This is a genomic window from Acinetobacter sp. 24-47-62 (assembly GCF_056779765.1).
In genome coordinates, this window is the sequence record NZ_JBWYIN010000011.1 from 57,672 (window position 1) to 115,342 (window position 57,671).

General features: G+C 38.7%; 48 protein-coding genes, 8 tRNA genes and 2 pseudogenes (2 of these 58 cut by a window edge). 20 read left to right on the top strand and 38 right to left on the bottom strand.

Going from position 1 to position 57,671, the window contains the following annotated elements; genetic code table 11:
* Positions 1 to 836, bottom strand: partial view of a putative phage abortive infection protein gene (locus AC1M87_RS09935; RefSeq protein ID WP_481593601.1) — the 5' portion only. It extends 22 nt beyond the left edge of the window; the window shows 836 of its 858 coding nt (coding positions 1-836); the start codon lies at positions 834 to 836; its stop codon lies beyond the left edge, outside the window.
* Positions 837 to 1,223: 387 nt separating this feature from the next.
* Here AC1M87_RS09935 and AC1M87_RS09940 point away from each other — a divergent pair, with 387 nt between their 5' ends.
* The gene (locus tag AC1M87_RS09940) at positions 1,224 to 2,123 is read left to right on the top strand and encodes an NADP-dependent oxidoreductase (RefSeq protein WP_481593602.1); all 900 of its coding nucleotides are present in this window, start codon (positions 1,224 to 1,226) and stop codon (positions 2,121 to 2,123) included.
* A gap of 137 nt (positions 2,124 to 2,260) precedes the next feature.
* Here AC1M87_RS09940 and AC1M87_RS09945 read toward each other — a convergent pair whose 3' ends face one another.
* Positions 2,261 to 2,746: a hypothetical protein gene (locus AC1M87_RS09945; RefSeq protein ID WP_481593603.1), complete on the bottom strand. Its 486-nt coding sequence runs from the start codon at positions 2,744 to 2,746 to the stop codon at positions 2,261 to 2,263.
* A gap of 301 nt (positions 2,747 to 3,047) precedes the next feature.
* Here AC1M87_RS09945 and salA point away from each other — a divergent pair, with 301 nt between their 5' ends.
* From salA to AC1M87_RS09960, 3 genes are all read left to right on the top strand, one after another.
* Positions 3,048 to 4,355: a salicylate 1-monooxygenase gene (gene salA, locus AC1M87_RS09950; RefSeq protein ID WP_481593604.1), complete on the top strand. Its 1,308-nt coding sequence runs from the start codon at positions 3,048 to 3,050 to the stop codon at positions 4,353 to 4,355.
* Between the two features lie 59 nt (positions 4,356 to 4,414).
* Positions 4,415 to 5,779 carry an aromatic acid/H+ symport family MFS transporter gene (locus AC1M87_RS09955; RefSeq protein WP_481593605.1) on the top strand — a complete coding sequence of 455 codons (1,365 nt, stop codon included), beginning with the start codon at positions 4,415 to 4,417 and terminating at the stop codon, positions 5,777 to 5,779.
* Between the two features lie 122 nt (positions 5,780 to 5,901).
* Entirely contained in the window at positions 5,902 to 6,792 is an 891-nt protein-coding gene (locus tag AC1M87_RS09960) for a LysR family transcriptional regulator (protein ID WP_481593644.1), read from the top strand.
* Positions 6,793 to 6,862: 70 nt separating this feature from the next.
* Here AC1M87_RS09960 and sbmA read toward each other — a convergent pair whose 3' ends face one another.
* The 4 genes from sbmA to AC1M87_RS09980 all read right to left on the bottom strand — a co-directional run bounded on the left by sbmA (position 6,863) and on the right by AC1M87_RS09980 (position 10,238).
* Positions 6,863 to 8,062: a peptide antibiotic transporter SbmA gene (gene sbmA, locus AC1M87_RS09965; RefSeq protein WP_481589098.1), complete on the bottom strand. Its 1,200-nt coding sequence runs from the start codon at positions 8,060 to 8,062 to the stop codon at positions 6,863 to 6,865.
* A 165-nt stretch (positions 8,063 to 8,227) separates the two neighbouring features.
* On the bottom strand, positions 8,228 to 8,566 hold the full coding sequence (locus AC1M87_RS09970) for an FKBP-type peptidyl-prolyl cis-trans isomerase (protein ID WP_035268363.1): 339 nt from the start codon (positions 8,564 to 8,566) through the stop codon (positions 8,228 to 8,230).
* Positions 8,567 to 8,604: 38 nt separating this feature from the next.
* Entirely contained in the window at positions 8,605 to 9,135 is a 531-nt protein-coding gene (locus AC1M87_RS09975) for a YaeQ family protein (protein ID WP_481593645.1), read from the bottom strand.
* Positions 9,136 to 9,236: 101 nt separating this feature from the next.
* Positions 9,237 to 10,238 carry a CobW family GTP-binding protein gene (locus tag AC1M87_RS09980; RefSeq protein WP_481593606.1) on the bottom strand — a complete coding sequence of 334 codons (1,002 nt, stop codon included), beginning with the start codon at positions 10,236 to 10,238 and terminating at the stop codon, positions 9,237 to 9,239.
* A 581-nt stretch (positions 10,239 to 10,819) separates the two neighbouring features.
* On the opposite strand from AC1M87_RS09980, the gene AC1M87_RS09985 reads away from it, so the two are divergent.
* Positions 10,820 to 11,050: a hypothetical protein gene (locus AC1M87_RS09985; RefSeq protein WP_035268355.1), complete on the top strand. Its 231-nt coding sequence runs from the start codon at positions 10,820 to 10,822 to the stop codon at positions 11,048 to 11,050.
* 351 nt (positions 11,051 to 11,401) lie between these two features.
* A complete protein-coding gene (locus AC1M87_RS09990) occupies positions 11,402 to 11,626 on the top strand; it encodes a hypothetical protein (RefSeq protein WP_180028077.1) in 225 nt (74 codons plus the stop codon).
* Positions 11,627 to 11,658: 32 nt separating this feature from the next.
* Here AC1M87_RS09990 and AC1M87_RS09995 read toward each other — a convergent pair whose 3' ends face one another.
* The 5 genes from AC1M87_RS09995 to AC1M87_RS10015 all read right to left on the bottom strand — a co-directional run bounded on the left by AC1M87_RS09995 (position 11,659) and on the right by AC1M87_RS10015 (position 16,814).
* On the bottom strand, positions 11,659 to 12,174 hold the full coding sequence (locus AC1M87_RS09995; RefSeq protein WP_035268353.1) for an acyl-CoA thioesterase: 516 nt from the start codon (positions 12,172 to 12,174) through the stop codon (positions 11,659 to 11,661).
* Positions 12,175 to 12,344: 170 nt separating this feature from the next.
* Entirely contained in the window at positions 12,345 to 12,524 is a 180-nt protein-coding gene (locus AC1M87_RS10000) for a hypothetical protein (RefSeq protein WP_035268348.1), read from the bottom strand.
* A 153-nt stretch (positions 12,525 to 12,677) separates the two neighbouring features.
* Positions 12,678 to 13,673, bottom strand: a complete 996-nt coding sequence (locus AC1M87_RS10005) for a patatin-like phospholipase family protein (RefSeq protein ID WP_481593607.1) — start codon at positions 13,671 to 13,673, stop codon at positions 12,678 to 12,680.
* Positions 13,674 to 13,804: 131 nt separating this feature from the next.
* Positions 13,805 to 15,052, bottom strand: coding sequence for a sodium/glutamate symporter (gene gltS, locus AC1M87_RS10010; RefSeq protein WP_481593646.1), 1,248 nt, complete (start codon positions 15,050 to 15,052; stop codon positions 13,805 to 13,807).
* A gap of 508 nt (positions 15,053 to 15,560) precedes the next feature.
* Complete coding sequence (locus tag AC1M87_RS10015; RefSeq protein WP_481593608.1) at positions 15,561 to 16,814, bottom strand: DcaP family trimeric outer membrane transporter; 1,254 nt, start codon at positions 16,812 to 16,814, stop codon at positions 15,561 to 15,563.
* Between the two features lie 376 nt (positions 16,815 to 17,190).
* Here AC1M87_RS10015 and AC1M87_RS10020 point away from each other — a divergent pair, with 376 nt between their 5' ends.
* The 5 genes from AC1M87_RS10020 to AC1M87_RS10040 all read left to right on the top strand — a co-directional run bounded on the left by AC1M87_RS10020 (position 17,191) and on the right by AC1M87_RS10040 (position 24,508).
* The gene (locus AC1M87_RS10020; RefSeq protein ID WP_481593609.1) at positions 17,191 to 17,898 is read left to right on the top strand and encodes a nitroreductase; all 708 of its coding nucleotides are present in this window, start codon (positions 17,191 to 17,193) and stop codon (positions 17,896 to 17,898) included.
* A gap of 146 nt (positions 17,899 to 18,044) precedes the next feature.
* Entirely contained in the window at positions 18,045 to 20,219 is a 2,175-nt protein-coding gene (yccS, locus tag AC1M87_RS10025; RefSeq protein WP_179999348.1) for a YccS family putative transporter, read from the top strand.
* Positions 20,220 to 20,320: 101 nt separating this feature from the next.
* A complete protein-coding gene (locus AC1M87_RS10030) occupies positions 20,321 to 20,881 on the top strand; it encodes a YcxB family protein (RefSeq protein ID WP_035268336.1) in 561 nt (186 codons plus the stop codon).
* Positions 20,882 to 21,036: 155 nt separating this feature from the next.
* Complete coding sequence (locus AC1M87_RS10035; protein ID WP_481593610.1) at positions 21,037 to 23,625, top strand: PepSY domain-containing protein; 2,589 nt, start codon at positions 21,037 to 21,039, stop codon at positions 23,623 to 23,625.
* Positions 23,626 to 23,767: 142 nt separating this feature from the next.
* Positions 23,768 to 24,508 carry a YdcF family protein gene (locus AC1M87_RS10040; RefSeq protein ID WP_481593611.1) on the top strand — a complete coding sequence of 247 codons (741 nt, stop codon included), beginning with the start codon at positions 23,768 to 23,770 and terminating at the stop codon, positions 24,506 to 24,508.
* A gap of 5 nt (positions 24,509 to 24,513) precedes the next feature.
* Here the strand turns inward: AC1M87_RS10040 and AC1M87_RS10045 are convergent, their stop codons facing one another.
* The 11 genes from AC1M87_RS10045 to AC1M87_RS10095 all read right to left on the bottom strand — a co-directional run bounded on the left by AC1M87_RS10045 (position 24,514) and on the right by AC1M87_RS10095 (position 27,093).
* Positions 24,514 to 24,984 carry a DUF2750 domain-containing protein gene (locus tag AC1M87_RS10045; RefSeq protein ID WP_035268330.1) on the bottom strand — a complete coding sequence of 157 codons (471 nt, stop codon included), beginning with the start codon at positions 24,982 to 24,984 and terminating at the stop codon, positions 24,514 to 24,516.
* A 79-nt stretch (positions 24,985 to 25,063) separates the two neighbouring features.
* Positions 25,064 to 25,139, bottom strand: a tRNA-Val gene (locus AC1M87_RS10050).
* A 92-nt stretch (positions 25,140 to 25,231) separates the two neighbouring features.
* Positions 25,232 to 25,308: transfer RNA gene (locus AC1M87_RS10055), tRNA-Asp, on the bottom strand.
* Positions 25,309 to 25,359: 51 nt separating this feature from the next.
* Positions 25,360 to 25,435, bottom strand: a tRNA-Val gene (locus AC1M87_RS10060).
* A 23-nt stretch (positions 25,436 to 25,458) separates the two neighbouring features.
* Positions 25,459 to 25,535, bottom strand: a tRNA-Asp gene (locus tag AC1M87_RS10065).
* Between the two features lie 13 nt (positions 25,536 to 25,548).
* Positions 25,549 to 25,624, bottom strand: a tRNA-Val gene (locus tag AC1M87_RS10070).
* Positions 25,625 to 25,646: 22 nt separating this feature from the next.
* Positions 25,647 to 25,723: transfer RNA gene (locus tag AC1M87_RS10075), tRNA-Asp, on the bottom strand.
* Positions 25,724 to 25,773: 50 nt separating this feature from the next.
* Positions 25,774 to 25,850 (bottom strand) — tRNA-Asp (locus AC1M87_RS10080).
* 22 nt (positions 25,851 to 25,872) lie between these two features.
* Positions 25,873 to 25,948, bottom strand: a tRNA-Val gene (locus tag AC1M87_RS10085).
* A gap of 212 nt (positions 25,949 to 26,160) precedes the next feature.
* Entirely contained in the window at positions 26,161 to 26,688 is a 528-nt protein-coding gene (gene elsL / locus AC1M87_RS10090; RefSeq protein ID WP_481593612.1) for a cell wall-recycling L,D-carboxypeptidase ElsL, read from the bottom strand.
* 36 nt (positions 26,689 to 26,724) lie between these two features.
* Entirely contained in the window at positions 26,725 to 27,093 is a 369-nt protein-coding gene (locus AC1M87_RS10095; protein WP_035269059.1) for a YbaN family protein, read from the bottom strand.
* 99 nt (positions 27,094 to 27,192) lie between these two features.
* On the opposite strand from AC1M87_RS10095, the gene AC1M87_RS10100 reads away from it, so the two are divergent.
* From AC1M87_RS10100 to dapE, 3 genes are all read left to right on the top strand, one after another.
* Positions 27,193 to 28,038 (top strand): DUF1853 family protein, encoded by an 846-nt coding sequence (locus AC1M87_RS10100; protein WP_481593613.1) that lies wholly within the window; start codon positions 27,193 to 27,195, stop codon positions 28,036 to 28,038.
* Between the two features lie 126 nt (positions 28,039 to 28,164).
* A complete protein-coding gene (locus AC1M87_RS10105) occupies positions 28,165 to 28,317 on the top strand; it encodes an entericidin A/B family lipoprotein (RefSeq protein WP_092766976.1) in 153 nt (50 codons plus the stop codon).
* A 138-nt stretch (positions 28,318 to 28,455) separates the two neighbouring features.
* A complete protein-coding gene (gene dapE / locus AC1M87_RS10110) occupies positions 28,456 to 29,589 on the top strand; it encodes a succinyl-diaminopimelate desuccinylase (protein ID WP_035269063.1) in 1,134 nt (377 codons plus the stop codon).
* A 74-nt stretch (positions 29,590 to 29,663) separates the two neighbouring features.
* Here dapE and AC1M87_RS10115 read toward each other — a convergent pair whose 3' ends face one another.
* From AC1M87_RS10115 to pilG, 5 genes and pseudogenes are all read right to left on the bottom strand, one after another.
* Complete coding sequence (locus AC1M87_RS10115) at positions 29,664 to 33,722, bottom strand: hybrid sensor histidine kinase/response regulator (protein ID WP_481593614.1); 4,059 nt, start codon at positions 33,720 to 33,722, stop codon at positions 29,664 to 29,666.
* 7 nt (positions 33,723 to 33,729) lie between these two features.
* Positions 33,730 to 34,854 (bottom strand): annotated as a pseudogene (locus AC1M87_RS10120) (methyl-accepting chemotaxis protein); the annotation flags it as partial.
* A 529-nt stretch (positions 34,855 to 35,383) separates the two neighbouring features.
* Entirely contained in the window at positions 35,384 to 35,938 is a 555-nt protein-coding gene (locus tag AC1M87_RS10125; RefSeq protein WP_481593615.1) for a chemotaxis protein CheW, read from the bottom strand.
* Complete coding sequence (locus AC1M87_RS10130) at positions 35,935 to 36,309, bottom strand: response regulator (protein WP_035269071.1); 375 nt, start codon at positions 36,307 to 36,309, stop codon at positions 35,935 to 35,937. Before AC1M87_RS10130 ends, AC1M87_RS10125 begins: the two co-directional genes overlap by 4 nt.
* Before the next feature lie 18 nt (positions 36,310 to 36,327).
* Complete coding sequence (gene pilG / locus AC1M87_RS10135) at positions 36,328 to 36,714, bottom strand: twitching motility response regulator PilG (protein ID WP_035269072.1); 387 nt, start codon at positions 36,712 to 36,714, stop codon at positions 36,328 to 36,330.
* Between the two features lie 277 nt (positions 36,715 to 36,991).
* Here pilG and AC1M87_RS10140 point away from each other — a divergent pair, with 277 nt between their 5' ends.
* The 4 genes from AC1M87_RS10140 (at position 36,992) to AC1M87_RS10155 (ending at position 43,722) form a co-directional block, all read left to right on the top strand.
* Positions 36,992 to 37,636: a hypothetical protein gene (locus AC1M87_RS10140; RefSeq protein ID WP_481593616.1), complete on the top strand. Its 645-nt coding sequence runs from the start codon at positions 36,992 to 36,994 to the stop codon at positions 37,634 to 37,636.
* Positions 37,637 to 37,670: 34 nt separating this feature from the next.
* Positions 37,671 to 38,792, top strand: coding sequence for an efflux RND transporter periplasmic adaptor subunit (locus AC1M87_RS10145; protein ID WP_481593617.1), 1,122 nt, complete (start codon positions 37,671 to 37,673; stop codon positions 38,790 to 38,792).
* Positions 38,793 to 38,807: 15 nt separating this feature from the next.
* On the top strand, positions 38,808 to 41,912 hold the full coding sequence (locus AC1M87_RS10150; protein ID WP_481589084.1) for an efflux RND transporter permease subunit: 3,105 nt from the start codon (positions 38,808 to 38,810) through the stop codon (positions 41,910 to 41,912).
* Positions 41,913 to 42,006: 94 nt separating this feature from the next.
* Positions 42,007 to 43,722, top strand: a complete 1,716-nt coding sequence (locus tag AC1M87_RS10155) for a proline--tRNA ligase (protein ID WP_481593618.1) — start codon at positions 42,007 to 42,009, stop codon at positions 43,720 to 43,722.
* Between the two features lie 36 nt (positions 43,723 to 43,758).
* Here AC1M87_RS10155 and AC1M87_RS10160 read toward each other — a convergent pair whose 3' ends face one another.
* From AC1M87_RS10160 to apbC, 8 genes and pseudogenes are all read right to left on the bottom strand, one after another.
* On the bottom strand, positions 43,759 to 44,718 hold the full coding sequence (locus AC1M87_RS10160) for a DUF6160 family protein (RefSeq protein WP_481593619.1): 960 nt from the start codon (positions 44,716 to 44,718) through the stop codon (positions 43,759 to 43,761).
* Positions 44,719 to 44,750: 32 nt separating this feature from the next.
* Entirely contained in the window at positions 44,751 to 47,219 is a 2,469-nt protein-coding gene (locus tag AC1M87_RS10165; protein ID WP_481593620.1) for a DUF6160 family protein, read from the bottom strand.
* Between the two features lie 25 nt (positions 47,220 to 47,244).
* Positions 47,245 to 47,934, bottom strand: a complete 690-nt coding sequence (locus AC1M87_RS10170; protein WP_179999378.1) for a hypothetical protein — start codon at positions 47,932 to 47,934, stop codon at positions 47,245 to 47,247.
* Positions 47,935 to 48,040: 106 nt separating this feature from the next.
* Positions 48,041 to 49,450: pseudogene (locus AC1M87_RS10175) on the bottom strand (hypothetical protein); the annotation flags it as partial.
* 218 nt (positions 49,451 to 49,668) lie between these two features.
* On the bottom strand, positions 49,669 to 50,238 hold the full coding sequence (gene dcd / locus AC1M87_RS10180; RefSeq protein WP_004694514.1) for a dCTP deaminase: 570 nt from the start codon (positions 50,236 to 50,238) through the stop codon (positions 49,669 to 49,671).
* A gap of 114 nt (positions 50,239 to 50,352) precedes the next feature.
* The gene (locus tag AC1M87_RS10185; protein WP_035269555.1) at positions 50,353 to 50,946 is read right to left on the bottom strand and encodes a LysE family translocator; all 594 of its coding nucleotides are present in this window, start codon (positions 50,944 to 50,946) and stop codon (positions 50,353 to 50,355) included.
* Between the two features lie 272 nt (positions 50,947 to 51,218).
* Positions 51,219 to 51,374, bottom strand: a complete 156-nt coding sequence (locus AC1M87_RS10190; protein ID WP_481593621.1) for a hypothetical protein — start codon at positions 51,372 to 51,374, stop codon at positions 51,219 to 51,221.
* A gap of 143 nt (positions 51,375 to 51,517) precedes the next feature.
* The gene (gene apbC, locus AC1M87_RS10195; protein ID WP_481593622.1) at positions 51,518 to 52,801 is read right to left on the bottom strand and encodes an iron-sulfur cluster carrier protein ApbC; all 1,284 of its coding nucleotides are present in this window, start codon (positions 52,799 to 52,801) and stop codon (positions 51,518 to 51,520) included.
* A 376-nt stretch (positions 52,802 to 53,177) separates the two neighbouring features.
* On the opposite strand from apbC, the gene AC1M87_RS10200 reads away from it, so the two are divergent.
* The gene (locus AC1M87_RS10200; protein WP_481587284.1) at positions 53,178 to 53,456 is read left to right on the top strand and encodes a hypothetical protein; all 279 of its coding nucleotides are present in this window, start codon (positions 53,178 to 53,180) and stop codon (positions 53,454 to 53,456) included.
* Between the two features lie 41 nt (positions 53,457 to 53,497).
* On the opposite strand, the gene AC1M87_RS10205 is transcribed toward AC1M87_RS10200, so the two are convergent.
* Both AC1M87_RS10205 and AC1M87_RS10210 read right to left on the bottom strand, forming a co-directional pair.
* Positions 53,498 to 53,848: a hypothetical protein gene (locus tag AC1M87_RS10205; RefSeq protein WP_092766966.1), complete on the bottom strand. Its 351-nt coding sequence runs from the start codon at positions 53,846 to 53,848 to the stop codon at positions 53,498 to 53,500.
* A gap of 149 nt (positions 53,849 to 53,997) precedes the next feature.
* Complete coding sequence (locus AC1M87_RS10210; protein WP_481593623.1) at positions 53,998 to 54,804, bottom strand: hypothetical protein; 807 nt, start codon at positions 54,802 to 54,804, stop codon at positions 53,998 to 54,000.
* Between the two features lie 184 nt (positions 54,805 to 54,988).
* Here AC1M87_RS10210 and metG point away from each other — a divergent pair, with 184 nt between their 5' ends.
* Positions 54,989 to 57,046 carry a methionine--tRNA ligase gene (gene metG / locus AC1M87_RS10215; protein ID WP_481593624.1) on the top strand — a complete coding sequence of 686 codons (2,058 nt, stop codon included), beginning with the start codon at positions 54,989 to 54,991 and terminating at the stop codon, positions 57,044 to 57,046.
* A 61-nt stretch (positions 57,047 to 57,107) separates the two neighbouring features.
* Here metG and AC1M87_RS10220 read toward each other — a convergent pair whose 3' ends face one another.
* On the bottom strand, positions 57,108 to 57,671 hold the 3' portion of the coding sequence (locus tag AC1M87_RS10220; protein WP_481593625.1) for a hypothetical protein. 468 nt of this gene lie beyond the right edge of the window; the window shows 564 of its 1,032 coding nt (coding positions 469-1,032); the start codon falls outside the window, past its right edge; its stop codon occupies positions 57,108 to 57,110.

Consider the following 57,671-nt stretch of genomic DNA (forward strand, 5'->3'; position numbering starts at 1 on the left):
ATCTTCTTACATTCCTCAATCAATTTTATATTCTTTTTATAGTCTTGAATTGTATCAGTATCTAGGTCAAAAAAATATTGATAAGGCATATTTCTAAGAAATCCAAGCTCTTCAATTAATTGCTTAAGTTTTGATTTTTCTAAGCTATAAATTGCAGCCATTTGAAGTATTTCCTGAGGAATTACTGCTATTACCACTTCAGTATAAAAGTTGATTCTTTGGTCTCTCTCTTCATTTTCCAAGTTAATCTCCTTTAATTTTACTTGAATAAAATTTAGTAGATTTTCCAAGGAACGAAAATAATTTATGAACTTATATTGTTTCTCCCAATTAAAATTACCACTTTCTATTTCTATAAATAATTTTCTATAAACTTCTCTATGCTCATTATGCTGAGAGTAAAAAACATTAAGATATTGAAAGTTCTGTAATAAACTACAAAATAAATTATCAAATTGTTGTAATTTTTGAGTTTTCTGAATTTCTTTTTGAGTATTGGCATTATCTTCTAGTGCTTCTGTACTTTTGCTTAATTCTTTACGACTTACTTTTAATGTTTGATATGTCACAAACCATGTAGCAAATAACAGAATTATACTAATGAAACCAATAATTGGATTTAATGTGCCACCAACAAAATCTCCAAATGCTCCCCAAGTTGAAACATAGTCGTCTTTAGCATTAGGTAATAAAAGAGGTAATTGATGTCTTAAAATTGAATTTTCTGTTTTGATTACATCTTGGTAAAAAAAATAATAAAGTTTTGCAAAGTAAAAAAATGTTCCTAATGCAATTAGTACTCCAATTACGCCTAAAAATATTTTTAAATCCTTCATACTAAATTCAACAAATATCTTTTAATATCAAAATTATACTTTATAAAAAAGGGAAATATCTCCTTAAATAGAACTTTTAATAATAGAGCAGACTTAGAACATATATTTAGAACCCTGATCCTCTTGCGCAACAGTGCAGCTCATCCCATTGGGAGAGGGAGTGTCATGTAATTATTTTGATACGCGGTGTTCCCTCTCTTGAGCAATATTTAAAGCATTGCTTTTAAATCGAAGCGCAAGTGATGAGAATCCTCAAAATATATTTTGAGTTCGCAAGGGAGAGGTAAAACAAAAAAATAAAGAAAACACTGTTCTATTTTTCGATCTTCATTTGCCTGCTTTCACTCTTCTATACTGATTTCATCATCAAGAAGAATGAAACAAATCATGAAATCAACAGTACTCAACGCACAAAGCTACGGACAACCCGAAGTCCTCGAATTTACAGACTACGCCCTCCCACCATTAAACACTGAAATGGCACGTATTCAAGTCAAAGCCGCAGGGATTAACCCGATTGATGCACGTCGCATGACAGGTGAATTCAAACATGCACAACTCCCACAAACTTTCGGAACCGAGTTTGCAGGTGTAATCGTAGAAGTAGCTGAAAACAGTGCATGGAAAGTCGGTGACGAAGTGCTGGGTTCAGGTGGAGCATTTACCCATGCAACCGTGATAGACGTTCCTCTCGCCAATTTAGTCGCAAAACCGAAAAATCTAGAATGGTCGATTGCAGGCTCGATTGCAGGAGCAGCTCAAACTGCCATGACCATTTTAGATGAAATTGGTCCAATGCAAAGCTTATTGGTACACGGAGGATCAGGCGGTGTGGGTTCAATCACCATTCAATTGGCAGTGAGTCGTGGCATTACAGTTGTGGCAACAGCATCAGCAAAAAACCAAGACTATATCAGCAGTTTAGGGGCAATTCCTGTCGTGTACGGCGAAGGATTGATTGAGCGTCTGAAACAAGTCCATCCAGATCAATTTGATGCTTCGATTGATATGGCAGGTAACGAAGATGCCACTCAAGCTTCATTGGCAACAGTGAAAAATGGCGGATTTATGGGCACGATTGCAGGACGCAAACTCTCATCTGCTAAAATTCAAGCAGTATGGGTTAAACGTAATGTTTCCAATTTAAAACACGTGGTTGAAGGCGTTGCAAATAACAGCTTCAATTGGACAGTCAGTCGTGAATATCCTTTTACAGAAGCACAGCAAGCCTATCGAGACATTTTAGAGGGTCATACGCAAGGTAAAAGCGTACTGTTATTCAAATAGTTTCTATGCGTACAATGTGAAAAGGCAGGATATCATCCTGCCTTTTCTCTAGTTTGAATTATGATGTTGAGTAACGCCACCCTACATTCATCAATCGATAACTTATTTATTTAATTACCATTTATTAAAATAAGAGATTAGCGAGTGATCCCAAGCTTGTTCCAAATATCTGGGGTGAGGAATGTTGTCACCAATTTATTTAAATCAATATAACGCACCACCCCTTTCAGCTGATTATTCACTTCAGGGTTTTTAATGATTTCTTCGCCTGCACTACGACCCAATGCTTGGAAACTTTCACCAACAGCTTGAATACCCTCAGCTTGAATCACCGCTTTAGTCTGTGTTGAACATTGCTCTACGATCACACGTTGCAAGACTTGCGCTAACTTTTGATCCAATGCCGTACGTTGCTCAGCACTGACATTACTAAAGCCTTTTAAATCAGGATGAGTAGACAGTGCTGAATATGTCCACTGTAATACTGTCGTTTTATCAGCAGCGGTCGTCGACTTGACCAAACAATCACTCAATTGATCTACAGCTGCTCCCGCATTTGAAAATGTCGATAAGCCCATGATCAAAGCCGATGCACACAGTGTACGTAAAGCAGTTTTATTCATTTTTAATGTCATCACTTAAACTCAATTTTCATCGTTGTCATTATCATTTTTGTTGTATCACATTCAGAACGTATTTCCCTACAGATACACTGTAAAACAAGTAAGCACATGAAAATTTAGGTAGTAAATTTGCTAAATCACGCACATCAATGATCATCAATAAAGCTTCAAAACCAGTGGGAATAGACGTGAATTTCAAACTATCAATTTTTTAAATAGTTTTCACCAAAATATATAAATTGGATAAGTAGTTAAAAATCAGTAATGATCTTATTCAGGGCAAAAAACTCGGAATTGAATCATGGAAAGAAGAATTAAGATTGCGCTCATTGGTGGTGGTATTGCTGGATTAGCTTTAATGACCAACCTGGTAAAAAATAAAAAATTTGATGTGCATTTATATGAGTCAGCAGCACAATTTTCAGAAATTGGCGCAGGCATTTCATTTGGTGCCAATGCTGTCAAAGCAATTGAGCTTCTAGGCTTGGGTGAAGAATATCACGCCATTGCGGATACAGTTGCTGCGCCTTATCAAGATATCTGGTTCCAATGGCGTAATGGCTATACCGATGAATACCTATCAGCTTCGATCGCACCTAAAGTCGGTCAATCTTCTGTGCATCGTGCTGATTTTCTAGATGCACTTATTCCATTCGTTCCTTCACAAAATGCACATTTCAATAAACGTGTACAATCTGTTGAAGCTTCAAGCGCTGGTGTTCGTTTAACTTTCCAAGATGGTGAAGTGGTTGAAGCTGATTACGTGATTGGTTGTGATGGTATTCATTCTGTTGTGCGTGATCATGTATTGGCATCGCATCAACTTCCAAAAGTCGATCCTCAATTTTCAGGAACATGGGCTTATCGCGGCATTATCAAGTATTTAGATTTTAAACAGGTTATTGCAGAACTTGGACACGATCCTGAACTTGCAGATGTCCCACAAATGTTATTGGGTAAAGACAAACACATCTTAACTTTCCCTATTCGTAAAGGTGAAGAAATCAATATTGTTGCCTTTAAGTCAGATCGCAAGAATACAACTCTGCCAGAAGGGACTCCTTGGACACGACCAACAACCAAAACTGAAATGCTGGCTGATTTTGCGGATTGGAGTGAGAGCTGTCGCGCATTACTGAACTTAATTGAAAAACCTACCATCTGGGCCCTTCATGAGATTGAGCCACTTAAGACCTATCAGAACAGTGAACACAATGTCATTTTGATTGGTGATGCAGCACATGCGATGTTGCCACACCAAGGAGCTGGTGCTGGTCAAGGTCTTGAAGATGCTTTAATTCTTTCTGCATTATTCAAACATCTGGAACAACACCCTGCGCAAATTTGCACTGAAGATCTTGCACAACTCTCTCATGTCTATGAGCAACTGCGTAAAGAGCGTGCCATTCGTGTACAAAACACGTCACGCGAATCTGGTGAAATTTACGAATTATATTCGCCGCTATATCCAGATTTTGACAGTGTAGGTCAACATTTAGCACACCGTTTTGATTGGTTATGGCAACACGATTTAGAGAAAGACGTTGAACTTGCACAACAACGCTTAGGCCAAGCAATAGAGAAACATCTCGTGGCTGAAGCCATATAAATTAAGCAAAAACATTAACAGGACTGTTATCAACCGATTCATTGACCAGGGAGGTCTCCATGAATACGTTAAATGCAAATGAAATTATTGATCATGCCAAACTCAAAGCCATTCACTGGCGAGTCATCTTACTCAGCGCATTGATTATTATTTTTGATGGCTATGATTTAGTCATTTACGGTGTGGCATTGCCTAAACTGATGCAAGAATGGGCAATCGATCCAATGATGGCGGGCTTCTTAGGAAGTCTTGCCCTCTTTGGCATGATGTTTGGAGCCATCATTTTTGGCAGTATGAGTGACAAACTTGAAAAATATGGTTTTAGTCGAAAAAAACTGATTGCAGTTTGTATTGTCATTTTTAGTGGTTTTACCGTGATGTGTGGCTTAGCGAGCAATCCTCAAGAGTTCGGAATCTATCGCTTTATTGCTGGCTTAGGTCTAGGTGGCGTGATGCCGAACGTTATTACACTCATGACAGAGTATGCGCCTAAACGTTTACGCTCCACCTTAGTGTCATTGATGTTTAGTGGTTACGCTGTCGGCGGAATGTGTTCTGCCATTTTAGGCATGTGGCTAGTACCGCAATTTGGCTGGAAAATCATGTTTATGATTGCAGGTATTCCACTCATTCTATTACCAATCATTTGGAAGTTATTGCCTGAATCCATCGATTATTTGGTTCGTCAAAATAAACATAAAGAAGCTGCTCATATCTTAGAACAAATTGACACAAATCTAAGAATCCCTTCTGATATGCGCATTAGTCTGCATCAAAAAAACCAAGAGTCGTCTAAATCACCAGTGAAAGACTTATTTACTGAAAGTCGTGGTGTAACTACTGTTCTATTCTGGGCAAGTGTCTTTATGGCATTGGTATTGGTATACGCGCTTGGTAACTGGTTACCTAAACTGATGATGGAAGCAGGCTACAACCTCTCAACCAGTTTAGTGTTCCTATTTGCACTCAATATTGGTGGTATGCTGGGTGCAATCTTTGGTGGTTTTTTTGCTGATAAATTCAGTTTACCTAAAGTTCTTTGCACCTTGTTTGTTAGCGGCGCATTTTCCCTATTCTTGTTAAGCTATAACTTACCAACCATGGTGCTTTACTTCTGTGTAGCAATCGCAGGTGCAGCATCGATTGGCGGACAAATTTTATTATTGGCTTATATGTCACAATATTATTCATCTAACATACGTGCGACAGGTCTAGGTATGGCACTTGGCGTAGGTCGTTTAGGCGCGATCTTGGGTCCGATCTTATGTGGATGGTTACTCAGCCTTAATTTGCCGGTGCAATATAATTTCATTGCCTTATCTATCCCTTGTATGATTGCAGTGATCAGTGTGACTGCGATCCATCTGCGCAATAAAAAAATTGCAGGCGCAGCAAACGGCGTTAAAAACGTGGCTTATGAGTAAATGATTCATCAATAACATGTAAGTCATTAAAATAAAAGAGAGAGTTACCTCTCTCTTTTTTTGTTACAGTGGTTATTCGATATAGCGACTGTCTCTAAATATTTACAAGGAATGTAAAGTTGATCGATTTAAGTCTGATTAAAGTTTTTATTATTATTTATCAAACTCAAAATATCAGTCACGCCGCAGAGCGTTTGAATCTCAGCCAACCTTCCGTCACCTATAATTTAAATCGACTGCGGAAAATGCTGAATGATCAGCTTTTTGTACGTGACAAGTTTGGTGTTAAACCCACTAAGCTTGCACAAAGTCTTTATCCAAGTTTTTACGAAGCGATTGTTAAAATTGATATGGCGATTGATTCTGCCAAGCATTTTGACCCGTTAACCTCTTCAAAAGTATTTCGTTTAGGCATTTCTGATTTAGGAGAAATTTGTTTACTTCCCTCGCTGATTGAATATTTAGAACAACATGCTCCCCATATCAAACTTGAAATTGAGGAAATTCACTCAGAAAAAGTAGAGGAATGGCTGGTTGAAGGCTTTTTAGATGTAGCCGTTTTTAATAGCAGTCACACCATTATGCCCAAAATTGAATCTCGAAATTTGTTTGAGGAACGTTATGTCTGTATCGCTAAAAAAGAGCATCCGCGCATACAGCACAAGCTCAGCATGGAAGCGTATTTATCGGAAAAACATGTTGCGATCAAATCGAGTACTGGTCATATTGAAATTGATCAGCGTTTAAAAGAACTCGGTCATTCTCGTCAGATCATGCTTGAAGTCCCCCACTTCAGTGTTTTGCAGAACGTGGTAAAACACTCAGAACTTCTGGTTACACTACCTTCGAGAGCCGCGAAGGTTTATCAGCAGCATACGGATATACAAATTTTTGAACTCCCTTTTGAAGTTCGCCCATTCAATGTCAGTGTTAACTGGTATAACCATAAGGATGACTTAGACGCACGTAAGTGGTTTTGTAAGATTCTAAAAAATATTTTCAGCACGCTCTAAGTTCCCACTCAGACATAAAAAGGCTCGTATATACGAGCCTTTTTTTAATAATTTATATCCATGATGGACACTACTTATCCAAAATAGATTCAAATGCTTTTAGACGTTTACGGATAGAAAGTAGCTCAATAATCGTTTTCCACGAACTCACCAAATATTGGAATGACTCACGAACACGATTGAATACCCCCATAATTTGTTGGATCAATCCCAGTGTCAACAGGCCTGCTGCAATCGCGGGGAATAACACAAATAACATATAGAGATTGTCCAGTTGTCCATACCAACGTGCAAACAAGTTGAAATAGGCATAATGGAAATACAATTTAAAATAGTTAGCACGAATATTCTTAAAAAGTTGTTTTAAGGTTGCAGGTTGCGCACGATTTTCATGGTCTTCGCCGTACACCAACTCTTTACGATATGCCGCTTCCACTTTTTGATTATTAAATTCTAATCCTGGCAGTTTCATACCCACCACCATCAATAAGACAGTACCAAATACCGCCCATCCAATCGCAGCCCATACTAAAGAATATTGCAACTCACCAATAAATGGTAAAACAGGCACTTTCGCAGACAATGCAAATAATAAAGGAAGAAAGGCAATTAACATCAGTACTGCACGTACTAACTCGACCCCTAAATCCTCAACGATCGTTGCAAAACGCATGGTGTCTTCCTGTACACGTTGCGAAGCACCTTCGATATGACGCAATTTCTCCCAATGCTGAACATAGTATTCGTTCATTGCTGTACGCCATCTAAAAATATAGTGACTGGTAAAGAAAGCGCTGATGACCCCTGATGTCACTGAAATACTGGCCAAGCTGATAAAGGTCCATGATTCCGCATAGAGTTTATCCACCTCACCACCACCAGAATTTAAAATCTGTTGAATAGAATCCCAAAATGGTACATACCATGCATTCACAGCAACGCTGACTTGTACCGTTAACCAAATATTAAAAAGGATAAATGCAGAGCCCCATACCGACCAACGCTGCCACGGATTGTCTGATTTTATTTTCCAAAACAGTGCAAATAAGGCGGTCGCCACCAAGAACCATAGATAGAACCACAAAAATTGCGGTGACCAAAAACGACTGATATTAATCGCAAGTTCAGCTTCTGCATAACCTTGAGGAAAACCTAAATATTCGCCCCATTGTTTTCCATCCGCAAAAAACCATAAAGCGAGATTAATAAAAAACCATAAGACGACAGAGAGAAAAAACCACTTTGGGTTCGGAAAAAATGACTTAAACATTCAGCGCTTATATCCCTAATTTTGTTTGAATGAATTTTTTGAATAGTAATCCTAATTCTGTTGAGTCGGTGCGTTTTTTAGAAATTTTTTGTTATATCTATTGCACGCTCAGGATTGTTGTAACATAAAAAAGCCCCGCAATGCAGGGCTTTTCATCGACTTTCATTAATCGCGAGTTTTTACATCGTACAATTCAATTTCAAAGATTAGATTAGAATTGGCTGGGATAATATTCCCCATTTTACGCTCACCATAAGCCAAATGTGCAGGCACAATCAGTTTACGCTTACCCCCAACTTTCATTCCAATAATACCTTGATCCCAGCCTTTAATGACACGACCTGTACCAATCACAGTCTCAAAGTAATTACCACGGTCTAATGATGAATCAAACTTCGTACCATCTTCCAACCAACCAGTATAATGAGTGGTAATTAAAGCACCTTTTACAGCCTCTTTACCTTCACCTACCACCAAGTCAATAATTTCTAATTCAGCCGTCATGTGCTTACTCCAAATTTAATCTTTAAAATCTTAGTAGCTTACTGTAATTGAGTCCACTCAATCTCAGCTTGACCTTGATCAGAAATCAATGTCCACTCGCCATCCATCACATTCAATTGCAGTTGCATTGTACGTTCGCACAATGCTTGGATTTGTGTCGTTGTTTGTTCACTGAGTTGCCAGATTTGCACATTTTTCAATGTTTTCAATTTACTGTTGCGCTTATACCATTCATCCACTGATGATCCATAAGTGACCACCGCAACTTCTTTACAACGCGCACTCGCTTTTTTTACTTTATCTTCGTCTGGACTACCCACTTCAATCCACTTTTCCAACTGACCTGTTAAATCTTTCTGCCAAAGTGCTGGCTCATCAGTTTCAAATAAATCTTTAGTAAATTCTAAATGCTCATCTGCAAAACGAGCATATGCCAATACTCGAACCATCAAACGTTCAATCGTTTCCGACGGATGTAGAGCCATCGTTAACTGATAGTCGCCATATTGATGAACATCCATATTGGCTATGTTTAAATCTGCTTTATAAATCGTCGCTTTTAACGCCATAAGGGTATCCTCAAATTTGGTGCTAAGCATACCCGATTCAGCGTACATTGAGAAAATGCTTTTCAATCCGTCTGTATTCTTAGTTGAATAGTCTAACGATTTTATTGATCATCGATTCGCGCCTTAAGAATTGATTGCTCTAAATGCTCCCAATCTTGATTCTGCTGGGTTATCACTTCAATCCGATTATCCATATTCTCTTCGCCTGATTTGTAATTGAATTGATCAGGATTAAAATTGAATGTCATCCAACCTTGGTTAGTATTGAAGATGCCTTTAATACGTACCCAGTGTTTTAGCTCACAAAGGATGTCTAATAATTCATAAAAATCAAACTGCCAACGTTTTGGAAGCTTCCATCCTGCCACAATATACCCTTGAGCCTGTTCTACGTAATGATACGGCAGTTGCTTTACGGCTGGCATTTCCTCATCAGCTTTGAACTGACGTTGAACCTTGAATAAGGGTTTCATTGAACGCTGAATTCCTACATAAGGATAATCAATTTGTTCTAAGCGAATATTGCCTTGATCAGCTTCAAGCCAATGTGGAATATAAGCTAAATATTGTTGTTTTAAATCAGCCAATTGTTTTCGATCCATGTCATTCATGTCTGTAGCATGGGACACAACCACGACTTGAGCCGCTTTTAACTGATCTTGATATAAGCTTTGCTTCATCCAATCTGAGTCATGTAAACGAGATCCATCAATCACTGTTACTACAGAACGCATCTCAACTAGATATTGCCAATGTGGTTCAGTCAACTGTTCAACCAACTGTGCAGGATGACCCAATCCTGTCGGCTCTATAAATAGTCGATCTGGTTGGGATTCTTGTAATAACCGAGACAATGCAATTTGCATTGGCAATTGACTTGTACAACACAGACATCCACCCAATAGCTCTTTGATTTCATAGCCATCGTCATTTGGCAATAACTGTTGATCAACGCCAATTTGACCAAACTCATTCATCAATACAGCCCATCGCTCATTTTTAGGTTTAAATTTGAGAAGTTGTTGTAAAAGCGTGGTTTTCCCTGCACCTAAAAAACCTGTAATGATATGTGTAGGCACTGACTGAGTTGCAAGTACTTTCAAAATGGATCTCTGAATTTGAAGAGGTGTACGGATTCTTGTCGGAATTTATCTAAAAAACAAGTCTAGGATAATTTTCCTCATAATTTATATGAATGCATGAATTCAAAAGACTAAATGATTGGAATTAAATAGGATAAGTGAACTGTTGAATCAAAATTGAAAATATGTAAATCTATTTCACAGATCATTACTCTGAATTTAATTCAAAACTTCAATTTTGATTTTCTAATCGAACCTTTTCAAATGTAAAACTAAGTAAAAAAATTGCTGTTTTTTTCTTCACCATGACATATTTTTTGACAACTTTATGAGGCATATTGACTCTCATTGAGACAAAAAAACTACATTAAACCTTGGTTTGTTAGTCGTGCGTTAACTATCGTGTTTCACTTTGTTGCATTGATTGCCCAATTGAGCTTCTGGACTTAGGATGAATTTCGTTGACTCGCTAACCGTATTAGAGGCGATTCAGCTTTTAACATTTTACGCGATGATCTAGATTTAATTTCATATTCGCTTCTCTCCTCGGAAAGCTTATGAGATTAAATTCTAATTTATTTTATTGAATAAGGATGCCACTCATGAATTTAGTTAAAACTTTATTAGCAACTACACTTGCCTTCACAGCTTTCTCAACATTTGCTGCAACAGAAGCAAAAGATGAAAAAAAACAGGAAGTGTTGATTTCTTCTCAAGAACAACCAGTGAATGCTGAAACTACTGCTGCTGGTCAACCAACAGCTGCTCAACCGGGTACAGAGGTTGCAGCTGAAGAAGGTACTGAAGCTCCTGTAGCTCAACCTGCTCAGTAATTAATCAAAAATAAATTGACTGAATTTTAGACCAAGTCTTCCCCCGATGGCTTGATCTGATTTAAAGTAGAGCTTTGCTACAGCTCTACTTTTTTATGCCTGTTTTTTTGAATAATTCTCTATAAATTACGATAAACACATATACATAATTATTATCAAACGATATAAATGACAAATAAATCACATATTTTAACCAAAAAGCCAATTTAATTCTAAGCTCGTGACATGAAAATGAAGAAATTTCTTGGGATAGTTATACTCAGCCTATGGCTGATTGCATGTTCCAAACCTTTACCAGAGGATAAACTGGATTATGTAGGACATTGGATTAGCGCGGACAGTCGTGTTCAATTGAATATTACTGCTAATGGTCGTATAGAATATAGTAACAATCAGCTCAGTAAAAAAACCGCCGTTTCAGCTCCAATTAAACAGTTTTCAGATACTGGATTTGAAACAGGTTTAGGTCCTATCAACACGAAATTTATTGTCACTCGTCAACCCTACAAGGATGCACAAGGCAACTGGTACATGATTGTCGATGGACATACCCTCGCCAAGCTACAAAATCCATAAAAAAAGACTTCACCATGTGAAGTCTTTTTTTCTTAAACCGATTTCTTATATATGCTGCAAGAAGGATGATGATTTTCATTCAAACGAGCAATTTTACGATGCTCAGCAGCTTCAAAACGACAACGTTTCCAGTCATTATCTAGGTTTAGCGGTGGAATTTGTTTTGGTTTCCCATGTTCATCCACAGCGACCATTGTGAAATAACAACTATTGGTATGTCGTACCGTACGTTTTTGAATATTTTGTGCTTCAACGCGGATCCCAATTTCCATTGAGGTACGCCCCACATGATTCACACTGGCTAAAAAAGTCACCAACTCACCCACGTGGATTGGTTCTTTAAAGTTCACTTTATCAACAGATAAAGTTACCACATAAGAACCTGAATATCGACTTGCACACGCATAAGCAACTTGGTCAAGCAGCTTTAAAATTGTTCCACCATGTACATTACCTGAGAAATTCGCCATATCCGGCGTCATTAATACAGACATCGTTAATTCAGACTGATCATCTGCAAGCGGTAACGCTTGGTTAAATTCGGACATAAATATTAGAACTCAATCATGACAGGAGATTTAATACACTATTATAACTTTTTTCTTGATTATAAAATGTTTAATTCAGAAACAAACTCCAATAATTTCAAGGCTTGATAGCTTAAAAGTATCAGAGGAAATCGTTCACTCTCAGAAGCTATGATAAATTTGCTTAAAATTTATTCATCTTTGACTAAACGAAGCATCTCAGCAGAAATATTATCGTATTTTAACTTTAACGATGCTTGATTCTTGACTTGAATTTCATAGGTTTCATCATAGTTAATTCGTATTATTTCGAATGTAATATCTGAATTTGACGCTAAATAAACAATTTGACCAACTTGAAAAACTGACACACTACACCTTAATTTATATTTCATCTTTTTAAGGGTTAGATAAAGTACTAACCCTCGTTTTTATCACCCCAATATACCAATCATTCAATTTATAACAATGATTTTACTTATTTTTTATATATATTTTATGAGACAATTAAGATCTGATTCAATTTAGCAATTTAAACAAACAGCTCTTTTACTATCATCATGGGCAGGATACTGATGAGCATCATATTGTCCTATCGTCCGATGACGTATCTGATCTAATAAACTAACTTTGTTCAATGCTGCAGTCATACCTGCTTGAATCGTATTTTCACGACCCTTAACATCAAAGATATGTGCTTTTTCTCTTAGATCTGGCTGTATCACAATATCTGCATTTTTTAGCTCGTTATACGCGATCTTATTTTGCATAATATTTATATTTTGATTAAACATCCCCCACACATTCGAGGTTTCCGTGTGCTCTGGCTGGGCTAAAATATCAACAGCAATGACAATATCTGCCCCTAATTCTCTCGCCACATTGACTGGTACAGGGCTCACTAAACCGCCATCAACATAATCCTTATCAGCAATTTTTACGGGAATAAACATGCTTGGAATAGAGATAGAAGCTCTCACTGCTTGGCCAGTATTACCATAGTTAAATACTGTTAAATTTCCATTTTTTAACTCTGTTGCCACCACATACATTGGAATAGGAAGCTGTTCTAAGGGCATAAAGTCCACTTGTTTATTGACATAGTTCTCAACCTTAGCGCCATCAAAAAATCCTTGAATACCAATGTTAAAATCACGTACATCATTGACTTGCATATTTAATGCAACTTCACGTAACGATTTTGCTGATTTTCCACTGGCATATATTGACCCGACTATACTCCCTGCGCTGGTACCAACAATAAAATCAGGCTTGATTCCACGTTGCTCTAAAACTTCAATGACGCCAATATGCGCATAGCCTCGCGCTCCCCCACTCCCAAGCACCAATGCAATACTCGGAGCGTCAGTTTTCTTATGCTTATTTTTAATGATATGAGATGAAGCATCCACCAAAGGAGTAGACACTGATTTTGAAAGCTGAGCTTTGGTTACAACCTGTTGACAGCCTTGTAAGCCAATCAAAGGTAAGAGGGAAATCAGGAGTACAAACTTCTTCATTGCATCAGAAATTAAAAATCTAAACTGAATGAAAGCATATCATTGACAGGTCGTCTGTATGAATTTTTTATGACAAAAAGCCCCAGATGAGGGGCTTTTTGTAAATGACACTTTCTTAAAAAATCTTCAGATTAAGCAAAGAATTTTAGAATCATCTGAATCACTGTTGCGTTGATTAAGTCAACAAAGAAGGCGCCACATAAAGGTACAATTAAGAATGCTTTATGTGAAGGACCATACATATTTGTAATCGCCTGCATGTTTGCAACTGCTGTTGGTGTTGCTCCCATACCGAAACCACAGTGACCTGCTGCAAGAACTGCTGCATCGTAGTTTTTACCCATCACACGGAAAGTGACAAATGCTGCGTACAATGCCATAGTTAAGGTTTGAGCTGTTAAGATCACAACCAATGGGCCTGCAAGATCAGCCAATTGCCACAACTTAAGTGAAAGAAGTGCCATTGCTAGGTATAACGATAAAGAGGCATTACCAAATACATCAATTGCACGATCGAAGATTTCCACTTTCATGAGACCTTCGAGGATGTTACGCAGGATAACACCACCACCTAATGCCCAAACGAAAGTTGGAAGCTCAAACCAAGTGCCTTTACTATAACCTGTCATAAATTCAGCAAATGCCAAACACGCAGCAAATAACCCTAATGTGGTAATCGCATTGTCCGCAGTGATTAAACGAACTTGATTACGGTTTTCAAAAGGCACAAACTCGCCTTGATCATTCGGATTTGCAATTGCATTCACATCACGTGTGTCTTTTTCAACCGAATTAGTCACTGGTGATGAAAGCTGGTGCTTATTAATCAATAATTTCGCTAATGGACCACCAATCAAACCACCAATAATCAAACCAAATGTCGCACTTGCCATACCCAGTGCTAAAGCACCTTGAATACCATGCTCGACTTCTAAAATCTCACCCCATGCACCAGCAGTACCATGACCACCCGTTAAGGTAATAGAACCTGCAATTAAACCAATAAGTGGATCAATACCAAGTAACGTTGCAAGGCTCATACCGACAAAGTTTTGTACGATAATAAATGATGCGACACAGATCAGGAAGATCACCAGTCCCATACCACCTTCTTTGAGTTTGGCGAAGTTTGCACTCAAACCAATCGAGGCAAAAAACACCAACATGAAACTGGTTTGCAATTCACTACTCGTGGTAATGCTGTAACCCCACAAATTGTGAACAATTAACGAAACTATGGCAGCAACCAAACCACCAGCTACAGGCTCTGGGATATTATATTTTTTTAAGAAGTCGATTTTGTTGACAAGAAAACGGCCAAGCAATAAAACTATTACTGCAGCAATTAACGTGTAAAAAGCGTTAAAAGTAAATTCCATCATTAATTCTCAGCAAATACAGATGACTGTTAATTCATATTATGCTTGTTTTTTAATCAATAAGATTTATTTCGAATCTCACATCCAAAAATAAACATATCCTTATTCAATATTGATTATCTAAAAGAATAGATAAAATTTTTAATTGAGTAACAATATATTAATTCCTCGATTTCATTGGATTCAATCTTGTTAATAAAAAACATACACTTTTCAAAATAAATCAGTAGCACAAAACGCACTCTATTCTTAGACATGCGTTTTGCTAGATACAATTGATTTATGGCTCAAACAAACACTTAAATATGTTTTAGTGAACTTAAAATGATTAAGAAATTCCTGATGATCAGGACTGCTCACTGTTTAAGCCGAACATTATGCACTTTTTTTTATAATTCGCATTACTTTTGTTTATTCAATCAGCAAAATTCAGACATTCTTTAGTCTGAACTGATGAATGACAAGTGAAAAAAACCGAGACTATGCTCGGTTTTTTTATAAATCATGCTTAGAAGCTGTATTTCGCCATTAGGCCTACACGGTCATCATTATAGCTCTGACCTGCGAAAGTCTCACGCTTACCATTGATATATTCAACACCTAGATCAACAGGTTTCACAGGTGTGTAAATGAAGTTAATCCAGGCTTGTTGAACAGTTTCATTTGCACTTGGGTTAGTTTTAGCATATCCCGTGCTGTCATCAGCATAATGTGCGCCATAAGCCAGTGTTGAGCGTAACTGAGGTGAGAACTTATATGTAGCACCCACTTGCGTTGCAATAAACTCATTTTGTTCAATGTTGTTATTTGCATCGACAACATAAGCACTATTTGAGCCATATAAATAGTTGCTGTTTCCTTTTACATAAGACACGTCAGCAGATACTTTGAGTGGTTCGCTAATTTGGTAATTTGTACCGATCGCTACACCAAAACCAGTCTTATCATCACCAGCGGTATCAGATTTATAATTTTCGATTAAGGCACGAGCTGAAGCATTACCTTTACCCTCTGCATAAGCTTGCGTGACTTTTGCAGTTAAAGTTGGAAGGCGGTATTTAATACCATCTCCAGTAGAATTACCCTCTTCAGCTGAAATAAATAATTGAGTTGTTGGCGCTAATTTGTGAGACCAACGCACTTGCGGTAAACGGTTTGTTCCGCCACCAATGTTGGTACCAAAATCGATCATCTCTGGAGCATGATTTGACAAGAAGTTTGAAGTAGTTTGACCGAATAACCAATTATTTAGTGTTAAATACGCATGACGAATACGTAATGCTTCATTTGAGCCTGCAAAGTCAACTTCTACTTTACCACCAACATCTGCCCCTTCTACTTTAGATTTGAAATCTAAACCAAGACGTGTTGTTTTTGCAGTTGCACGTAATTTATCTTCAACTAACGGATTATTACTCGTTCCAACGCTGTTTACAGCATTAAAGTCATTGTCAGCACCTTCAATGATATAGTTCGCATCCCCACGTACAAAACCATATAGATTCACTTCAGCACCTGCTTTAGTTTTCAAGTTTGTAGGCGCTGCTGCTACTGGTTGAGCTTTAACTTCAGCCAATTGTACTTGCTGCTGTTGTTGTACTTGATGTTGCTGTTGAATTAAAGCTTTTAACGCTTCAACTTCTTGGCGTAATTTTTGAATTTCATCTTTTTCAGTCGCTGCTTGTGCAGTAGAAACTGCTAAAGTTGCAACTGCGATTGCTAAACTTTTCTTTAAAAATGTTTGATGTTTTGATTGACTCATTAAAAATCTCCAATTATTTCATCTTACATCCGTGCATATATGCTTGGTCAACCTGCTGAATCCCAATCACAACGTTTGATTAATTTAAAATAATCAACGATGCACTAAACTGCTTTTTTTAAAATTTGATGAATTGATTAAAATAAATACGTAACATAATGTGTATTCGTTGTAACTTAATCTAGCAACTTATGTTTCATAATTAAATGTTTTTTATTGTCAAAACCAATTTTCTCAATCACAATTTCTGATGATGAATTGAAAAAAGTTTATATCTGTATAATTTATAAAATCTTTATTTAAAAGCATATTCAAAATTATACCTTAGTCGTAGAGACATCATGGATCATCCAAAATTATTCAAATAGGAGTTGCAATGTCCACAGAACATACTCAAGCCGTTGATGAAGTGATCACTGGCCGCCAATCTATACGTGCCTTTTTAGATCACCCCGTAGACACAAAACTTATCCAAGAAATCTTAGAAGTCGCATCAAGAGCACCTTCTGGCACAAATACTCAACCCTGGAAAGTCTATGTGGTGACAGGCGCACGTCGTCAACGTTTAATTGATCAAGTTTGTCATGCACAAATGCAACTTTATCAAAACCCTGAACTTGCTCAACAATACAACGAGACTTTTGCTTATTATCCAGAAACATGGATTTCCCCGTATATCGATCGTCGTCGTGAAAATGGTTGGGGACTTTATGGATTGCTGGGCATTCAAAAAGGTGAAAAGGATAAGATGGCTGCACAACATCTTAGAAACTATCAATTATTTGATGCACCTGTTGGCATTTTCTTTACCGTGGATAAAGCCATGGGCATTGGCTCTAAAATGGATATTTCCATGATGATTCAAAATGTTATGCTAGCAGCAAAAGCACGTGGTTTAGACACATGCCCTCAAGCGGCCTGGAATCATTTTCATCAAATCGTCACTGATGTTCTTGAAGTTCCTGCCAACGAAGAGCTCGTTTGTGGGATGGCTTTAGGCTATGCCGACACCGATGCGCTTGTAAATACGTTTAGAACACCTCGAGTTCCAGTTGAAGAGTTTGCTGTTTTCTTGGAAGACTGATTTTTTAAGGATTAAAACACTCATCCAGTTTGAGTGGTTTAATACAGACAAACAGTCAATTTCAAGCATATAATCCCAATTTAAATTAGATGAATATTCAACTATTATTCATCTATCCCTATCCTCTATTTATAAAGGGTTCTGGTTTGAACAAATGGCTGATTCAGCTTAAAAAAGCAACCTATAATACCTCATTCATGTATAACCTGCGGATGATCGTCGCTTTCGCAGGTACCGCGTTTATTCCCTATCTGTTAGATCAGCAATTAATGACGATCCCATTAACATTAGGGGTTGTTGCTGCTGGGCTGAGCGACATCGATGATCGCTTCTCAGTACGTATTATGAATCTGATTTATACCTATATTGGTTTCTTTATTGCGGCAGCTTCTGTTCAACTGTTATTCCCATATCCTGTGCTTTTTGCTTCAGGCCTGATCATCTCTTGTATTGGTCTCATTTTACTAGGCTCATTAGGCAGACGTTATGCCACCATCTCATATGGTTGCTTAGTAATTTCTGTATATGCCATGCTAGGTGTTGATATTTTTGACGAATGGTACATGCAACCCAGTCTTTTGGTGATTGGTGCCATTTGGTATGGGATCTTGTCTACGCTTAGTTTCTTGCTTTTTCCAGCTCGACAAGTTCAAGATCAGCTCTCGAAAAGCTATTCTTCACTCGGTGATTTCCTTTTTGCTAAATCCAATCTCTTTGATGTGGATATGACAGCGAATAGCTACCAAAAAAGTATGATCAGCTTGTCATTGGAAAATGGGAAATTAGTAGGTATCTTCAATGATATGAAAACCACACTCCTTACCCGACTAAAAGGAGACCGTGGTCAAAGTGATACCCGTCGCAGCTTACAATATTATTTTATTGCACAGGATATTCACGAGCGCGCTGACTCAGCGCATATTGATTACCAACAATTAACCAAAGCCTTTGAACATAGTGATATTTTATTTCGCTTCCAACGCATTTTGACACTGCAAGCAAAAGCCTGTAAAGATTTAAGCGAAAGCATCCTAAATCGTACAACTTACCAGCATAATCCACGTTTTGAACATGCATTTAGTAATCTCAGAAAGTCATTAGAAAAAATCCGTGATGAACAAAAACATGATCTTATCTGGGTCAATGCTCTTTTTGCCTTACTCCAGAACTTAAAAGCCATCGATGCTCAATTACGAAACCTTGAAACTGAACGGCATATTAAATTTGATCGCACTAAACATTTAGAAAACCAACTTAAAGATGACGATCTAAAAGGTTGGGAAGATATCGTTTCTCGTATCAAACAAAATTTAACACCTGAATCCGTTCTCTTTCGACATGCGATTCGTGTTTCCATCGTACTTTTCATCGGATATGTTTTTGTTCAAGTCACCAATATCGAATACGGTTATTGGGTACTGTTAACAGCCCTATTTGTTAGTCAACCAAACTTCAACGCCACAAAACGTCGACTCAGACTCAGGATCATGGGAACACTCGGTGGCATTATTCTTGGTTTTGCAATTCTGTATTTCGTTCCTTCTGTCGAAGGTCAACTCTTATTATTAATTGTGAGTGGCGTCCTATTTTTTGAATTACGCAGTAAGCAATATGCGCAAGCCACTGCCTTTATTACGATCTTAGCCTTAATTAATTTCAATTTGGACGGTTTAGGTTTCCAAGCGGCATTTCCTCGAATGTTAGATACTTTAATTGGCTGTGCATTGGCATGGTTTGGGGTGAGCTTTATTTTTCCAGATTGGAAATTCAGACGACTCCCTCATTCAATCAGACGTTCACTTGAAGCTCAATGCCAGTATCTTACTGAAGTCGTACAACAGTATCATCATGGACGTAATAACAGTTTGAACTACCGCGTAGTCCGCCGCACTGCACATAATCGTGATGCTGATGTTGCATCACTCATATCGACATTAGCAACAGAACCTGATTTTGATCCAACACAAAAAGCTTTAGCATTTGAGTTCCTCTGTCTCAATCATACATTTATCAGCTATATTGCTGCGCTAGGTGCACACCGTGAAAAAATTCAAGATCAGTCAACATTAGAGCTACTTCAGCAAGCGTTAAATGATATCCAAGGTGCTTTTTTACGAGATGAAGTGCCTGAGCTAAATCTGACAAATTTGGAGTCCGCGATTCGTGAACGTTTGAATAAAGATGATCAGGATTCACATAAATCATTGATTGTTTTACAGCAACTTTCTTTAATGCTTGGTGTATTAAGACGATTAAGTACCTTAAAACAAAGTTTAAGTCATGAACATGATACTCAATCCAGCGCATTGGCATCACTGTAAATGTTGAATTTTCAAGGCAGTAAATTAGTACAATATACTCCCTGATTGTATTAATTTAATGCTAAACTCTGCTCAGATATACACATTTTGTTAACGAAACTATGACTGCAAAAAACTTATACGCCTATACTTTACAACCCGTTCCTTACGAGGTTACTGAAGCTGAACAACGCCATGCGCAACTCGCAATCTGGCGCAGCACAAATAAAATTGGAACTAAAGCTTGGGCTATTATGGGTGCAATTACTGCGCTTGCAATTTTGGGTCTAATTTTTATTAAAAATTACTCTACTGTATTTTGCTGGGTGGCTTTAGTCTGTGTGCTGACATACTTTTTAGTACGAAAGTTTGGACTAGAATGGTACGCTAAACGCAAAATGAATGAGTTTCCAGTACAAGAAATTACTGGAATTAAATTAGGTGTTCAGCCTCATGGTATCGTGATGCGTCAAAAAATGGGACTACAAGAAGGTGTAGGTTCAATTGGTTGGAAAGATATCTATGAGTGGTATAACACGCCAGATTTCATTTTGGTGAACTTTAAAGTTAAAGGTCAGCAAGGTGCTTATATCCTGCCAAAACGAATGAACAGCAAAAATTTCTCTTTCGAGACCATCCGTAAACATCTTAAAGAAAGCGTTGGTGAGCCAAAATCACTGTAAATACGGCTTTATATTAAAACCTCCAACTTTGGAGGTTTTTTTATCACAATTTTTTATATGAGAATGAGAATAAATATTATCTTCAAATACATTCCACTTTTTTTGAGTTAGGTTATAATCGCACCATTCAAAAATTCCAATTCACTCAGACCCTTATGTTCAAGAAAATATTTTTCCAGTTACACTGGTTTTTCGGAATAACAGCAGGCCTTATTTTGGCACTTATGGGTGTCACTGGGGCAATATATTCTTATGAGCAGCAAATTATCAAGCTGATCAATCAGGAAAGTTATACAGTTGTTGCTGAACAACGCCCAAAATTAACGCCAGCTGAAATTTATCAACATTTCCAGCAGGAGCATCCTGATCTTAAAATCAATAGCATTACAATTGCTGCTCAACCTACTGACTCATCGAGTATCAATGTTGCGAAGGAAGGTGAACGTCGTGGTTTGACCATGATGATCAATCCCTACAGTGCTGAATTACTTCCTGAAATTAAAGGTCGAAAATTCTTTGCATTCGTACAACAACTTCATCGTAACTTGACAGTCGGACCAGTTGGAAAACAAATTACCGGTGCATGTACACTGATTCTTATTTTCTTTGTCCTCAGTGGCTTATATCTACGTTGGCCGAAAAAACACAGTTTCAAACAATGGTTTTCAGTTAAACCCAAATTAAAAGGTCGAAACTTTATTTGGGATTTACACGCAGTCGTTGGAACATGGGTGGCCATTTTCTATCTCATGTTGGCTTGTACAGGTTTATATTGGTCATATGATTGGTGGCGCAACGGCATGTTTAAAGTGCTTGGTGTTGAGCGCCCGCAACCCCAAATGCAAGCGGGTGGTCCTGGTTCAAATGCTGGCCCAAACGCTCATCGTGAAGGACGTGAAGGACGTGAAGGACGTGAAGGACGTAAATCACTCCAAACAGAACAGATTCAATTTGCGCTCAACCAATCTTGGTCTACATTTAATCAACAGTTTAAAAATCAATTTTCTTCCGTAACCTTCACCATTCCTAAACGTGCAAACGGTGAATTAGAACTGAGTTTCGTTGATCCTGTTCCGCAACATGAACGCGCTCGTAACAAAGCGACTTTCGACTTAAATACGAATCAATTGAAAGATGTTGAATTGTACGAAGACAAAAAGCTCAATGAAAAAATCATGAGCAGCATGTTACCTGTACACCGTGGCAGCTTCTTTGGTCCTATTTACCAGTTCTTCGCGATGTTTGCTGCACTCGCTATGCCGTTATTCTTTGTGACGGGTTGGATGCTCTATCTCAAACGCCGCAAGCAAAAACAATTGACCCGTGAAGCGAAGCAAAATTTAGCAGTGGTTGATGTTGATCCAAATGCAAAACCTTGGCTCATCGCTTATGCAAGTCAAACTGGTGTATCCGAGCAATTGGCTTGGCGTACAGCTTCAATTCTGCAATCAGCACGCCAACCCGTCACTGTTAAATCAGTGCAAAGCCTGACCACTAATGAGCTACAAACAGCATCTCAAATTCTGGTAGTCGCGAGTACTTACGGTACAGGTGAAGCTCCAGACTTAGCTGCAAGCTTTGAAAAGAAATTGATGTCTCATCCACTGAATCTAAGTCATGCTCAATTCGCAGTTATGGCACTTGGTTCAAGTGAATATCCTGACACTTATTGTAGTTTTGGTCATCGTATTTATGAATGGTTCAATGCATCTGGTGCAACTCCCCTCTTTAATGTGATTGAAGTAGACAATGCCAATAACCAAGATATTCAAAATTGGACAGATGCACTCGCGCAAGCTGCTCAATTGGAATTAGCAACACTATCTATTGATAAAGTCTTTGATCAATGGAAACTGCAAAAACGCACACTGCTCAATCCAAACAGTTTGGGTCAACCTGCTTATAATTTAGAGCTTGAGTCTGATCACGACGCGATCTGGCAAGCTGGAGATATTGCAGAAATTCAACCCGGCAATAGCATTGAACGTATTCAAGCATTTTTACAACAACACAACTTAGATGAGGCTTTAGTTCTTACAGCTACAGGCCAAACCTTAGTTGAAAGCCTGTGGAATAAAAATTTAAATAGTGAGATTCAGCCATTTAATACAGCTGAAGAACTCGTTGAGCAGCTTGAAAATTTACCTACTCGTGAATATTCGATTGCTAGTATTCCGACTCAAGGCATGATGCGATTGGTGGTACGTCAACAACGTGATGAACAGCAGCAACTCGGCTTAGGCTCAGGCTGGTTAACACATCATGTTGCGGTTGGTGCTCAGGTACAACTTCGTATTCGAACCAATGAATCATTCCATTTAATTGATGATAATCGACCGATTATCTGTATCGGTAACGGGACAGGGATCGCAGGGCTAATGAGCTTGATTTCAGCTCGCGTACGCTTGGACTACACTGACACCTGGCTCATCTTCGGTGAACGCCAACGCGAACATGATTTCTTTTATAAAGAAACAATCGAAGCTTGGCAAAATACAGCGATGTTAAAGCGTATTGATCTTGCGTTCTCTCGAGACCAACCAGAAAAAGTCTATGTACACCATATTCTGCGTCAAAATGCGGATGAAGTCGTTAAATGGATTCATCAAGGTGCTGTCATCTATGTGTGCGGCAGTATCAATGGTATGGCAAGCGATGTTGATCTAGCCTTAATTGAAATCTTAGGTGAAACTACTGTAGATGAATTAAGACAAGCTGGTCGCTACCGTAGAGACGTTTACTAACACGGTTATTATGATCCGAACCGAGCACGATTTTTACTTAATCTGCTCGGTTTTTTTATGCGATATACTTTTTCTCATTTGCTACTAGTGATGACATCGAATGTATACAAGGATTTTAAAATTTTTCGCTTGGTTAATAGCATTGATACTATTAATCGATGGAATCATTTTAATCAGTCAAAATAAAATTCATTTGGGTACTGTACTTCCAGCATTTATTGGCATAGTGATCATTGTATGTCTGTTTTTTAATAAGAAAATCCAACACTACCGTTTGAATCATTCTAACTTTAACTTGTTTTGGAAAATGGGATGGACAATTTTTTCCATCTGGTTAATCAGTTTGGCTATTTTTTTTAATTTTTTAGCCAAATCGAATCATTCCCCTGTCATGAATACACCACCTGATGCGATTATTATTTTGGGTAGTGGTTTAATCAATAACCAACCCTCCCCAACGCTTCAGGCTCGATTAGACCAAGGTGCAACGATCGCCGCTCAATATTCCAGTAGTTCTATTATTGTAACTGGCGGTTTAGGTTTTGATCAGAAAATTACTGAAGCTGCAGTGATGAAAGCATATTTGATCGACAAGTATCGTATTCACCCACAGCGTATATTTGAAGAAAGTCAAAGCACCAGCACCGAACTCAATCTAAAAAACAGTGTTCCGCTGCTAAACAGAATAGGCTTAAACCAAGATAGTCATATTGTGGTTGTCACCAGTGATTTTCATACCCCACGTGCTGCAGCCATTGCCCGATTTCAAGGTTATACCCAAATCACATCAGTCAGTGCTGAAACTCCTTTAACTACACGATATAACGCATGGCTTAGAGAATATTTTGCTTATATTAGTGGCTGGATCTTAAAAGAATACTAAATTTTTTATTTATCATGTATTCGGATTTTTCGAGGAGAAGGAACCCCTTCTCTATTTAATTTTTCAGGTTGATCGATCGATAACTGGTATAGATAAGCTTTTAGGTCAATTAGAAATTGTCGCCCCGATACCAAAACATTTTGACCTTCTGGCATCAAGTTCAGTGACAAATGAGTATTATGTTGTCGAATATAAGGAACAACTTGTTCAATAAATGGTATCAGTTGGATTTCCTCCACATGATATTTTTCCCACTTATCACGAACCAATAATTGTGCCATTCCTTTACTTTGCCAAACAGCAAGCGTGCGCTGACCAGATGGAGTGGAGCACAATGCCCAACCATCATTATATAAACTATAAACTTTAGCCTGAGCTACAATTGTTTCCATAAATTGTTGGTATTGTTCTTTTGGAGAGACAACTGTAGAGGCAATAGAGGTACTTGAAGGCTTACGCTGGTATGGATTTCTCATAATTCTATTATTATAAACATGAATTCATCATATTTTATATAAATTATAGAAACTTAAAAGACTTTTTATAGAAAGAATATGGTGGGCGCTGACGGGATCGAACCGCCGACATTCTGCTTGTAAGGCAGACGCTCTACCAACTGAGCTAAGCGCCCTTGAGGAATAAAAATAGCATCGCTATTTTTAAGATGCAAGAAAGAAATCTTGCTGATTGAAACCATCATATCTAGACAAGGGATCTAGAAAATGGCGCAGCGGACGGGACTCGAACCCGCGACCCTCGGCGTGACAGGCCGATATTCTAACCAACTGAACTACCGCTGCAACGGTAACTGCTTACGCAATTAGGGTCATATAAGCTTTTCAGCTTGAATATGGTGGGCGCTGACGGGATCGAACCGCCGACATTCTGCTTGTAAGGCAGACGCTCTACCAACTGAGCTAAGCGCCCTTATTAGGCTTTGATTTTTAGGATGGCGCAGCGGACGGGACTCGAACCCGCGACCCTCGGCGTGACAGGCCGATATTCTAACCAACTGAACTACCGCTGCATCACAAAAAATCTGGTGGGCGCTGACGGGATCGAACCGCCGACATTCTGCTTGTAAGGCAGACGCTCTACCAACTGAGCTAAGCGCCCTTAATAAGGTCATTACATAAAGTGGCGCAGCGGACGGGACTCGAACCCGCGACCCTCGGCGTGACAGGCCGATATTCTAACCAACTGAACTACCGCTGCACTTATGTAATATCTCTATTAAAGTACAAACAATCTATTAAGTTTAATAGTGGCGCAGCGGACGGGACTCGAACCCGCGACCCTCGGCGTGACAGGCCGATATTCTAACCAACTGAACTACCGCTGCACTAAAACTTAACGTAAAGGCTTGGTGGGCGCTGACGGGATCGAACCGCCGACATTCTGCTTGTAAGGCAGACGCTCTACCAACTGAGCTAAGCGCCCTTTACGACTTCATCGTTTGTGTGGTGCATTATAGAGAATCCTCAGATACTGTCAAACGCTTTTCTACAGGTTTCTCAGTTTTTCAGTTTGAATGATTAAAAAATAGATCATTTCTCTTAAAAAATCGCTTTTTTGTCTATTATTTGCCTGATTAGAGATATGTTTTTATTTTTATTCAAAGTTTTTATCACAACACATTTTACGATTCTGATTTAAATTTGATCCAATTCGATCTCTTGTTCTGAAATATAGACTAAAGCACCTTCGTCCAATGTATCAAATAGCTCAATGACATCTGCACTGTGCATTCGAATACATCCATGTGATTTAGGAATGCCTAAAGGTTCTGACTCTGGCGTACCATGAATATAGATATATCGATTATATGTATCACAACCCTCCCCTTGATTAAAACCAGGTTCTAAACCTGCTAACCAAAGAATTCGCGTTAGAATCCAGTCACGTTCTGGAAATTGCTTGCCAAGTTCCACATCATAGATCTCCCCAGTCCAAATACGTGCTTTAAATACAGCATTGATTGGGTGGTCATCGCCAATTTTTTGTTCAATACGATGCCATCCTCTTGGGGTTTTACCTGAATTTTCCTGTTCACCTATACCGTTCAATCCAGTAGACACCAAATAGCTTTTTTTCATACGTGGGACATATAGAACTTGTTTCGCCATATCAATCAGGATATCCGCCTGACTTAGGGTATAACTTTCAAGATTTGGGTTCATACAAAACTCAGCGTTAAATTATTTTTAATCATTTATTTAAACAATATTTTTTGATTCAGGTCTTAACCACAACCAAATCGCGACAATTAGCATGGTGAGATTCGTAAAAATTTTTACTAAATCAGGAGCATTGGTATAAAGCATAAGAATACCGCTGATCAACATCATCATCGAAGCGAGCCATTTTGCTTTGCGTGGAACCGTGCCATGCTCACGCCAATTTCGCAGTGTTGGTCCATATTTAGGATGATTGAGTAGCCAATCATCAACCTGTGGCCAACCTTTTGAAGCAGCCCATGCGGCAAGAATTAAAAAGACTGTGGTTGGCAATCCTGGCAATAGCGCACCAATAAAACCTAGAGTCACAAAAATAATGACCAAGCTCCGCCAAAACACGATTTTCATACCGCAACTCATTCACTTGAATCTCACTAGTATATATGCTTTTGTGGTAGTGTCTGATTGTAAATTTATTTTCAGTTTTGAATTCTAGTTGGAGAAGCGGTGCAATCTGATTTTTATGAGCCATGGCAGAACTTTCATCATGCAATTGTACGTCAACTGGCTTTTGTCATCGCAAGTCCTAATATTATTCGTTTTGCGCCTAAAGAATTAACGATCGTTCATCCTTTTGAAATGCACCATGAACTATTTTGGCAAACTCAGTACGAAAAATATATCTCCAGACTGCATGATCTAGATCAAAACCCACAAGAACTGATTGATTTTATTCAGCAACTCAAAAGTACGCGTCTAGGTTTGCGCTTTGAATATTTAATGTGGTTCTGGCTGCAAGATGATCAACGCGATCAAGCTGATTTTTCACTGTTAGATCACAGTGTTCAAATCATTGACGGCCGCCATACTTTGGGTGAAATTGACTTTGTGATATTGAATCATCACACCCAAGAAATTGAACAATGGGAAGTTGCACTGAAATTTTATTTAGCAGAACAAGACTTTCAACTTCAACATTGGTACGGATTAAATCGAAGCGACACCCTATTTAGAAAGCTCAACCATTTTACGCAAAAGCAATTTCAATTTACTCAAGCCAATACTTATAAAATTGATCGAAAAATTGCGGTGCTGAAAGGTCAACTCTACTTTCCGTATCATACGGAACTTCAAACCTTACCTAACTGGGTCAGCCCACATCGTCGTATAGGCACATGGGGACATCAATTACGATCATCTTTTTATCGACTGGAAAGACAGGAATGGATTTGTCCGAATGCGAGTCAGACTTCAAATGAAGCACATTGGTGGGGCAATGGGCTTTATCATAATGTACAGACAAATCAGTTTTATATGTACCGTCAACCAGCATTAAAGCTTCCTTACGTGTAGTTCGTGTAATAAAAAAATGTATCGAATACAATTAATAACATTCTGATAATAAAACTCTCATATTCTTCTAAATGATTAATTTTTATTCTGATTAAGCATCAAAATAATTTACAATCATTGGAGATAATGATGAAAAAAGTATTAGCCGCTTCATTCGTAGTTGCATTTGTATTAACTGGTTGTAATACATTCAAAGGTTTTGGACAAGACGTTTCAAAAGCTGGGGAAACTGTAACAAATACTGCTGAAAAAACTTCAAACGAAATTCGTAACAACTAATTCGAAGTTGAAGCTAAAAGCCCTATTTTTTAATAGGGCTTTTTTTATTTAAATTTGATTTCCTTGAATGATTAATATTTTGCATCAAATTCAACATACTTTATGATAGATCGACTTTGACCAATTCGATTTCTCTCCATGACTCAATCTGCAACACTCGATTTAAGCTTACAATTACTTCGCCAACCTTCAGTGACTCCAGTCGATCATAACTGTCAAAATATTATGGCTGATCGATTATCAAAGATTGGTTTTAACATTGAAAATATGCGTTTTGAAGATGTAGATAACTTATGGGCTCGTCGCGGGACTGAATCACCTGTGTTTTGTTTTGCGGGTCATACTGATGTTGTTCCTACAGGCAATCTAGAAGCGTGGAACTCCGATCCATTCGCCCCAGAAATTAGAGATGGAAAGTTATACGGGCGTGGCAGTGCAGATATGAAAACGGCGTTGGCAGCCATGGTAATTGCCTCTGAACGTTTCGTTGCTAAGCATCCAGACCACAAAGGTTCGATTGCTTTTTTGATCACTTCAGATGAAGAAGGTCCATCTATCAATGGAACAGTGAAAGTTGTAGAAACTTTAGAAGCACGCCAAGAAAAAATGACATGGTGTTTAGTTGGTGAACCGTCAAGTACGAATACTTTAGGTGACATTGTTAAAAATGGCCGTCGTGGGTCTCTCAATGCCAATTTAACAGTGAAAGGTAAGCAAGGGCATGTGGCCTATCCACATTTGGCAATTAACCCAATTCATACAGCCTCAAAAGCAATTGCTGAATTATGTGAGACAGAATGGGATCAAGGCAATGAGTATTTCCCTGCAACGTCTTTCCAAATCTCGAATATTTCTGCTGGAACGGGTGCAACCAATGTTGTGCCTGGCACGATGAACTTATTATTTAACTTCCGTTATTCTACAGAAGTTACTGCTGATGAATTAAAAGCACGTACACATGAAATTTTAGATCGCCACGGCGTTGAGTATGATATCGAGTGGACACTATCAGGTTTACCATTCCTTACACCTGTTGGTGAGCTCGTCAATGCTGCCAAAAAAGCGATTTTGGATGTGACTGGTACGACAACAGAATTATCAACCAGTGGTGGTACATCAGATGGCCGCTTTATCGCACCAACTGGAGCTCAGGTACTCGAACTGGGAGTGCTTAATGCCACAATCCATCAAATTAATGAACATGTTGAAATCGCACATTTGGAACCTTTAGCTGAAATTTATGAAAAAATCTTAATTGAGTTATTGGCATAACGCTAAAATTTAAGAGTAATGAAATATAAAAAAGGATGCGAATGCATCCTTTTTTTTAATTCGCTTAAAATACTTCAATCATGTTTTAAAAGCTGATTGATCTGCTCAATCAACACTGCTTCTTGGAAAGGTTTACCCATATAAGCCGATACACCAAGTTCAAGAGCATGTTGTTTATGCTTATCCCCCACTCGTGAAGTGATCATAACCACAGGTAAGTTCTGCAAATGTGGTTGATTTCTCAGCCATTGCATCACTTCAAAACCATCCATTCTTGGCATTTCAACATCAATTAACATTAAGGCAGGTGTTGAGTGCTGTAAATGTTCAAGTGCTTCAATACCATCTATAGCTGTAACAATCTGGTAACCATGGCGCTCCAGTAGTTTAGATGTCACTTTTCGAACTGTGACCGAATCATCAACCACTAAAATCGTAGGTGCTTCATTGTCATGCTCTAAATTAGAGGGCTTCGACTCTAGATGTATAGACCAATCCTGCTGAGTGAGATATTGAACCACACGATTTACATTTAAAATTGGGCAAATTTCTCCACTGCCCATAATGGTTACACCGCTGAGATAATCAATTTGATGGATCAGCCTCCCAGTCTGTTTCACAATAATTTGTGAATTAGTTCCTAAGACTTCATCAACGAATAAAGCCACAGGTTGAGACTGGTGCATATTTACCAAAATCACTGGAACTTTTTGGGTTTCTGAATATGGTGAGTTTCTGTTTATATGTTGATTTAACAATACGAAGTCAGCCAAATCGTTTAATTGATAACTTGCTTCATGCACTCTCAACAACTGACCCTGTTGTTTCGCGTGATTTAAATCATGTCTATCGATCATTTCAACACGTTGTATTTGATGTAACGGTAAGGCAAAGAATTGATCTGCAACTTTTACCATCAACGCTTCAGTAATAATTGAAGATTTAGGAATTCTGATTTCAAAACAAGTTCCTAGTCCTCTTTCCGAAGTAACATGAACATGCCCACCCAGTGCCTGTATTTCACTTTTTACGACATCTAAACCGACACCACGTCCTGAAACCGTTGTTAATTTTGCAGCAGTGGTAAAGCCTGGTCTAAAAATCAATTGTAATAGTTCAGTTTCAGAATATTCCCGTTCAGTATTGAGCCAACCAAATTCAACAGCTTTTTGCTTAATCTCTTGTGGATCAATTCCTCGACCATCATCCTTGATCAAAATACTCAGCTCATTGTGATGATTCACCAGTGTCAGTTGCATGACTGCTTGTTCAGGTTTATTTAATTTCAACCGCTGTTCTGCTGACTCAATTCCGTGATCAATCGCATTACGCAGAATATGCTCAAGTGAGGTGATCAACTTTTCAAGAATACTACGATCTAATTCGATGTCTGCATGTTCAATCTGTAACTGAACAGATTTATTCAGATTCATCGAAAGTTGCTTGCATAAGCGTTCAAGACGCATTTGTATCGTCTTGAATGGCACGACACGAGTACGCATCAACGAGTGTTGGATGTTGTTTTGTATTCTTGCCTGCTGAATCAATATACTTTCTGCAGACTGAAGCTTTTCGTGCAGAGTGTTTCTGATATCTAACAAGTCTGATGTTGACTCTGATATAGATTTAGAGAGTTGATTGAGTGATGAATATTGATCCATTTCTAAGGGATCAAACCCATGCTCGGCGGAATTATGTAATCTACGTTGTAATAAAATTTGGGATTCTAATTCCCCCTCCATCCGTCTCAATTGTGAAGTAAGGCGCTGAATGGTTTGATCCATTTCTACCAAATTTGACCGATATGATTTTAACTCTACTTCAACTTGCGAACGTTGAATCAAATCCTCCCCAATCAAATTAAGAGTTGCTTCAATTACAGCAGTAGAGACTGAAAGTGTCTCGTTCGCTACGGCAGATTGCACAAACTTTTGCAAATTGCCACTCATTGGGGGCGGTAAAGCACTCTCCTTAGCGTTAGATGGTTCATTCTGATGTGAGTTTTGCTGAATGGAAGAAGAGTCAAACTTTGATGAATTATTATGCGTAGTGACTAAATCACTTAAATTGTTTTCAAGGTCCGCTGATAAAGTTGAATGAATATTAAAATCTGAAGACATGTGGTGAGTGATATCATTTTGCATCGAATGTACTAAGTTCAGCTTCGAGTCACCCCCCTTAAGATTGAAATGTCCAAGCTCAATTAAACCCTGAATAAGCCTTGATGCCTGCTCTATCGGATAATCAAGAGACTCAGTTTTAATGATATTGACACGCCGTACCAAATCCTGCTGTAAGGCTTTAATCAAAATAATGAAACTTTTTATATCAATTTGTTGCTCTGAAATGAGTTGAAGATATACAGATTCAAGCTCATGGATTAGATTTGCAAAGTAATCTGCTTGCAACATGTATGCACCACCTTTCAACGTGTGCAGTTGCCGCATAATTTTTTGGATACACGTAGCATCTTCTTGATACTCTAACCATGTATTGAACAAGTCTTCGATTTGAGACAAGATTTCTTCCGCTTCCTCGACAAAAAAACCACTTACTTCGCGATCTAAGCCCTGTTTTGCTTTCGCTGAATCTTTGAGTGCGTAATCTATATTGAGTAATGTCAGAATTGTTTCATCTAAGGATCGAGCAGATACTTCGCTTTCCTGTTCTATATTGGAAATGCAATTCGATTGATTGGAAAAGCTGAAGTATTCATGATTAAGTTGTTTTAAATCACCTAATAGCTGCTGAGAAGCTACATTATTTTGAGCCAATTGACCTATAGCAAGTTCATCAAATATTTCTAAGAGTTTTTCATGCCCTTGTTGTAAAACTCGGTGGACATTTGAGTAGGCAATTGAATTCGGTTCTCTTGCAATGTTGAAGTGAATTGAACTCAAAATTTCTGAAATTTTTTGAAGGAGATCAAAATCAACTTTAATGGCAAATTTAGCAATTGAACTGAGTTGTTGACTCAGTAAGGTCGAACGTTCAGTAGTACGTGTAGAGCTAACGAGGTTAGAAATACCATCTTGTACAAAGGTATCGATAAGGAAAACATCTTCTACACCCAAATCTACAATTTTCTTGAGTAACTCTTGCGGATCAAGATTTGGATCGTTCTGTGTAATCTGTTCTGAGAAGTCTCTCAATGCGATTAAAAATGTATGCTCTAATGCCTGAAACTGTTGTTGTCTCGTTACGTTGTCACCTGTTGTTTGCAAGCTTTCTAAGTAATACTGGATTAAATCAATATACTGCGTTGTGAGCGCTTGCAATTCTTTATTGTTGGTATCAAAAGATGGATTACGTTGTATTATTTTTTCGAATGACTGACTCAATACTTCAATTTTCTCAAGTCCAACAATTGCAGAACTCCCCCTGAGAGAATGGACAACACGTGCAAGCGTATCCACCTGAAATTGTTGATTGGATTTATCCAACATATCTTGCAGGGATTTCAATTGTTCTGAAGCTTCAGCATAAAAACTTTGCAGAACCTCGTTATCCCATATTTGAGTATTCTCAATTGTGGCTGTTGCTGAGAGTGAATTTGAGTCACTCAAACAATGACATTCAATCCTGAAATCTAGATCTAGCTGTGTGAGATGAGCGTTGATCGCCAACAAAGGATGCAATGATTGATCTATGGTATTTGAATGTTCTAATTGCCGACCTAAAAGCAATAGAGGTTTAACATCTAATTGAATCGCTTGTTTCACTGTTAAACTAGGCACAATAATGTAGCGATATATACGAGAGATCAGCTCAACATACTCAAGGACCATTTGACTCCATGAAAGTTGCTGATCAAGCCTAATATTTAATATTGTCTCAACAGTCCATGCAAGCTCAGAAACTGAGTTGAATCCAAGCATTCGACCTGAACCCTTTAAGGTATGAAAATTACGGCGCAAAGCTTGCCAAATATTTACCTGTTCTAAATCATTCGATAAGACTTGAAAATTTTCTGATATTTCTAGAAGTAATTCCTTAAGCTCTTCAGCAAAGGTCGTAAGGAGCTCCTCATCTTCAAAATTTAATTCATCCTGAGGAAGCTGCATATCTATATATGCACGATGGAGTGCTTCTGAAAGATATAATTGTATTTTATTAGGATTATTATTTTTCATGGCTCAATCACTCAGGTAATTTGAAGTTTGCAACTGATTTCCTTAAAGAATCAGCCATTTGAGTGAGTTCTGCTATCGATTGAGCAGTATCTAAGGTTGAAGCATGATTTTCTCGTGTGACATCTTGCACAAGCGACATTGTTTTCGCAATTTGACCCGCAGCAGCTGACTGAACTTTTGAGGATGCTGAAATATTCGCAATGAGTTGAGCCAACTGTTTTGAAATCAACTGAATATCTGCAAGTGCTGCTCCTGCATCTTGAGCAAGTCCAGTCCCCTTAACCACCTCAGAAGTTGTTTGCTCCATAGAGCGAACGGCCTCATGTGTATCTAATTGAATATTTTTTACCAATATCTCAATATGTTTGGTCGCAGCAGTTGAACGTTCAGCTAAACGCTGCACCTCATCAGCAACACTAGCAAAACCTCGTCCAGCATCGCCTGCCATTGCGGCTTGAATGGCTGCATTTAAAGCCAACAGATGCGTTTGCCCTGCAATGTCTTCAATGGTTGCAACAAAGTTTCCAATCTCTTGAGTAGATTCACCCAGCCTTTTAATTTTTTTAGATGTTTCTTGAATCTGGCCTCGTATTTGATCCATTCCATCTATTGATCGTTCAACCACTTCCCCACCCTTCACTGCGATAAGTACAGCGCGCTGAGCAACTTTTGCAGATTGCGCTGCATTTTCAGAAACGTGATCAATTGAGTCCGCCATGTCATGAATGGCGAGCGATGTATTTTGGATTTCACGAGCTTGCAGCTCTGAAGATTGAGCCAATTGTGAACTCATGTGCTGAGTTTGATGAATATATTGGGTAACTTGTTGGGCAGCCTGATTAATTCTCATCACCAAATCACGCAAATGATCTATCGCTACATTAATTGAATCCGCGATTGTCCCCGTAAAATCTGCAGAAACCGCAGCATATTTGGTCAAATCGCCTTCAGCTAAATCTCCAATTTCATCTAAAAGCCGATAAATCGCGGTTTGATTCTTCTTATCTTTATCCACCAGTTCCATTAAACGCAGACGATCTTCTTGGCTTCTCAAAATAAAAAGTTTAATTACAGCAAAGGTGAAGCTCGATAAACTAATCAACAATAAAAGTGACAGTAAAATCAGTAACCACGTAGAACCTGTGCGAATTTCATTGAGGGCTACTTGAATTTTTTGTAACTGAGACTCCGTGATATTGCTTTGAGACTCTAACCATAGTCGATCTACTTCATTTAAAGCCGGACTATAAAAATAAACTGATTTTACATTTTCAAGTTGTGAACTAAAAATAAGCTGAGAGTTTTTGAGAATCTGTAATGTGTAATCTGTAGGATTATCCTCAAACTGTTGAGTCTGAATAATCATCATTTGATTGAGATATTTCAGTTCCCCCACCCCACGACTTTGCTCCACTGTACGTGGGAGATTAAACATAAGAAACAATAAAATCAGAAAAGCACAAACGAGGCTAATAATAGCCATGATTAAATAAGACTTCGTTTGGGCAGATTGCCCAAACAGCTCTGAAAACTGTTCAAGTTTTAACTTAAGTGAAGCTTTCCATCCCTGTGTGTTGGAATCTGAATCATTCACATTCCGACTGGTCTTTTTTAACCGTAAACTCACTCAGCTCCCCCAAAAAACTATTGCTGACTAGACATTAAATTGAATTAGATGTGAACATATGCTTTAGGCGATCATGCTCATATAGCAGACTCATCATCAGCACAGCTACAGGTGTTGAATGATCGAGAAAATAACCTTGGCAAAATAATCTATATGGTTCTGCGATCAAATCCGAACCGGCGCTATAGGTATTATTCTTATAATGTTTTACACCGAGGACTTCATCCACAAGTAATCCAACACAGTCTTGCCCCACGTTAAAACATAAAATTTTAACATTAGCGTGTAGTTGTGTGGTTTTACCCAAAGCAAATTGCTTTAGATCTAATACGGTCAGTACTCGACCTCGCAAATTCGCCAAACCTAAATACCACGGCGGCGTAAGTGGTAAAGAAGTAATGCTCAGTAAAGGGCTAACCTCCGCAATATCACCAAGTGGGGTAATAAATTGCTGCTGCTCAACTTTAAAACATACACCAGACCAGAGGTCCTGATTTTGCACATCACGGTACTCATTTACTTGAGCCGAATTAGCATTACTGGCTTGCGTTAACCAGTGTTGTTGATCACTTTCATCTTGAGTGATCATGCTGTGCCTGTATTTAAATATTGCTGAATGACATCAAGTAATCTTGATTCATCTACAGGTTTGATCAGGTAGTCGACCGCGCCTTGTCTTTTGCCCCAAATTCGATCCGTATCCTGATCTTTGGTACTGACAATGACAACTGGAATATGCTTCGTTACATCAGCTCTTGCAATTTGCCGAGTTGCTTGAAATCCATTCACACCAGGCATCACCACATCCATAAGTACAAGATCTGGTTGCTCTGCTTGCGCCAAGGTAACACCATCTGCACCATTGGTTGCTTCTAGCACTTCATAGCCATTTTTGGACAGAATTTCTTTAAATCTAAACATTTCTGTTGGAGAGTCATCTACCACTAAGATACGTGTCATATTTTGTTTTCCCAGTACTTAACGTGAAGCGACAAGTTTACGAATCGCATTCAATAGCTCATCTTTACTGAATGGTTTCGTGAGGTATTCATCAGATCCAACAACTCGTCCTTTTGCCTGATCAAACATACCATCTTTACTGGATAACATGACCACTGGAATATGTTGGAAATTTTGTGAGTTTTTTAACAATGCGCACGTTTGATACCCATCTAAACGCGGCATCATAATATCTACAAAAATAATATCAGGTCGAGTTTCAGCAATTTTAGATAATGCTTCAAATCCATCTACTGCAGTTACAACGTCATATCCTTCACGCTGTAATAAAGTTTCTGCGGTCCGACGAATCGTTTTTGAATCATCAATGACCATCACTTTAATATTTTGCAGATTATCATCCATTGAATGATCCTTCCTGAGATGAGATTTAAAGAAAAATGAAACGCTTAATTTAGAGAATAACCATTATTTTCTAACATAACATTACATTGATTTTCAATGCAGTTGAGTACTCGCGGAGAGATTGTGTCACAAAGTTTCATAGAATTTAAGGGTGAATCAGATTAAGCGTAAATTATTTAACGGTTTATATTTATAAATTTACCAGAACCACATAAAATGCTTGTTATTAAAAGCAAAAATTAAAAAATTGAATTGATATCACGGGGGGCCAATTCCAATGTTTAATCTTTCGCACAAATCAAGAATTGGGTTAAAGCATCTTCATCATAAAACATTCTTAGTGATCATGATGACATTTGGTTTATGTATCAGTGAAGCAATTGCTAATACCACAGTGACCAAACCGTCTTGGTATCGTTATTATGATAAAAATGGCGTAGCTAATATTAGTAGTTCGGTAACACCAGAGCATATTCGTCACGGTTATGAAGCACTTGACCGTAATATGCAAGTGATTAAAAAAAATCGACCTTATGATGCCGATAAAGAACAGCAACAAAGTGCTGTACGTACGCAACAAGCCAAACAACATGAACAAGATCTACGCTTAAAACGCGCTTATGGTTCTAGTAAAGTGGCTGCGAACAAACGTGATGATATGTTGAAAAACATCAACAAACAAATCACCTTTCAAAAACAACAGTACCAACAACTGGAGCAAGATCGAATATTGTTTAAAAAGCAGGAACAGACCTATATCAAGAAAGGGGACCCTGTCCCTAAAAACTTACAAGATCGAATCACTTATAATGCACAGAATATGAGTAATATCCAAAAAAATATTGAATCTTTACAAACAAACTATCGAAATACTCAGTCACAATACGACAATATTATCAAGCGCTTAAAAACTCTTGAATAAAGAAGAGTTTGTCTGAATGGAAAGGAATTATCACATGCCGAATGCGACTCGACACAGCAGTCAGTTTAAGAAATATCTCGTATTAGGAACGCTGTGTACGAGTTGTCTTTTAGCCGCTTGTCAAAAAAATGACGAAAGTGTACAGCCAACCTCATCTACCCCTCAAAAAATTGAATTAATACAACAGGACTTAGTCAAAGTTGAAAATGGGGTCTCAAATCTGAGATTTGCTTTCACAGGCACCATACGCGCTGTGAATCAAAGTACAATTCAAGCGCAAGTGACTGCCACTGCTAGTCAAGTCTCTGTACAAGTCGGTGAAAGGGTGAGTAAAGGACAAGTCTTGGTACGTTTAAATAATCAAGATAATGCAGCCCGACTCGCACAAGCTCGCGCTAATCTTGCTTCTGCACAAGCGCAGGCACAACAAGCTGCAAATATGGTCACTCGAAAAAAACGACTTTATGATCAAGGATTTATTTCTAAGGTTGAATATGAACAAAGTCAAGTGGAGCATAAAGCTCAACTCGAAACTGTACGAGCTCAGCAAGCAAATGTGGATATCGCACTGAAAGCCGATGCTGATGGATTAATTCGTAGCCCCATTTCTGGCGTAATTACCAAACGTCAAGTCGAACCTGGTCAAACCGTTTCAATGGGTCAAACATTATTTGAAATCGTAGATCCACAAAAATTGGAGATTCAAGCAAAACTCCCTGTCGAATCTCAACATGCGCTCAACATTGGAAACAACATTGAATATAAAATTCAAGGGGCTACCCAAAATTATACTGCCAAGTTAACACGCATTTCCCCAATGGCCGATCAAATCAGTCGTCAGGTTGAGTTTTTTGCTCAACCGAATGAATCAATCAATTCACTGAGTATTGGTGCTTTTGTCGAAGGTTTCATCTTAGATACAAAGCAGATTCAAGGACAAAAAGTTCCGCTTGATACTATTCAAGATGCAGATGGCAAACCTTATTTGTGGATCATCCGTGATCAGAAAATTCAGAAAGCCAATATTCAAATTTTGGATCGACAACCCAACGAGAATATTGCAATGATCAGTGGTCTTCAGCCAACGGATTACATCAGTAGAATTAAGTTTATCAATGATGACTTAAATAAAACAGTCTCAATTGCTTCAAAGTAAGACAGGATCTGAACTATGTGGTTAACTCGAATCAGTGTGAAATATCCTGTCTTTACGATCATGATGATGCTATGCCTGATGGTATTGGGCTTATCATCATGGCAACGAATGGGAGTTGAAGAATTCCCTGATGTCGATTTCCCATTTGTGGTCGTGTATACCACTTATCCAGGTGCTTCTCCTGAAACTGTTGAATCTGAAATTACCAAAAAGATGGAAGATCAGATCAATACGATCTCAGGTGTTAAACAAGTGATATCGCAGTCAAGTGAAGGACTCTCTACAATTATCACTGAGTTTAATTTAGATGTTCCTTCAACCGTTGCAGCTCAAGATATTCGAGACAAAATTGCGCCAGTGACAGCTGAATTTCGTGATGAAATTACTGATCCTATTGTTGAGCGCTATGATCCTTCCGCAGGTGCCATCATGTCGGTGGTATTTGAGTCTGAGAATATGTCACTCCGAGAGCTCAGCTCTTATTTAGATCAAAAAATTGTTCCTCAATTGAGAACTGTTCGTGGGGTAGGTACAGTTAACCTGCTAGGTGACTCGCAGCGTCAAATTCGTATTGAAGTTAATCCACAAAAATTACAAAGTCTTGGTGTTGGCGTTGATCAAGTCATTAACACACTAAAAGGCGAAAACATTGAAGTCCCTGGGGGCACACTCAAACAGTCAAATTCAGAGCTGGTTGTTGAAATTAAATCAAGAGTAATTCATCCCCAATCCTTTGGGGATCTCATCGTCGCGAGTAAAAATGGCACGCCAATCTACTTAAAACAAGTAGCTGAAATTTACGACAGCCAAGCTGAACTCGAGTCGAGTGCATTCATTAACGGTCAAAATGCTGTCGCGTTGGATATTCTCAGAAGCTCTGATTCAAATGTAATTGATGTTGTAGATGCGGCTTATAAAACACTAAACCGTATAGAACAACAACTCCCGCAAGGGACAACATTGAAAGTAGTTGTCGATACATCTCGAGGCATACGAGCAAGTATTGGTGATGTTGCCCGTACAATTATTGAAGGTGGTGTACTTGCGGTTGTCATCGTTCTACTGTTTTTAGGTTCATTTAGATCGACGATTATTACAGGCCTTACCCTGCCAATCGCCCTACTCGGCACATTAACGTTCATTTGGGCTTTTGGTTTTACCATCAATATGATGACTCTTCTTGCCCTGTCTTTAAGTATTGGTCTTCTTATTGATGATGCAATTGTGGTACGTGAAAATATTGTCCGCCATGCTGATATGGGGAAAGATCATGTGACTGCTGCTTTAGATGGAACCAAAGAAATTGGGCTGGCAGTTCTCGCAACCACTTTGACCATTGTTGCGGTGTTCTTACCAGTTGCATTCATGGGCGGTATTATCGGTCGTTTCTTCTACCAATTTGGCGTGACAGTAAGTACCGCTGTACTGATCTCAATGTTTGTCAGTTTTACGCTCGATCCAATGCTCTCAGCTCACTGGGCTGAACGTCATCATCCAAATAAAAAACCGAGCGCATTGAAACGCTTCTTCAATGGGATCTCAAATAAACTTGATTCATTAAATGAAGTGTACGAGAAGCTGCTAAAACTGGCACTAAGATTCCGCTTTCTAACAATTGTCGTTGCTGTTGCTTCACTGTTTGGCGCGCTCGCGCTATCGAAAATGGTGGGAACAGAGTTTGTACCTGTTCCAGATAAAGGTGAAATTCGGATCAAATTTGAAACGCCCGTAGATGCTTCACTCGAATACTCTCAGGCAAAGTTAAAACAAGTTGAATCTATTATTCGACAGCATCCAGAAGTTAAAGGAACGTACGGCGTTATTAATGGGGTGACTGATCGCGGGAAAAACCATGTAAGCATCCGAGTCAGTTTAAGTCCTCGTCAAGAGCGCTCTCAGACACTGACTGATTTAACCAATGAGTTTCGTGATCGACTACAAACAGTGGCGGGTATTACCCTCACCTCTATTGCTTCAGCAGATGAAACTGTGTCTGGTGGTCAAAAGCCTGTCATGATTTCCATCAAAGGACCTGAGCTAGATGAATTACAAAAAATTTCTGATCGTTTCATGGTGGAAATGGCAAAAATTGATGGTGTCGTCGATTTAGAAAGCTCGCTCAAAGAGCCTAAACCTACCCTTGAAGTGCATGTAAATCGTGTACTTGCAAACGATTTAGGATTATCAGTCAGCCAAATTGCCAATGTGATCCGCCCTCTCCTTGCTGGTGATGATGTAACGACGTGGAAAGACGAAAAAGGTGAAACCTATGATGTCAATTTGCGCCTCTCTGAAGATCAACGTACGCTTCCAAGTGACATCAATAATTTATATTTAAAATCGCAAAAAGTGGATGCGAATAATCAACCTATCTTGGTTCCGCTCTCAAGCGTAACAAGCACACAAGAAAGTTATGGTGCATCTCAAATCAACCGTCGTGATTTAGCACGTGAAGTCATGGTTGAAGCCAATACTTCAGGTCGACCTGCAGGTGATATTGGTCGAGATATTAAAGCATTGCAAGATAACTTCGAGATGCCTGCTGGCTATGGTTTTGAAACACAAGGTGCAAACGCAGATATGGAAGAATCGATTGGGTACGCTGTTACAGCCGTTACACTTTCTATTGTATTTATCTATATTGTTTTAGGCTCTCAATTCAATAGTTTTATTCATCCTGCGGCGATCATGGCCTCATTACCATTGTCATTGGTCGGAGTATTCCTTGCATTATTCTTATTTAACTCAACAATGAATTTATTCTCCATTATTGGCATCATCATGTTAATGGGATTAGTAACCAAGAATGCGATTCTCCTCATTGACTTTATTAAGAAAGCTATTGATCGCGGTGAGACACGTTTTGATGCCATTATTGCTGCAGGTAAAACACGACTTAGACCCATTCTGATGACCACGAGTGCGATGGTCATGGGTATGGTGCCATTGGCATTAGGCTTGGGTGAAGGAGGTGAACAAAGTGCTCCGATGGCGCATGCTGTCATTGGGGGCGTCATTACATCCACCCTGCTGACCTTAGTTGTGGTTCCCGTTATCTTTACTTACTTAGATGACTTTAAGAATTTTATGGTGCGTCAAACACGAAAATTCATGTCATAATGTAGAGAATTGTCATGAGGTGTCATTCAAAATGCTCACCTCATTTTTTATCGTATAATCTTATGCTTTAACGCTCATTATTAGGACAAATTCCATGCGCGCGAGTCGCTTTTTATTTGCAACGTTAAGAGAAACCCCAAGTGATGCTGAAGTAATCTCTCATCAGCTGATGCTTCGTGCGGGTATGATTCGTAAATTGGCTTCAGGATTATATTCTTGGTTGCCAATGGGCGTACGTGTGTTAAATAAAGTCGAAGCGATTGTTCGCGAAGAAATGGACCGTGCTGGTTCACTACAAGTATTGATGCCTGTGACCCAACCAGCAAGTTTATGGGTAGAATCTGGTCGCTATGTGCAATATGGTCCAGAACTTTTACGCTTTAATGACCGTCACAACAACCCTTTTGTTCTCGGTCCTACACATGAAGAAGTCATTACTGATTTAGCACGTAACGAACTCAAAAGTTATAAACAATTACCCGCTAATTTTTACCAAGTTCAAACTAAATTCCGTGATGAAGTGCGTCCTCGTTTTGGCGTTATGCGCTCTCGTGAATTCGTGATGAAAGATGCTTACTCATTCCATGCAGATCAAGCTTCATTACAAGAAACTTACGACACGATGTACGATGCCTATTGCCGTATTTTTACTCGTTTAGGTTTAGACTTCCGTCCAGTACAGGCGGATACAGGTTCAATTGGCGGTTCAGGTTCGCATGAATTCCATGTATTGGCATCAAGCGGTGAAGACGATATTGCATTCTCAACTGAATCAGATTATGCAGCCAATATTGAAATGGCTGAAGCGATTCTTGTAGGTGAACGTGCTGCACCAACTCAAGAATTAAAAATTGTTGAAACTCCAAATCAAAAGACTATAGCTGATGTATCTGCTTTCTTAGGTACTGATGCAAAACAGTCTGTCAAAGCTTTGTTGGTACAAGGAGTCGCTGAAGAAGGTAAAACTGCGCCTGTCGTGGCACTGTTCCTTCGTGGTGACCATGAGCTAAACGAAATCAAAGCTGAGAAACATCCGCTGATTGCATCACCACTTGCATTTGCAACTGAAGAACAACTGAGTGCTTTAGGCTTAACCGCTGGTTTTGTTGGTCCTCAAGGTTTAGTCGAAAAAGGGATTAATGTCATCGTTGACCGAGCAGCATCAGTTTTGTCTGATTTTGTTGCAGGTGCAAACGAAGCAAACAAACATGCGACGGGTGTGAACTGGGAGCGTGATGCTCAATTCACTGAAGTTTATGATCTTCGCAATGTTGTTGAGGGTGATCCATCTCCAGATGGTAAAGGTGTACTTCAAATTAAACGTGGTATTGAAGTTGGTCATATTTTCCAATTAGGTCAAAAATACTCTGAAGCTCTGGGCTGCAAAGTATTAGGTAAGGATGGTAAACCATTCACTGTAACAATGGGTTGTTATGGAATTGGGGTGACTCGCGTCGTCGCGGCTGCCATTGAACAAAATTACGATGAAAAAGGAATTATTTGGCCTGCTGCTATTGCACCTTTCCATGTCGCAATCGTTCCGATGAATGCTCATAAATCACCTCGTACTGTAGAGGCTGCTGAAGCACTTTATACAGAACTTCAAGCTGCTGGTTATGACGTGCTTTTAGATGACCGTGAAGAACGACCAGGCGTTAAATTCTCCGATATCGAAATTACAGGTATTCCGCACCGTATTGTTATCGGTGAAAAAGGTTTAGATGCTGGTACTTTTGAGTACAAAGGTCGTTCTGATACTGAATCAAGCAACCTGAGTAAAGAAGAAATACTCGCTAAAATCGCCCAATAATTTGAGCATAAAAAATCCCGCTATTCGCGGGATTTTTTATAGACCGTTGATATTCACTTTCAAATCTTTCACAGATGTACCAATAGCCCCAAAGCTCCCCATTGAGCCATTCGCTAAACCATTAAAGACCATCGGACTACTCGCCCCCTCACGTCCCAACATCACCTTGTTGAGACCAATATTCATTTTACTAGATTGTCCTGTATTTCCGATGTAAATGCCTGAAGGTGCAACACCTGCATGGAAACCAGATAATGAAAAACCATTGTTTTGATCAGTAGCTTTAGCCTGAAAATCGAATTTTGCAGAAGAATTTCCAGATACGAATGCAATAGGACAGCCTGAGCCTGTGCCACAGATTGATTGAATTGCGCCTCCAAACTGGACCATGTAGCCTTGTGGCACATTGCCTAATTGAACATTGATTTGAGGACGTTGGGATTGATTTAATGTAATTTCAAAGTTTCGATCAGCACTGCCTATTTCTAAAATTTTAGCGACACCGGGCACCAACTGCTTCAGATCATTATAAATCGATTTAGTTTGTGTAGCACTAGACACCTGATTACTGCTTGCGATATAGAGTGCGAATGGACTCAATTTAAACCCCGTAATTTGCTCCGCAAAAGTGATACCTATATTGGCAAATGGCGTGCCATTGCCTCCGTCTGTATCAATTTTTGCATTGATTGTAGACGAACCAGGGGTATGACCTAAAAATTGAACCTGAATTGGATTACCAGTTGGACCTGCGACCACTAAGCCAGCAGCTTGTGAATAATTTTTTCCTAATATTGGATCTTTAATTCCATCTTGATCAATGATCGCAGCCTGTGTGAACTCGATCTTATCCATTCCAATACCAATGCTGACCCCATCTTGACCAGTAGTAGATGAAAGAGACTGATCATCCAATGGTTGCATAGCAAAACATGGGAGTCCCACCGCAGCGGTCAAAATAAGTAAACTGAATCGTTTTGTTTTTATCATATTCATGAGTTTATCCCTCAACTTTCCATATTTACTTATTAATTTCGAGGTGTAATGCGCAATTCACTATTCAAGCGACCGCCAGTAATAGCCAATTCGCCTAAACGAGCGCCAGCACCTACAGTTGGAGGATAGAAGTTGATGTCTCTTGCTCTAAAAACACCCGAAGTTGTCTTTTGAGGATTGAACATCAAGGCAGCATTCACACCAAATTGTCCCGCACCATTTTGATCTTTACTAACAACCAATGCATTATTAAATGCAATTTTACCTGTCAAACGGTCTAAACCAAGTGTTGAACCATTATGAGGATCGGTAATTTGGAAGGTGTTATTGTCACCTTTCAGCTCTAATTCACCTACAAAAGTTAAGCTCTGACCATCTTCAGCAGCATTATTTGGAATTAAAGAAAAATCAACATCACCACCAAGACGTGATTTCACCACAAACATCACATCATCAGCTAAAGCAAAATTGTTGTCTGGTGATGAACTTCGCGTAGCACATCCTGCTGCTCCACTATTTAATTTACAGGTTTTATAAATGGTACCTGGCAGATATCCCGCAGCAACTTCTGTTGATAGAACAATCAACATATCGCGCAAGCTGACATTTACACTACCATTTTCTACGCCCATATTTCCTGTACCCTTCGCGTACAGATCAATATTACGTAAACCCATATAGTAATCTGTTGATGTTGCCGTATCTCCACTGCCTACCTTACCTCCATCAACCACTAAAATTGACGTGGTTTTATTACCTAGCGCTTGACCATTAGCTCGGTCTACCCCAGAGGTACTCATTGCAAAAGACAAACCAATTCTTGAGGTATTACCCGCTGTAGCAATCATGTTTTTAACAACATCGGAGCCTGCTAAAGTGTAATAAAAAGCTTGATCTGCACGAACTGATGTTCCATATAGAGCAAGATTGGCATTCAGATTATAAAAAGGCAGTGCCAAGCCCCACTCATTTTTAACATTTGTATTCGCAAACAAGTTAGCTGCTGGTGTTCCTGCACTATTGGTAAAACGTCCACGGCGGGAAATAGACTGAAATTCAGCACCACGAATCGCAGCAATCAAGCTGTATGGATTATCACCTGTTACTGCATTATGAATTTGGTGCTGATAATCAGTTGCTAAGGTTAAATAACTTCCATTACCAAAACGACTTTTTTGGAACACTTCGTTTTCAGGTAAGCGCAGTGTTTTTGTATCGGCTAAATTGAGATACACATTACCACTGTCAAAAGATGCTCGAGTATTTGGTCTTAACCCTGTTAAGTTACTAAACTCAAAACCATATGCATTTAGACCTGCCCCACCAATTTCTAAAGTCGTTGCTTGTCCATCACTTCCGAGCATTGAATCATTGTCTTTGGTAAAGTCAGCTTTCATACGGAACCCGATTCCAGAATCACCAATTACACTATTACTGGATGAAGCCGTTGGACTATTGGCATTTCCTAGAACACTTTCATTGCCTTTTGTACCACGAAATTGCAACGATGAATTGACCATTCGCCCGCTGGCACCTACACGGATGAGTCCTTTAGCTCCTTGAGGATTATTTGTATTGCTATTTAAAGCATATGGGTCATTTGAACTCACGTTCTTATTCAACATCACTTCGATATTTAGACCTGAGTTTGTTGTTTCACCCTCTGCACCTGACTTACCATTGCCATAGGTTCCTGTGTTAATAAATCCTGCTTTTTTTGAAGCCGAATTTGCAACACGGTTTAAATCCACATAACCCAAATTATCATTAGGCGTACTACTCATACCTGCAATGTTATCTGTCGAACCTGTACGTGTGTTCGACTGCATTCTCAATCCCTCAACCTCATCCACAAAAATAGCACCACGTGCTTTGAAGTTGAAGTTGAAGTTGTTTAAAACAAGTTGGTTGAGTTGATTTCGTGCATCAGTCTGCCCTAAATAGATATTGGCATTTTTAATCCCTAGTGCGATTTCGCTAAGGTTCTCTTTGCTGAATAAGCCGTGAATCGTTCTAAGCGATAAATCAGTATTGGAAGTGGTTTGTAAAGCCAATTGACCCATTGAAAAACTACAACGGCTTGAGCTCTCATTATCACAAATTCTGAGATTATTCATGGTCACTAAAGCAGGTGTCACACTGGCATTGAAGTCTAACCCTGCTTGGTTCGCATTGCTTCCAGCGTTAATTTTAATGTCTGCCCCTAGTGTTTGATTAGATACATTACTTTTTCGAATAAAGACATTATCTGCTGTTGCCTGCAATGTATTATTGGTTGCTCCACTACTGCCACGACCTGCTTGATCTTGCCAATAGACCTGATCCATGTTGGCTTCAGTCAATGTTGTCGAGATATGAACACCATCTTGACCATTTACATTTCGCAAAGCTTCGTCATGCATCACTTCTAAAGCCATAGCATGACCACTTGCAAGCAAGATACTCAGGCTTAATGCATTCATAACCAGCAATGAGCTGTGATTATATTTTTTATTGTTCATCACATTTCCTTATGCATCTTAAATTTCAACAACGCTGGTGACTGCCGTCACAACCAAACATCATGACTTTACCCTGAACAGCTAAATTACCATTCATTTTTAAACCCATAAAACCAGTTTCTCGCCCATGGTCATATGCAGAACGAGGAGCATTAGATGAATCATAACGTGTCACTTGCAGGTAACCATAGTCAGCAGGACTTGTTCCTACACCCTCAGTGGTGGCATTACTGGTAAATTTATCCTGACCAAAAGCCAAAGCATCAAAACCAAAATTACGAATTTGAATTGGCTTAGATGCATCAAAGCTCAGTTGCATCGCTGCTTTAAGCTGATCAGTACCAGAATCATTTTTATAGCTGAGATCTACACCATCCAAGCCAATCTTTTGAATATTTAGAGTGCCCTGAATCCCTTTAAAAACAAGCCATAATTTAAAACCATCTGTACTACTTGCTTGACCATCTTTGATATAGCGATTATTGACAGCAAGCGCGAGACGACAATATTCCACATCCTTACACAGTGCATCATCAAACACATAACGTTGAACATTATTCTCAGTCACTAACTTTTGGTTTAAAGAAAGTTTTAATGAGAGATCAGCTCCAGCTTGTCCTTCAACATTTTTTAAAGCTTCATCTGACATGGGCTCAAGTGCATAAGTCATTGATGCTATAACACTGAATAGGACAGCGACTAATGAATTTTTCATGAATGCTCTCCTATAATCCTTTTGTGGTGATTTTCATATGCTGAATAAGAACACCATCAATGACCGCAGAACCCATATTTTTAAAATTTGACGGTGGCAATGCAGCATTAGGCGTTTGGGGAATTGGATTGACTGCACCAAAACTTATACCTACTGCATCTGATCCTTTATAAGCACTTAAAGTATTATTCTCAGCGTTATAAGAAGTACTTCCAATAGTGATACTGCTATGTGTTGCATTCGTCCCTTGATAGCCATTCAAACCATTGTTACCACATTTATAAAAGTTACAGGTTGAGCCCGCATATTCTGTCGAGTTTGGATTGCTATAATCTGTGTATATTTTTTTATAAATTTCAGGTTTATTTGGAATACGCGTGAGTTCCAAACTAAAGTTTTTACCATCAGAGCCTAGAATCAAAGGCTGATAGAGTGAACCCAATACGATATTGGCATTCAAATTCTGAATAAAGATACCCTCATTGGCATCAAATACTGGTGCCAGAGTATTGTTGATGGCAGGGGTTTGTAAATTAGGAGTGTCTGATGTTTCACGCGTACTCAGTCTAAGAATATTGGCTGTTTTATTCCCCGTCGTCAGATTTTGACCATCCCCTGAGTTCAAACGCACAAGTCCAGCAACACCCAAGGTGTTGTTATAAAATGCACTCATGCCTGCTTGGTTACTTGCACCATTTAAAGTTTGAAAGATTTTTATATTACTTCCATTAATGGAAAAATTATTCCAAATGGCCTGTAAACGAAGTCGATTAGCACGATCCGCATTACTCGTTCCTGCTTTTTCACCCAATTGGTAAAGTAGTGGATCCCCTTCTTTACGAGAAGGATCAAGCACAAAAGCATCCGCCCACATGGCCATCTTCAATCTGTAAGCATCAAGACCATTAGCTGCATCCGTAGGACGAACTGTGTCCATTAATGGAGCTTCAAGCGTCAAGAATGGAACCTGACAGCTAGGATCATTACTTATACATGTTTTATTTAAATCAAAATTTGGAACCTGATTTTCAGTACCGACTCGAAGTAGCCATGGATTGGTTGCTGTTCCCCATGATCCTATACGTGCATCTTTATCTGTCGCAGCTAAGCGCGTATTGTGATTATTATCAGATTTAGATAATGCGAGACCATACACGAACAAATCAGCCTTACCCACGGAATGATCTTCTGACCCTACTGTTCCATTTTTATTGGTATCCAATGCCGCATCCGTTAAAGGCCCCACTGGAATGAGATGAATATATCCAGTATCTTTTTGGCGATTCATTAAATCTGCCGCAGTTGAATTTTCCCCTTGAAAAACAAAATAAGCATCTTGAGGAATCATGGCGACACCCTCACCAGTCGTCGCACTTAAATTTTCATCCGAAAGAGGCTGCAATGCGTAGAGCGAAACCGTAGTAAGCGTCATTAAACTTGCAAGTAAAGTCTGATTAAATATGTTCGTATAATTAAGTGCCATCTCGACCTTCCCGTATACGATGCCTTGCACCATATTTATATTTTTAATTGTTCAGAGAAGAATTCCATGCTTCTCTTTTAATATTAAGATTACATCACAGTTTATAGTATATAAATGAAGTGGAATTTGCAAAAAATTGCGATTGGGTTGGCATTTTTTCCGATAAATGAATAAATTCAATTTTTCAAATACTTATAAAAAAAGCAAACTCATTGAGTTTGCTTTTTGCATGAAGTCTTACAATTCAATACTTATGTTTTAGGTAAAGTTACACCTGTTTGACCTTGATATTTTCCACCACGATCTTTATAAGATGTTTCGCACACTTCATCAGACTCAAAAAACAACATTTGAGCAACACCTTCACCAGCATAAATACGTGCAGGTAAATTGGTTGTATTTGAAAATTCCAAGGTCACATGACCTTCCCACTCTGGCTCAAGTGGCGTCACGTTTACAATAATACCGCAACGTGCATAGGTTGATTTACCTAAACACACCGTCAAAACATTACGTGGGATACGGAAGTATTCTACTGTACGAGCAAGTGCAAATGAGTTAGGTGGAATAATACACACGTCAGCTTCGATATCTATAAAACTTTTATCATCGAAATTTTTTGGGTCAACAATAGCAGAGTGAACGTTTGTGAACACTTTGAACTCACGCGCACAACGAACATCATAACCATAGCTTGAAACGCCATATGAAATGAGTTTTTGACCATTTTCGTCTAAACGAACTTGGTTTTCTGCATACGGTTCAATCATGCCGTGTTTTTCGCTCATTTCGCGAATCCAACGATCAGACTTAATAGCCATTTATTTATTCCCAGAATACATATTCAATTACTGCGCTGTACTTTAACTGAAAACCCCGTCAATGGAAATAACCCACGATTTGTATTCCTGTTCAGTCTGCTGCGGTGAATCATCTTAAAGACTTAACAATGCCGAATAACTCATTGGAATTGAGAAACTCATCAGGACTAAGGATGCTGTTTTTTGCATATTGGACTGGTTTAACCATTTAATTTTATTATTGGCTAACAGCGACCCAATGAGTGTCCAAATAAAAGCGATGGGTAGGATCAATAAAATAAACATCAACATGTGCGCAATATAATAATCTACACTCACCCAAACAATTGCAGGGAAAATAGCCGAGGCAAAAAGCAAAGCTTTAGGATTGAGTAAAGTTGCACAGAATAATTCAGAAGCTTTGATGGTGGGCTGATTCAACTGATGTTCTACGTTGGCAGTGCGCCATAATTTGATGGCCAGATAGATAATATAGAATGAACTAAATAATTTTAATATCACTGGCAAAATTGGCAAATGAGTGGTGACACGACCAATTAAAAATCCCCATGCAGTGATGGCAATAAGATAGCCTAATGCTTCCGCGGGTATTAAGCGAAATGACTTTTTAATACCTACCTGTATGCCTGAAGATGCAAGTAAAGTATTGGTTGGTCCGGGTGTGAATAAAATCGTGGTAACCAACGCAATAAAGAGCCATGAAATCATAGGATGACCTCGCTGATAATGCGCTCAGATTAATCAGGATTATTTCAATTGGCAAAATATTATTTGTGTGAAAATTTCTCAAGAATGAAACACAATTTTTTTTGTAATATTTTTCATCAGGTTAGTTTGTCATTTAAATTATAACTCTGAAGTCACACAATGTAATCGAAACGAAAAACATGATGTACTCTTGCAAAAATGCTTATAGCACGTTCTTCATCGATGAAATTCAGCATCACAGTCCATTCACGCTGTGATGCTGAGTTCAAGCATTAATTTGACTGTTGTTCAGCTTCTTGAACCAGAATATTTAAAGATTTCTTTTGGAATTCTTCAGGATAATCAACATAAGGAATGATGGCAGCAGAAGCTGTCGTTGAAAGAATGAGAGAAATCATAACCATCTTCATTGCAGTGATTGAACGCATTTCTATACCCATATAACGTGAAATTTCACAAAATATTTTAGGTAGAAAAATTAGAGTAAATAATCCTAAAACGACGAACGGTCAACAAAAAAACCTGCCTAAGTCAGACTTAGACAGGTTTAACATTGAGTCTTTTCAAATACTTAGAAAATCCGACTTTTATCTTTTTCAGCTTTAGGCAATGCAGCTGCAATCTTCTGTGCAATTTCAATATAACTTTCTGCTGCATCGCCACCAATCAATACAGATGGTTTACCTTCATCGGCATGCTCTCGGATTTTCGCATTCAATGGTAAACGTCCAAGTAATGGAATATCGTATTGTTCCGATAACTTATCGCCACCACCAGTACCAAAGATTTGCTCTTCATGGCCACAGTTTGAACAAATATGTGTCGACATATTTTCCACCACGCCCATCACAGGAATTTGAACACGGTTAAACAATTCAATACCTTTGGTCGCATCCATCAGTGCCACGTTTTGCGGTGTCGTCACGATCACTGCACCAGTCACTGGAATACGTTGTGCCAGAGTTAATTGAATATCCCCTGTTCCTGGTGGCATGTCGATCATTAATACATCAAGATCAGGCCAAAGGGTTTGGTTGAACAGTTGCATCAATGCGCCTGTTGCTTTTGGACCACGCCAAGCCACAGGAGTATTGTGATCTCCTGTCAGATGACCAATCGACAACACCGCCATACCAAAAGCATCCAACGGTACAAAATGTTCTGCCTCGATCATTGGGGTTTTACCGGCATTACCAAGCATCGTTGGGATACTTGGACCATAGATATCTGCATCCAATACACCTACTTTCAGCCCGAGCTTTTGTAATGCCAAAGCTAAATTGACCGTAGTGGTTGATTTGCCTACACCACCCTTACCTGACGAAACTAAAATCACGTTCTGGATACGTGGATGCTTAGGTACATCACGTTGCTGTGGTGCAGCTTTTTGAATCGGTGCTTCTTCTTGTTGAGGTTGGTAATTCGCATTCGCTTGTTTTACCGCATCCTGGCTTGCAGATGCATCTACAACAGGAGGCAGATTAGATTTTGGGGCCTCAGCTTTTTTACTTGAACAGCTTTCACCTGCTGCATGGTTGTGCCCACAGCCACCTTGTTGTTGAGCATGACTTCCAGTTTTCTGCTGAATGACATGCATATTCAGCTCTTTAATCCCACACTTTTCCAAAGCATCAGCCAGTTCATCGTGAATTTGCTGTAACTGATCTTTTTCACTTGGCACGGTATTAATGGTAATTTGAAGTACATCACCTTCAACATTGACCTGTGTGATTCGATCTTTCAAAAAATTGTCAGAATTCGGCAAAACGTAGTGTTGTAATACGTGTTGTACAGCCTCTTCATTCACCTCCTTTGAGGGTGAAAAAACAGATTTGAGTGAAGAAAGCCACGACATACCGTACTCCAAGTCTGGACAGAAACTGATAAAGAAATAGTTTAACGAGAAATATCAACAAGGTTAAGCAACAATATATTGATCCCCGTTTGAATAGAAATATGTTAGTCGAATTCCAACTAAATTAGTCAGCTTTTTTATTATTTTTATTGGCGTATCTCGATTGATGTCATTGATACAGGCTATAAACTTGATTTCACTGTTAAACGCCTTGATTCATGTTGCAAGTGATTCATGCTTTCAACAAATACCAACACAATAGCGAATTTTTAACATTAAAATTGAAAAGAATATAAAACCAAGATAACGCTACGATATGTCTTTAAAACAAATAAATCTGAAACTTAAATTAAAAACACGCTCAATAACTGCCCTAATGAGCACAATGCTCCTTCTACCAATTTTAGGCTATGCCGCCAATGAATCCCGAAGTTTTCGTACTCCTTCAGGACAAATCATCAGCTTAGGTGACTCTTATGCAAAATTAAGCTCACACATGAAGCAGACGCCGACTTCAACACAACATTATGAATGGAAAGAAGGAAAAAATCGTTTTACGGCTTATAGCTATACCTACGAATTTCATGATCTGATTTACACCTTTACTGTGGTGAATAATGAAATTAGAAAAATCGAATGGATTAGAAAAAATTAAAAAAAAAAGCTCATCTGATGATGAGCTTTTTTGTGATCAATTTACTTTTTCAGTTGATCAATTTTTTCTGATGCTTTTGCTTTAAGATCCGCAAATTTTTCACTCGCTTGATCTTTCAGGTCATGTAATTTATCTGCTGCTTGCTCTTTCAAATCTACCGCTTTATGTTTTAAATCATCTAAAGTTGAATGCGCTTCAGAAGAATTTTGCTGCGTGTCATGTTTAAGATCATTCAGTTTTTTTTCACCTTCAAGCTTGGCTTCTGCTGCACCATGCTTCACTTGATCCAATGCTTTCTCGCCTTTCAGCTCAGCTTCCTTCGCCTTCAATTTCAGATCATCACCGAGTTCTGAAGCTTTGTTTTTTAAGTCATCAATTTTATTATTCGACATCTTCAATCCTCTTTATCGCTTTGATAGTGAATCTTAGTTATATCGAAGATTTGCAGTGCTCATCGTAAATGTTTCGAATCACTACAATTTCTCACATGATGATGTAGAACAACACTACGCTGTAACTTTTTGAGTTTAAAATGATGAATTTAGGAGCGAATACTCGACATAAAGTTCAATGCAGAAAACAACCAAATAAATAAAATAAAGCTTCGTGCTTGTGTGAAATGCTCGACATCCGTGCCATGCAAAATGTTATGACGTGTCGCGGTTACATTCGAGCTTGAATCCATTTTATAAGCCGCGAGTTCTGCAAAGTATGGATTAAGCTCAATGGCAATCTTAGATTTATGCCAAAGGCTCTTAATTTCATTGCCTTTCAAACCCGGTACAATTTTATAAACATCGACTAACTTGGTGACATTTTGCTTTAAGAAACCTTGTTGAATCAGCACATCTGTCAGTAAACCTTCAAGTTGGGCATAAAGTAATGGTACACAACCTGCATAACAGCCGAGTTTATACATTTTAAAAGCTTCGATAATCACAGAACGACGCAAGGCTTTATTCTGCTCATCGATCTGCATAGCATCGAAAGCGGTCAACACATCTTTTTGAAAAGCTTCAGTGTTAATAACATCAAGTAAGTTAAAACTTTGCACATCTTCATAAGCATGAATTTGTTGCCAAAAGTGCATCAGATTTAACGCATCATTGGCAACTTTCGAACCGACAGGTTGATCCAACTGATCGGCAAGCACATTAAAATATTCATCTTGCTGGGCAAGTTCACGTAAATGATTGACTAAAAGTGTATGTTCGCCTTGTGAGATTTGATCAAGATAATCCTGTGCCTGATTAAGAATTTGCTTACCCAGAGTTGGTAAGCCCTGCACATTCGATTTGATGCGTTTTACAGGTTGCTCATCTTCATAATCATCAAAATCGTCATACATGGTCAAACACTCAGGTGAATAGCAGGATGTCTATTATCCCTGATAAGTCTGTAACAAAGTAGCCTTTCCGCGTGCTCTAACTTTGTTAATAAATAAGAATTCATCAAAAGGCTTATGCAAGTCTCGCCTATCTCATGTAAAATTATCGCCCATTGCATAAAATACGAATGAGAGAGTCAGATCCGTGCGTAATATCTTAGTCACTAACGCCCTTCCATACGCCAATGGCCCGATCCATATGGGTCACTTACTCGGTTATATCCAAGCAGATATTTGGGTACGTGCGATGCGTGCAATGGGTCATAACGTGACTTATGTCTGCGCGGACGATGCTCACGGCACAGCAATTATGCTACGTGCTGAAGCCAACGGTATTACTCCAGAACAACAAATTGCCAATGTACAAAAAGAACATGAGCGTGACTTTGCCGGCTTCAAGGTTGATTTCGATCATTACGATTCAACCAACAGCGCTGAAAACCAAGCTCGCGCTTCTGAGATTTATATTAAGAACCGTGAAGCAGGCAATATTGCGGTGCGCCCTGTAACGCAATTGTTTGACCCTGAAAAAGGCATGTTCTTGTCTGACCGTTTTATTAAAGGCACCTGCCCGAAATGTAAAGCGGAAGATCAATACGGTGACTCATGCGAAGTTTGCGGTACAACGTATAACGCAACAGAATTGTTAAATCCAAAATCGACTTTAAGCGGTGCGACTCCTGTTGAGAAATCTTCAGATCACTACTTCTTTAAACTACCGAACTTTGGTGAATACCTACAAAAATGGACACGTGACGAAGGTCGTTTACCTGTGTCGATTGCCAACAAATTAGATGAATGGTTTGAAGCAGGTTTGTCGGATTGGGATATTTCTCGTGATGCGCCATATTTTGGTTTTGAAATTCCTGATGCACCAAACAAATATTTTTATGTTTGGGTCGATGCGCCAATCGGCTATATGTCGAGCTTTGAAAATTACATCAAAACTAAACGTCCTGATTTAAGCTTTGATGATTACTGGAAAAAAGATTCTCAAAATGAGGTGTATCACTTCATTGGTAAAGACATCGTGTATTTCCACGCATTGTTCTGGCCTGCAATGCTTGAAGGTGCCAACTACCGTACACCGACAAGCCTATTCGTAAACGGTTTCTTGACTGTAAATGGTCAGAAGATGTCTAAATCTCGTGGTACGTTCATTAAAGCGGAAACGTATTTAGAGCATTTAAACCCTGAATATTTACGTTACTACTTTGCGTCTAAACTTTCTGACAAAGTTGAAGATTCTGACTTGAACCTTGATGATTTCGTTCAAAAAGTGAATTCTGACCTTGTTGGTAAAGTGGTGAACATCGCAAGTCGTTGTGCGAAATTCATTAACACGAAATTTGACAATAAATTGTCTGCGACTTGTGCAGAGCCTGAGTTGGTTCAAAGCTTTATTGATGCTGGTGATTCAATTGCTCAGGCTTATGAAGCTCGTGAGTTCTCAACTGCGATTCGTGAAATCATGGCGCTTGCAGATAAAGCCAACCAATACATCGATGAGAAAAAGCCTTGGGCTTTAGCGAAGATTGAAGGTGAAGAACAACAAGTTCATGATGTGTGTTCAGTGGGTATTAACCTATTCCGTCAATTGGCGGTGTACCTTGCGCCTGTATTGCCAACATTGGCAGAACAAGTTCAAGCGTTCTTACAGCTTGACAGCTTCAACTTTGAATCGCGTCAGCAAATCTTGGTTGCACATGAAATTGCATTGTTCCAACCATTGATGCAACGTGTTGATCCGAAAGCGGTTGCTGCCATGGTGGATGCATCTAAAGATTCTTTAGCTGCCCCTGCTGAAGCACCAAAAGCTGAGAAGAAAAAAGAGAAAGCCAAAGAGAAGAAAGCTGAGCCGAAAGTGGGTGAAGCTGAAATTATCGGTATCGAAGACTTTATGAAAGTTGACCTACGTGTAGCGGAAGTTCTTGAAGCCGCAACGGTTGAAGGTTCAGACAAGCTTTTACAACTGACTTTAAATGTTGGTGAAGCTGAACCACGTAATGTGTTTAGCGGTATTCGTGAGTTCTACAAGCCTGAAGACTTAAAAGGCAAATTGGTGGTGATGGTGGCAAACCTTGCACCACGTAAGATGCGTTTTGGTATTTCAAACGGTATGGTACTCGCTGCGGGTAATGGCGACGGTGTTTGGGTGATTTCACCTGAATCTGGTGCTAAACCGGGTGATAAAGTGTCTTAATTTTTAGATTAAGATAAGAAAAAAGCCTCTACTGATGTAGGGGCTTTTATGTATTAGTATTTTATGGTACTAATTTTTTTACTACGTCTAATAAAGCCGAGTTGGATTTTAAAATTTCTGTATTTAATTTAGTTTGATCTTCAAATGAAGAGTTACTTCCCTTGGGGTTATCTACAATGCTCTGTCCAAAATATTTTTTTGCTAAATCGGCTTTAATTTCATTTTGCTTATCTTCGGGAAGATTTAATAGATACTCAGGTAATGCCTCTAATTCCATATACGTTTGATGTGCTTGTTCTGCTATTTGTCGATAAAAGCCAATTTGTTTAAAACAATAAGTAAATAAAGTAGCTATTACAGCTATTATTGTTAGTTTAGTAGTAATAGCATTACTGACTGATAAATCATCAAAGAATTTGTATGCAAATAGCTGACAAATAACTAAGATTACAGATAACACAATTAGCATCATGATATAAAGTTCATAAACTTCTACAGTTCGTTTATATTTTTCATATTTATCTCTATAAATAAATTTTGTTTTTTTAGATGCGGCTTCATTTTTATATAGTTCTAAATCTCGGATTAAATTTTCGCTTCTTTCGTAATTATCTTTTAATTTTGG

What these genes read in the sequence shown, in the direction of transcription:
- AC1M87_RS09940 (WP_481593602.1), top strand. Translation starts at nt 1,224, where the DNA reads ATGAAATCAACAGTACTCAACGCACAAAGCTACGGACAACCCGAAGTC.
- AC1M87_RS09945 (WP_481593603.1), bottom strand. Translation starts at nt 2,746, where the DNA reads ATGAATAAAACTGCTTTACGTACACTGTGTGCATCGGCTTTGATCATG.
- salA (WP_481593604.1), top strand. Translation starts at nt 3,048, where the DNA reads ATGGAAAGAAGAATTAAGATTGCGCTCATTGGTGGTGGTATTGCTGGA.
- AC1M87_RS09955 (WP_481593605.1), top strand. Translation starts at nt 4,415, where the DNA reads ATGAATACGTTAAATGCAAATGAAATTATTGATCATGCCAAACTCAAA.
- sbmA (WP_481589098.1), bottom strand. Translation starts at nt 8,062, where the DNA reads ATGTTTAAGTCATTTTTTCCGAACCCAAAGTGGTTTTTTCTCTCTGTC.
- AC1M87_RS09970 (WP_035268363.1), bottom strand. Translation starts at nt 8,566, where the DNA reads ATGACGGCTGAATTAGAAATTATTGACTTGGTGGTAGGTGAAGGTAAA.
- AC1M87_RS09975 (WP_481593645.1), bottom strand. Translation starts at nt 9,135, where the DNA reads ATGGCGTTAAAAGCGACGATTTATAAAGCAGATTTAAACATAGCCAAT.
- AC1M87_RS09985 (WP_035268355.1), top strand. Translation starts at nt 10,820, where the DNA reads ATGAATTTAGTTAAAACTTTATTAGCAACTACACTTGCCTTCACAGCT.
- AC1M87_RS09995 (WP_035268353.1), bottom strand. Translation starts at nt 12,174, where the DNA reads ATGTCCGAATTTAACCAAGCGTTACCGCTTGCAGATGATCAGTCTGAA.
- AC1M87_RS10005 (WP_481593607.1), bottom strand. Translation starts at nt 13,673, where the DNA reads ATGAAGAAGTTTGTACTCCTGATTTCCCTCTTACCTTTGATTGGCTTA.
- gltS (WP_481593646.1), bottom strand. Translation starts at nt 15,052, where the DNA reads ATGGAATTTACTTTTAACGCTTTTTACACGTTAATTGCTGCAGTAATA.
- AC1M87_RS10015 (WP_481593608.1), bottom strand. Translation starts at nt 16,814, where the DNA reads ATGAGTCAATCAAAACATCAAACATTTTTAAAGAAAAGTTTAGCAATC.
- AC1M87_RS10020 (WP_481593609.1), top strand. Translation starts at nt 17,191, where the DNA reads ATGTCCACAGAACATACTCAAGCCGTTGATGAAGTGATCACTGGCCGC.
- AC1M87_RS10030 (WP_035268336.1), top strand. Translation starts at nt 20,321, where the DNA reads ATGACTGCAAAAAACTTATACGCCTATACTTTACAACCCGTTCCTTAC.
- AC1M87_RS10035 (WP_481593610.1), top strand. Translation starts at nt 21,037, where the DNA reads ATGTTCAAGAAAATATTTTTCCAGTTACACTGGTTTTTCGGAATAACA.
- AC1M87_RS10045 (WP_035268330.1), bottom strand. Translation starts at nt 24,984, where the DNA reads ATGAGAAATCCATACCAGCGTAAGCCTTCAAGTACCTCTATTGCCTCT.
- elsL (WP_481593612.1), bottom strand. Translation starts at nt 26,688, where the DNA reads ATGAACCCAAATCTTGAAAGTTATACCCTAAGTCAGGCGGATATCCTG.
- AC1M87_RS10095 (WP_035269059.1), bottom strand. Translation starts at nt 27,093, where the DNA reads ATGAAAATCGTGTTTTGGCGGAGCTTGGTCATTATTTTTGTGACTCTA.
- AC1M87_RS10105 (WP_092766976.1), top strand. Translation starts at nt 28,165, where the DNA reads ATGATGAAAAAAGTATTAGCCGCTTCATTCGTAGTTGCATTTGTATTA.
- dapE (WP_035269063.1), top strand. Translation starts at nt 28,456, where the DNA reads ATGACTCAATCTGCAACACTCGATTTAAGCTTACAATTACTTCGCCAA.
- AC1M87_RS10115 (WP_481593614.1), bottom strand. Translation starts at nt 33,722, where the DNA reads ATGAAAAATAATAATCCTAATAAAATACAATTATATCTTTCAGAAGCA.
- AC1M87_RS10125 (WP_481593615.1), bottom strand. Translation starts at nt 35,938, where the DNA reads ATGATCACTCAAGATGAAAGTGATCAACAACACTGGTTAACGCAAGCC.
- AC1M87_RS10130 (WP_035269071.1), bottom strand. Translation starts at nt 36,309, where the DNA reads ATGACACGTATCTTAGTGGTAGATGACTCTCCAACAGAAATGTTTAGA.
- pilG (WP_035269072.1), bottom strand. Translation starts at nt 36,714, where the DNA reads ATGGATGATAATCTGCAAAATATTAAAGTGATGGTCATTGATGATTCA.
- AC1M87_RS10140 (WP_481593616.1), top strand. Translation starts at nt 36,992, where the DNA reads ATGTTTAATCTTTCGCACAAATCAAGAATTGGGTTAAAGCATCTTCAT.
- AC1M87_RS10145 (WP_481593617.1), top strand. Translation starts at nt 37,671, where the DNA reads ATGCCGAATGCGACTCGACACAGCAGTCAGTTTAAGAAATATCTCGTA.
- AC1M87_RS10150 (WP_481589084.1), top strand. Translation starts at nt 38,808, where the DNA reads ATGTGGTTAACTCGAATCAGTGTGAAATATCCTGTCTTTACGATCATG.
- AC1M87_RS10155 (WP_481593618.1), top strand. Translation starts at nt 42,007, where the DNA reads ATGCGCGCGAGTCGCTTTTTATTTGCAACGTTAAGAGAAACCCCAAGT.
- AC1M87_RS10160 (WP_481593619.1), bottom strand. Translation starts at nt 44,718, where the DNA reads ATGAATATGATAAAAACAAAACGATTCAGTTTACTTATTTTGACCGCT.
- AC1M87_RS10165 (WP_481593620.1), bottom strand. Translation starts at nt 47,219, where the DNA reads ATGAACAATAAAAAATATAATCACAGCTCATTGCTGGTTATGAATGCA.
- AC1M87_RS10170 (WP_179999378.1), bottom strand. Translation starts at nt 47,934, where the DNA reads ATGAAAAATTCATTAGTCGCTGTCCTATTCAGTGTTATAGCATCAATG.
- dcd (WP_004694514.1), bottom strand. Translation starts at nt 50,238, where the DNA reads ATGGCTATTAAGTCTGATCGTTGGATTCGCGAAATGAGCGAAAAACAC.
- AC1M87_RS10185 (WP_035269555.1), bottom strand. Translation starts at nt 50,946, where the DNA reads ATGATTTCATGGCTCTTTATTGCGTTGGTTACCACGATTTTATTCACA.
- AC1M87_RS10190 (WP_481593621.1), bottom strand. Translation starts at nt 51,374, where the DNA reads ATGCGTTCAATCACTGCAATGAAGATGGTTATGATTTCTCTCATTCTT.
- apbC (WP_481593622.1), bottom strand. Translation starts at nt 52,801, where the DNA reads ATGTCGTGGCTTTCTTCACTCAAATCTGTTTTTTCACCCTCAAAGGAG.
- AC1M87_RS10200 (WP_481587284.1), top strand. Translation starts at nt 53,178, where the DNA reads ATGAGCACAATGCTCCTTCTACCAATTTTAGGCTATGCCGCCAATGAA.
- AC1M87_RS10205 (WP_092766966.1), bottom strand. Translation starts at nt 53,848, where the DNA reads ATGTCGAATAATAAAATTGATGACTTAAAAAACAAAGCTTCAGAACTC.
- AC1M87_RS10210 (WP_481593623.1), bottom strand. Translation starts at nt 54,804, where the DNA reads ATGTATGACGATTTTGATGATTATGAAGATGAGCAACCTGTAAAACGC.